This is a genomic window from Thiorhodococcus fuscus, from assembly GCF_042682685.1.
In the GTDB taxonomy this organism is placed as follows: Bacteria; Pseudomonadota; Gammaproteobacteria; order Chromatiales; family Chromatiaceae; genus Imhoffiella; species Imhoffiella fuscus.
The window spans coordinates 56,891-114,561 of the sequence record NZ_JBHUHX010000015.1; the positions used below are offsets into that span (position 1 = coordinate 56,891).

Annotated in this window: 46 protein-coding genes (2 of these 46 running past the window's edge); 27 read left to right on the top strand and 19 right to left on the bottom strand. The window is 63.5% G+C overall.

Going from position 1 to position 57,671, the window contains the following annotated elements; genetic code table 11:
• The 3 genes from ACFSJC_RS06865 to ACFSJC_RS06875 form a co-directional block, all read left to right on the top strand.
• On the top strand, nucleotides 1-535 hold the 3' portion of the coding sequence (locus ACFSJC_RS06865) for a class I SAM-dependent methyltransferase (protein ID WP_386025087.1). It extends 293 nt beyond the left edge of the window; only the last 535 of its 828 coding nucleotides appear in the window; its start codon lies beyond the left edge, outside the window; the stop codon is at nucleotides 533-535.
• A gap of 9 nt (nucleotides 536-544) precedes the next feature.
• Entirely contained in the window at nucleotides 545-1,087 is a 543-nt protein-coding gene (locus tag ACFSJC_RS06870) for a hypothetical protein (RefSeq protein WP_386025089.1), read from the top strand.
• 335 nt (nucleotides 1,088-1,422) lie between these two features.
• Nucleotides 1,423-2,721, top strand: coding sequence for a methyl-accepting chemotaxis protein (locus ACFSJC_RS06875; protein ID WP_386025091.1), 1,299 nt, complete (start codon nucleotides 1,423-1,425; stop codon nucleotides 2,719-2,721).
• Between the two features lie 179 nt (nucleotides 2,722-2,900).
• On the opposite strand, the gene betT is transcribed toward ACFSJC_RS06875, so the two are convergent.
• The 4 genes from betT to ACFSJC_RS06895 all read right to left on the bottom strand — a co-directional run bounded on the left by betT (nucleotide 2,901) and on the right by ACFSJC_RS06895 (nucleotide 11,183).
• The gene (betT, locus tag ACFSJC_RS06880; protein ID WP_386025093.1) at nucleotides 2,901-4,916 is read right to left on the bottom strand and encodes a choline BCCT transporter BetT; all 2,016 of its coding nucleotides are present in this window, start codon (nucleotides 4,914-4,916) and stop codon (nucleotides 2,901-2,903) included.
• 203 nt (nucleotides 4,917-5,119) lie between these two features.
• Nucleotides 5,120-6,793, bottom strand: a complete 1,674-nt coding sequence (betA, locus tag ACFSJC_RS06885) for a choline dehydrogenase (protein ID WP_386025095.1) — start codon at nucleotides 6,791-6,793, stop codon at nucleotides 5,120-5,122.
• A 73-nt stretch (nucleotides 6,794-6,866) separates the two neighbouring features.
• The gene (gene betB / locus ACFSJC_RS06890) at nucleotides 6,867-8,330 is read right to left on the bottom strand and encodes a betaine-aldehyde dehydrogenase (RefSeq protein WP_386025097.1); all 1,464 of its coding nucleotides are present in this window, start codon (nucleotides 8,328-8,330) and stop codon (nucleotides 6,867-6,869) included.
• 519 nt (nucleotides 8,331-8,849) lie between these two features.
• A complete protein-coding gene (locus ACFSJC_RS06895; protein ID WP_386025099.1) occupies nucleotides 8,850-11,183 on the bottom strand; it encodes a diguanylate cyclase in 2,334 nt (777 codons plus the stop codon).
• Between the two features lie 234 nt (nucleotides 11,184-11,417).
• Here ACFSJC_RS06895 and ACFSJC_RS06900 point away from each other — a divergent pair, with 234 nt between their 5' ends.
• From ACFSJC_RS06900 to ACFSJC_RS06915, 4 genes are all read left to right on the top strand, one after another.
• Entirely contained in the window at nucleotides 11,418-11,582 is a 165-nt protein-coding gene (locus tag ACFSJC_RS06900) for a hypothetical protein (RefSeq protein WP_386025101.1), read from the top strand.
• 243 nt (nucleotides 11,583-11,825) lie between these two features.
• Nucleotides 11,826-14,978 carry a hybrid sensor histidine kinase/response regulator gene (locus ACFSJC_RS06905; protein ID WP_386025103.1) on the top strand — a complete coding sequence of 1,051 codons (3,153 nt, stop codon included), beginning with the start codon at nucleotides 11,826-11,828 and terminating at the stop codon, nucleotides 14,976-14,978.
• Between the two features lie 16 nt (nucleotides 14,979-14,994).
• Nucleotides 14,995-16,002, top strand: a complete 1,008-nt coding sequence (locus tag ACFSJC_RS06910) for a GGDEF domain-containing response regulator (RefSeq protein ID WP_386025105.1) — start codon at nucleotides 14,995-14,997, stop codon at nucleotides 16,000-16,002.
• Nucleotides 16,003-16,168: 166 nt separating this feature from the next.
• Complete coding sequence (locus ACFSJC_RS06915) at nucleotides 16,169-17,533, top strand: NAD-dependent succinate-semialdehyde dehydrogenase (protein WP_386025107.1); 1,365 nt, start codon at nucleotides 16,169-16,171, stop codon at nucleotides 17,531-17,533.
• Nucleotides 17,534-17,539: 6 nt separating this feature from the next.
• Here the strand turns inward: ACFSJC_RS06915 and hmuQ are convergent, their stop codons facing one another.
• Nucleotides 17,540-17,845: a heme-degrading protein HmuQ gene (gene hmuQ, locus ACFSJC_RS06920; protein ID WP_386025109.1), complete on the bottom strand. Its 306-nt coding sequence runs from the start codon at nucleotides 17,843-17,845 to the stop codon at nucleotides 17,540-17,542.
• A 175-nt stretch (nucleotides 17,846-18,020) separates the two neighbouring features.
• Between hmuQ and ACFSJC_RS06925 the strand changes: the two genes are divergently transcribed.
• Entirely contained in the window at nucleotides 18,021-18,950 is a 930-nt protein-coding gene (locus ACFSJC_RS06925; RefSeq protein WP_386025111.1) for an exopolyphosphatase, read from the top strand.
• Between the two features lie 26 nt (nucleotides 18,951-18,976).
• On the opposite strand, the gene ACFSJC_RS06930 is transcribed toward ACFSJC_RS06925, so the two are convergent.
• From ACFSJC_RS06930 to ACFSJC_RS06940, 3 genes are read right to left on the bottom strand one after another with little or no spacing between them, the layout of a single operon-like run.
• Nucleotides 18,977-20,335, bottom strand: coding sequence for a sensor histidine kinase (locus ACFSJC_RS06930; protein WP_386025113.1), 1,359 nt, complete (start codon nucleotides 20,333-20,335; stop codon nucleotides 18,977-18,979).
• A complete protein-coding gene (locus ACFSJC_RS06935; RefSeq protein ID WP_386025115.1) occupies nucleotides 20,332-20,997 on the bottom strand; it encodes a response regulator transcription factor in 666 nt (221 codons plus the stop codon). Before ACFSJC_RS06935 ends, ACFSJC_RS06930 begins: the two co-directional genes overlap by 4 nt.
• The gene (locus ACFSJC_RS06940) at nucleotides 20,997-21,350 is read right to left on the bottom strand and encodes a PepSY domain-containing protein (RefSeq protein WP_386025117.1); all 354 of its coding nucleotides are present in this window, start codon (nucleotides 21,348-21,350) and stop codon (nucleotides 20,997-20,999) included. The genes ACFSJC_RS06935 and ACFSJC_RS06940 overlap by 1 nt, the downstream gene beginning before the upstream one ends.
• 141 nt (nucleotides 21,351-21,491) lie before the next feature.
• On the opposite strand from ACFSJC_RS06940, the gene ACFSJC_RS06945 reads away from it, so the two are divergent.
• The 7 genes from ACFSJC_RS06945 (at nucleotide 21,492) to ACFSJC_RS06975 (ending at nucleotide 28,267) form a co-directional block, all read left to right on the top strand.
• The gene (locus ACFSJC_RS06945) at nucleotides 21,492-22,127 is read left to right on the top strand and encodes a cytochrome b/b6 domain-containing protein (protein WP_386025119.1); all 636 of its coding nucleotides are present in this window, start codon (nucleotides 21,492-21,494) and stop codon (nucleotides 22,125-22,127) included.
• Nucleotides 22,124-22,498, top strand: coding sequence for a DUF1924 domain-containing protein (locus ACFSJC_RS06950; RefSeq protein ID WP_386025121.1), 375 nt, complete (start codon nucleotides 22,124-22,126; stop codon nucleotides 22,496-22,498). Before ACFSJC_RS06945 ends, ACFSJC_RS06950 begins: the two co-directional genes overlap by 4 nt.
• 70 nt (nucleotides 22,499-22,568) lie before the next feature.
• Nucleotides 22,569-23,177 (top strand): cytochrome C, encoded by a 609-nt coding sequence (locus tag ACFSJC_RS06955; RefSeq protein WP_386025123.1) that lies wholly within the window; start codon nucleotides 22,569-22,571, stop codon nucleotides 23,175-23,177.
• 152 nt (nucleotides 23,178-23,329) lie between these two features.
• Nucleotides 23,330-24,028 carry an EF-hand domain-containing protein gene (locus ACFSJC_RS06960; protein WP_386025124.1) on the top strand — a complete coding sequence of 233 codons (699 nt, stop codon included), beginning with the start codon at nucleotides 23,330-23,332 and terminating at the stop codon, nucleotides 24,026-24,028.
• 400 nt (nucleotides 24,029-24,428) lie between these two features.
• Nucleotides 24,429-25,391: an ammonia-forming cytochrome c nitrite reductase subunit c552 gene (locus ACFSJC_RS06965; protein WP_386025126.1), complete on the top strand. Its 963-nt coding sequence runs from the start codon at nucleotides 24,429-24,431 to the stop codon at nucleotides 25,389-25,391.
• The gene (locus ACFSJC_RS06970; RefSeq protein WP_386025128.1) at nucleotides 25,388-26,017 is read left to right on the top strand and encodes a cytochrome b/b6 domain-containing protein; all 630 of its coding nucleotides are present in this window, start codon (nucleotides 25,388-25,390) and stop codon (nucleotides 26,015-26,017) included. The genes ACFSJC_RS06965 and ACFSJC_RS06970 overlap by 4 nt, the downstream gene beginning before the upstream one ends.
• Nucleotides 26,018-26,080: 63 nt before the next feature.
• Complete coding sequence (locus ACFSJC_RS06975) at nucleotides 26,081-28,267, top strand: cytochrome c3 family protein (RefSeq protein WP_386025129.1); 2,187 nt, start codon at nucleotides 26,081-26,083, stop codon at nucleotides 28,265-28,267.
• Here the strand turns inward: ACFSJC_RS06975 and ACFSJC_RS06980 are convergent.
• Complete coding sequence (locus ACFSJC_RS06980) at nucleotides 28,264-28,959, bottom strand: alpha/beta hydrolase (protein WP_386025131.1); 696 nt, start codon at nucleotides 28,957-28,959, stop codon at nucleotides 28,264-28,266. The two genes, ACFSJC_RS06975 and ACFSJC_RS06980, sit on opposite strands and share 4 nt — an antisense overlap.
• A gap of 410 nt (nucleotides 28,960-29,369) precedes the next feature.
• Here ACFSJC_RS06980 and ACFSJC_RS06985 point away from each other — a divergent pair, with 410 nt between their 5' ends.
• The 9 genes from ACFSJC_RS06985 (at nucleotide 29,370) to ACFSJC_RS07025 (ending at nucleotide 40,807) form a co-directional block, all read left to right on the top strand.
• Nucleotides 29,370-30,284: an alpha/beta fold hydrolase gene (locus ACFSJC_RS06985; RefSeq protein WP_386025352.1), complete on the top strand. Its 915-nt coding sequence runs from the start codon at nucleotides 29,370-29,372 to the stop codon at nucleotides 30,282-30,284.
• A 106-nt stretch (nucleotides 30,285-30,390) separates the two neighbouring features.
• The gene (locus ACFSJC_RS06990; protein WP_386025133.1) at nucleotides 30,391-31,776 is read left to right on the top strand and encodes an isochorismate synthase; all 1,386 of its coding nucleotides are present in this window, start codon (nucleotides 30,391-30,393) and stop codon (nucleotides 31,774-31,776) included.
• A gap of 7 nt (nucleotides 31,777-31,783) precedes the next feature.
• A complete protein-coding gene (gene menD / locus ACFSJC_RS06995; protein ID WP_386025135.1) occupies nucleotides 31,784-33,496 on the top strand; it encodes a 2-succinyl-5-enolpyruvyl-6-hydroxy-3-cyclohexene-1-carboxylic-acid synthase in 1,713 nt (570 codons plus the stop codon).
• 88 nt (nucleotides 33,497-33,584) lie between these two features.
• Nucleotides 33,585-34,445 (top strand): 1,4-dihydroxy-2-naphthoyl-CoA synthase, encoded by an 861-nt coding sequence (gene menB, locus ACFSJC_RS07000; protein WP_386025354.1) that lies wholly within the window; start codon nucleotides 33,585-33,587, stop codon nucleotides 34,443-34,445.
• 163 nt (nucleotides 34,446-34,608) lie between these two features.
• Entirely contained in the window at nucleotides 34,609-35,529 is a 921-nt protein-coding gene (locus tag ACFSJC_RS07005) for a 1,4-dihydroxy-2-naphthoate polyprenyltransferase (RefSeq protein WP_386025137.1), read from the top strand.
• Complete coding sequence (gene menC, locus ACFSJC_RS07010) at nucleotides 35,526-36,575, top strand: o-succinylbenzoate synthase (protein ID WP_386025139.1); 1,050 nt, start codon at nucleotides 35,526-35,528, stop codon at nucleotides 36,573-36,575. Before ACFSJC_RS07005 ends, menC begins: the two co-directional genes overlap by 4 nt.
• A complete protein-coding gene (locus tag ACFSJC_RS07015; protein ID WP_386025141.1) occupies nucleotides 36,572-38,152 on the top strand; it encodes a peptidoglycan D,D-transpeptidase FtsI family protein in 1,581 nt (526 codons plus the stop codon). The genes menC and ACFSJC_RS07015 overlap by 4 nt, the downstream gene beginning before the upstream one ends.
• Before the next feature lie 35 nt (nucleotides 38,153-38,187).
• Nucleotides 38,188-39,579, top strand: a complete 1,392-nt coding sequence (locus ACFSJC_RS07020) for an FtsW/RodA/SpoVE family cell cycle protein (RefSeq protein WP_386025142.1) — start codon at nucleotides 38,188-38,190, stop codon at nucleotides 39,577-39,579.
• An 88-nt stretch (nucleotides 39,580-39,667) separates the two neighbouring features.
• Complete coding sequence (locus tag ACFSJC_RS07025; RefSeq protein WP_386025144.1) at nucleotides 39,668-40,807, top strand: hypothetical protein; 1,140 nt, start codon at nucleotides 39,668-39,670, stop codon at nucleotides 40,805-40,807.
• On the opposite strand, the gene ACFSJC_RS07030 is transcribed toward ACFSJC_RS07025, so the two are convergent.
• From ACFSJC_RS07030 to nudE, 5 genes are all read right to left on the bottom strand, one after another.
• Nucleotides 40,792-42,606, bottom strand: a complete 1,815-nt coding sequence (locus ACFSJC_RS07030; RefSeq protein ID WP_386025146.1) for an OmpA family protein — start codon at nucleotides 42,604-42,606, stop codon at nucleotides 40,792-40,794. The genes ACFSJC_RS07025 and ACFSJC_RS07030 overlap by 16 nt on opposite strands.
• A gap of 105 nt (nucleotides 42,607-42,711) precedes the next feature.
• Nucleotides 42,712-43,911 carry an acetate/propionate family kinase gene (locus tag ACFSJC_RS07035; protein WP_386025147.1) on the bottom strand — a complete coding sequence of 400 codons (1,200 nt, stop codon included), beginning with the start codon at nucleotides 43,909-43,911 and terminating at the stop codon, nucleotides 42,712-42,714.
• Nucleotides 43,908-46,022, bottom strand: coding sequence for a phosphate acetyltransferase (pta, locus tag ACFSJC_RS07040; protein WP_386025149.1), 2,115 nt, complete (start codon nucleotides 46,020-46,022; stop codon nucleotides 43,908-43,910). Before pta ends, ACFSJC_RS07035 begins: the two co-directional genes overlap by 4 nt.
• A 155-nt stretch (nucleotides 46,023-46,177) precedes the next feature.
• Entirely contained in the window at nucleotides 46,178-47,215 is a 1,038-nt protein-coding gene (locus ACFSJC_RS07045) for a thioredoxin family protein (RefSeq protein WP_386025151.1), read from the bottom strand.
• Nucleotides 47,216-47,283: 68 nt separating this feature from the next.
• A complete protein-coding gene (gene nudE / locus ACFSJC_RS07050; protein ID WP_386025153.1) occupies nucleotides 47,284-47,829 on the bottom strand; it encodes an ADP compounds hydrolase NudE in 546 nt (181 codons plus the stop codon).
• Between the two features lie 29 nt (nucleotides 47,830-47,858).
• On the opposite strand from nudE, the gene yrfG reads away from it, so the two are divergent.
• Complete coding sequence (gene yrfG / locus ACFSJC_RS07055) at nucleotides 47,859-48,536, top strand: GMP/IMP nucleotidase (protein WP_386025155.1); 678 nt, start codon at nucleotides 47,859-47,861, stop codon at nucleotides 48,534-48,536.
• A gap of 28 nt (nucleotides 48,537-48,564) precedes the next feature.
• Here yrfG and ACFSJC_RS07060 read toward each other — a convergent pair whose 3' ends face one another.
• Complete coding sequence (locus ACFSJC_RS07060; RefSeq protein ID WP_386025157.1) at nucleotides 48,565-50,250, bottom strand: DEAD/DEAH box helicase; 1,686 nt, start codon at nucleotides 50,248-50,250, stop codon at nucleotides 48,565-48,567.
• Between the two features lie 248 nt (nucleotides 50,251-50,498).
• Between ACFSJC_RS07060 and trxA the strand changes: the two genes are divergently transcribed.
• Both trxA and rho read left to right on the top strand, forming a co-directional pair.
• Complete coding sequence (trxA, locus tag ACFSJC_RS07065) at nucleotides 50,499-50,825, top strand: thioredoxin TrxA (protein ID WP_386025159.1); 327 nt, start codon at nucleotides 50,499-50,501, stop codon at nucleotides 50,823-50,825.
• A 195-nt stretch (nucleotides 50,826-51,020) separates the two neighbouring features.
• Nucleotides 51,021-52,277 (top strand): transcription termination factor Rho, encoded by a 1,257-nt coding sequence (gene rho / locus ACFSJC_RS07070; protein WP_007040283.1) that lies wholly within the window; start codon nucleotides 51,021-51,023, stop codon nucleotides 52,275-52,277.
• 73 nt (nucleotides 52,278-52,350) lie between these two features.
• On the opposite strand, the gene ACFSJC_RS07075 is transcribed toward rho, so the two are convergent.
• The 4 genes from ACFSJC_RS07075 to pbpC all read right to left on the bottom strand — a co-directional run.
• Complete coding sequence (locus tag ACFSJC_RS07075; protein WP_386025161.1) at nucleotides 52,351-53,790, bottom strand: sensor domain-containing diguanylate cyclase; 1,440 nt, start codon at nucleotides 53,788-53,790, stop codon at nucleotides 52,351-52,353.
• Nucleotides 53,777-54,361 (bottom strand): hypothetical protein, encoded by a 585-nt coding sequence (locus tag ACFSJC_RS07080; RefSeq protein WP_386025163.1) that lies wholly within the window; start codon nucleotides 54,359-54,361, stop codon nucleotides 53,777-53,779. The genes ACFSJC_RS07075 and ACFSJC_RS07080 overlap by 14 nt, the downstream gene beginning before the upstream one ends.
• Nucleotides 54,362-54,395: 34 nt before the next feature.
• Nucleotides 54,396-56,309 carry a TonB-dependent receptor plug domain-containing protein gene (locus tag ACFSJC_RS07085; RefSeq protein ID WP_386025165.1) on the bottom strand — a complete coding sequence of 638 codons (1,914 nt, stop codon included), beginning with the start codon at nucleotides 56,307-56,309 and terminating at the stop codon, nucleotides 54,396-54,398.
• Nucleotides 56,310-56,549: 240 nt separating this feature from the next.
• Nucleotides 56,550-57,671: the 3' portion of a penicillin-binding protein 1C gene (gene pbpC / locus ACFSJC_RS07090; protein ID WP_386025356.1), read on the bottom strand. Its footprint extends 1,038 nt past the window's final position; the window shows 1,122 of its 2,160 coding nt (coding positions 1,039-2,160); its start codon lies off the right edge, out of view — the gene reads right to left on this strand; its stop codon occupies nucleotides 56,550-56,552.

The following is a 57,671-nucleotide window of genomic DNA, read 5'->3' on the forward strand; positions in this document are numbered from 1 at the left end:
ACCTACCACGAACCGGGCCTGGATGATCGTCGGCGACGCAGAGTCTCTTCCTATGAAGGATCATTCGATCGACTATGTCGTCTGCATTCGCTTTCTTAACTGGCTATCCGGCGCACACCTCGACAAGGTACTCACCGAATGCCAAAGAGTCGCGCGGCGCGGACTCATTGTCGGAGTCCGCGTCCATCGAGGATTGCGGCCTTATGATTTGATACGGCTTCGTGCCCCATACATCAAGCCAGCACTCAATCACCTGCTCGAATCGGCGAGACTTGCGCTCGCAAGAAGAGTCAGCCGCTTTGGTCAGACCAGGCCAAGATCCAAGCGAGAGGCGTTGAAAGACGGGCTTCCCCCTTACGATAACGAGATCAACGAGTTCAAAATTCACGACGACAGTCACATGCGGAACCTGTTCGCAAAATTGCGTTTAAAAATAGCTCGGAAATACACCGTTGACGTGCAATGGGATGACGACGCGAAGCGCCTTCTGCCATACAGCATCTTCCTCTTGAAGATTGAAAATAGCCCTATTTGAAGCAGACCCATGACCGCCGAAAGCAAAAATCTACTGCACCACCATCGCACGCAAAAAAGCCATAAGATCTACGTCATGGCGTCGCCTTGCGGGGGGAAATCCACATTTGCGGCCCGAGGAACCTACAGAGAAGCGCGACTTGTCGACTTCAACGTCTATTTTGAGAAATGGGCAATAGACTCAAAGCTCAACGTCGCCGAATTCAGCCGCACGACACTGGAGGAACGGGAGGCGCTCTACAACAGCGTCAACATCTCCTATCTATACGCACAAAGCGACTCCGTGTGCATGCTGGGCGTCATTGGACCGGAAAACATTCAAGCGCACACCGATATCTCTTTCGTTATCGTACAACCACCGATTCTACGCGCGATGAAGAATTGCTTGCGCAGAAAGTGGGAGCTAAAAAAGAGCAACCGGACGAGTCACTGGTCCAGGTGGAAGAACGTCAGAGATTACCGCAGAAAGCTTGCTTCCTATGCCAAGTCACACGGACTTCCGGTCTACCCCAGCTTTGAGAAGGCATTGGATGCCGTTCTTGACGATCGATAAAAAAGGGATATGGATTTATTCAAGATAGCAGACGAAACAGGAACTCTTGTTCTGCCGAACGAAATGAATACCGCCTCCCCGTCAGGTCTGGCGATTAGTTAACGCTGGAATGGACTGACATGCGGCGCAATACGCCGTGCTATTGCGCCCTACGCAAACGCAGGGCATTAGAAAAATTCGCTCGTGGTGTACAACGATTTGTGCAAACATCAACTGGATGCTTGAACGGGACAAGTACGCCTAACAAGCGCTAGGGAACGGCTCATGGCCGCGATGATGCAAACCGATGACGGGATGATTCTGAAAGTGCAAAACTAATCTCTGGAGAATAGACGATGGCTGTCGACCACCATTCTTTTGCGGCTGCCTTGGAAGCCTTTCGCGGAGAGTTCGACAAGCTCGCTCGCATGCTGCTCATCGCACTCGTATGTGTCACACTGCTTCGTCTATTGCTTTGGCAATTTTCCGGTGATTGGATCTGGCCACTGGGCATTCTGCTCGGCTGCGTTGTCGCGCTGCGCATCCGCTCACGCCTGCCACGGCATCTGGCGAGCCTCGACCTTTCTCACCGTGAGCGTGAGCGCTTTTTCATGGGCATTCTGGATGCCTGCGAGCAACCCTGTTCGGTCACTGCGCTCGGCAATGCGGGCGACAAGGAATGGCGATGGCTCTACGTTAACGGTCCCGTTCAGACCGCCTTCGGAAAACCTCTCGAAGCATTCCTCGACAAGCCCTGTCATCAGTGGGGCGCCAATATCTGCAAGACCGCGAATTGCGGGCGAGAGTGCCATAGCCGAGGCCAGCCGAACACCACATTCGCGCAGGACTTCGGAGCCGGATTGAACCACTTTCGTGTCTACACCAAACCCATCAACGACCTGTCGGGGCAGCCGGCCTACATGGTCGAGTGGGTCGATCCCCAGGAAGAGCTGCGGTTTCAGATTTCGCATGCCGGCGATCGTGTCAATGAGCTGTCGACCCGTGGGGTTCAGTCGACCCAAGAGCTCTCGGGGAACATCAAGAGTGTCGCCACTGCGGCCGAGGAACTCTCCTACTCGACCTTGGACATCAGTCGCTCGGCCGAAAGCGCCGTCGCCACCATCGCGGACGTGGAAAAGATCACGCAGAAGGCTGGCGAGGAGGCAGAGGAGGCGGCCAATGCGATCAACTCGCTGGCGGCCATCGGCGAGCAAATCTCGGATATGAGTTCGGTCATTCGAGCGATTGCGAATCAAACCAATCTGCTGGCTCTGAATGCCTCGATCGAGTCAGCGCGCGCTGGCGAGCATGGACGAGGTTTCGCGGTCGTGGCCAACGAGGTCAAGCAACTGGCCGAGAAGACCCAAGACGCCACGAAACAGATTAACGACAAAACTGAAGAGACACGTTTGCAAATCGCTGACAACGTTTCTCGGGTCGCCTCGTTGTCGAAGCGGGTGAACGAAGCAACCGATCGTGTCGGGGATGTCAGATCCGCCATGCAGTCGGTTGCGGCCGCAGTGACGGAGCAAAACGCAGCGGTGGAGGAAATCGCCCGCAATGCGACCGAGGCATCGCATGCCACCGATGAAGCAGCCAATCTCTTAGAGCAGACTTCGGAGGCGGCCAGGGAACTGAAGGCCAAGCTCGCATAGGCAATGAAACGCCCGCGCGCATATGGCTTTTGGAGAAAAGCGGCGAGTTGATGTTGGTTTGGTCTGGCATGCGGCGCAATACGTTGCGCTATTGCGCCCTACGCAACCTGGGTCGAGGAAGGGGCAAACAGTCGAACGAGGCGAGTCGCGTCCCTGCGGCTCGCCATCACACTGCCGGATCAGCGATCCAGATGCAGGAACTGCATGTGACGCTCGTACTGGTTGAGGATGTCGTTGATGACCTGGCTCTTGGTGTAGCCGACCAGGTCGTACTCACGGCTGCCCTCGCGCAGGAAGACCTCGGCGCGGTAATACTGCTCCTGCTCGGCATGCTTGACGATGCCGCCGCTCAGACCGAGCGCGAAGACCGGCTTGAGGCTGCCGACCAGATGGACGCGATAGACGAAGTCCATCTCCTCCCCGTGTCTGATGCAGAGATTGATCTGGCCCGACGACTCGTCGTAAGCCAGGTCGGTGTCGAGTCCACGCTGATTGAGCGCGGTCGCGACCTCTTCCATCGCCGGATAGACAGTCTCGGTCATGAAGCGCACGACCAGCTGACGCGATGGGAAGTGCACGATCCGCGACAGACGCTCTTTCCACCCCAGCCCGGCGGCCGGAATCGCCGGCGCGAAGTCGATATTGCCCGCCTTCAGCTTGGTCGCCTCCTGACGCAGGCTGTAGTGCAGCGACCACATGAAGAGGATCAGCACCAGGGAGAACGGCAGGGCCGAGACGACCACCACCGACTGCAGCGAGTTGAATCCGCCCGCGAACAGCAGCCCCAAAGTGATGAGCCCGGTCAGCACCGCCCAGAAGGAGCGCAACCAGATGGGTGCGTCGCTCTCTGAGGTGAGTCCGCGCGTGCTGAGGTTGGCGAGCACCAGGGCACCTGAGTCCGCCGAGGTGACGAAGAAGATGAGCCCGAGGATGACCGCCAGCACCGACCAGACGCTGGACAGGGGATATTGGTCGAAGAGCGCGAACAGACCCATGGCCGGGTTTTCGGTGGCGATCTGACCGAGTTCGACGGCACCGTGATTGGCGACCAGATCGATGGCGCTGTTACCGAAGATCGAGAACCAGGCGAAGATGAATCCGAGCGGGATGAACATGACCCCGAAGACGAATTCCCGCAGCGTCCGACCCCGCGAGATGCGGGCGATGAAGAGCCCGACGAAGGGCGACCAGGCCAGCCACCAGGCCCAGAAGAAGACCGTCCAACCCGCCTTCCATGCCTCACCCTCCTCGCCCTGATAGGCGTAGACGTCGAAGGTCTTGACCATCAGCGTCTGGAAATAGTCGCCGATGTTCTCGACCAGCGCGTTCAGCAGGAAGAGGGTGGGGCCCATGATCAGCAGGGCCAGCAACAGCAGGGTCGCGAACCCCATGTTGATTTCGGAGAGACGCCGCACGCCGCGCTCGACGCCCGAGATGGCCGAGAGGGTCGCCATGGCGATGACGGCGATGATGATGCCCGCCTGGACCAACTTGCTGGATTCGATGCCGAAGATGTGGGTCATGCCGGCGTTGGCCTGCAGCACCCCGATACCCAGACTGGTGGCGATACCGAACAGGGTGCAGACGATGCCGAAGGTATCGACCGCGTCGCCCATCCAGCCGCGTGCGCGCTCCTCGCCGATCAGCGGCACCAGCGCCGAACGCAGCGCCAGCGGCATCTTATGGCGATAGGCGAAATAGGCCAGCGTCATGCCGACCAGGGCATAGACGCCCCAACCGTGAAGCCCCCAGTGGAGGAAGGTCTGGGCGATGGCCTGGCGCTCGGGCTTGAGCAGACCGGTATCCCCGCCCGGCGGGGTCAGATAATGCGCCAACGGCTCCGAGGCACCGAAGAACAGCAGGTCGATACCAATGCCGGCGGAGAACAGCATCGCCGCCCAGGTGACATAGTTGAAATCCGGCTGGGCGTGATCGGGACCGAGCCGGATATCGCCATGGCGCGAGAAGCCGATGAAGAGCACGAAGCCCGAATAGGCGGCCATGACCAGCATGTAGTACCAACCGAAGTCGTTGGAGACCCAGGTCAGCGCCTGCCCGAGCAGGCTTTCCATGCGGGTCGGAAAGAGCATGGTGATGGCGATGAGGGTGAAGGTCAGCACCGTCGAGGCGACGAAGACACGACGGTTGAGCGAAAGCGCGGGCGCCTTCTCGATGAGGTCAGGTGGATTGGACATGAGTGGAAGCGAACGAGTGGATGAGTGAGCGCGACCGGACACGGACGTAGAGCGGTCGACGAAGACAAGCCGTCCGGGCCTGGGAGGCGCGAACGACACGACGAAGCGGTGCGCAAGGCGCACCTGGAGATATCCGCCACATCAGTGGCGGATACCAGAGGGAGAGGGGGTGACGGACACCGCCCCGGATGGGGCGTGCGTCCTCAGACGGTTCGACGAACCGGGGCGCCATCGGCGCGATAGTAGTCGACACGGGCACGGTGCATCGATTTGCCGCGAATCCGGTCGGCGATCTTCTCGGCGATCATGATGGTGGTCGCGTTGAGATTGCCGGTGATGATGCGCGGCATGATGGAGGCATCGACCACCCGCAGGTTCTCCAACCCATGGACGCGGCCGGCGCCATCGACGACGGCCTCGTTGCCCGTCCCCATGGAACAGGTGCCGCAGGGGTGATAGGCGGTCTCGCCGTTGTTGCGGACGAACTCGTCGAGCTCGGCGTCGCTCTGAAGATCGTCGATCGGCGAGATCGCGCGTCCGCGATAGGGGGCGAGCGCCGGCTGGTCGAAGATCTCGCGGGTGATGCGGATGGCGGCGCGGAACTCGCGCCAGTCCTGCTCGTGCGCCATGTAGTTGAAGAGGATGCTCGGGTGCGCCTTGGGATCGCGCGAGCGCAGCTTGACTCGTCCCCGGCTGGGCGAGCGCATCGATCCGACATGGGCCTGGAAGCCGTGCGCCTTGACCGCGTTGCGCCCGTCGTAGCGCACGGCGATCGGCAGAAAATGGTACTGGATGTTGGGCCAGTCGAACTGGGCGTCGGAGCGGATGAAGCCGCCCGCCTCGAACTGGTTGCTCGCCCCCAGGCCCGTGCCCATGAACAGCCATTCGGCGCCGATACGCGCCTGATTCCAGGGCTTGAGCGCGGGTGCGATCGAGACCGGCTGCTTGCACTCGTACTGCATGTAGAGCTCGATATGGTCCTGGAGATTGTTGCCGACACCCGGCAGGTCGAGCACCTCGGGAATGCCCAGTTCGGCGAGCCAGGCGCCGGGCCCGACCCCGGAGCGCTGCAGGATCTGGGGCGAGGCGATGGCGCCGCCGCACAGCAGCACCTCGCGGCGGGCATGGGCGGTCTTCTCGGCACCGCCCTGACGGTAGGCGACCCCGACGGCGCGCTGTCCCTCGAAGAGGATGCGGTCGGTGAGCGCGCGCGTCTCGATGCGCAGTCCCGGACGGTGACGGGACAGGTCGAGATAGCCGCGCGCAGTGCTGGCCCGGCGTCCATTGGGCGTGACGAAACGGTCCATGGGACCGAAGCCTTCCTGCTGATAGCCGTTGAGATCGTCCGTGCGCGGATAGCCGGCCTGCACGCCGGCCTCGATCATGGCCTCGAACAGCACATTGTTGCCCGCCTTGGGCGTGGTTACCGCGACCGGGCCGGTGGCACCGTGATAGTCATTGCCACCGATGTCGCGCGACTCCGACTTCTTGAAATACGGCAGACAGTCCAGGTACGACCAATCCTCCAGACCGGGGATCTGTGCCCAGTGGTCGAAGTCGAGCGCATTGCCTCGGATGTAGCACATGCCATTGATGAGCGAGGAACCGCCGAGACCCTTGCCGCGCCCGCAGTCCATGCGACGATCGTTCATATGCGGTTCGGGGTCGGTCTCGTAGGCCCAGTTGTAGCGCTTGCCCTGCAATGGATAGGCGAGCGCCGCCGGCATCTGGGTGCGGAAATCGAGACGATAATCGGGACCGCCGGCCTCCAGCAGGAGCACCGAGGTTCCGGCGTCCTCGGTCAGGCGGGCGGCGAGCACGTTGCCCGCCGAGCCGGCGCCGATGATGATGTAGTCGTATTCGGTCGTTGCTTGCATCTTGAATTCTGTCCGGGGGAAAGCGGAATACGGATGGGGCGGTGCGGACGCGGGAACGGCGTCCGCGCACGGATCAGAACACGGAGCTGAATTCCCCCAGCTCGATCTGGATCGACTTGGTTCGGGTGTAGTGCATCAGGGTCTCGATGCCGTTCTCCCGACCGATCCCCGATTGCTTGTAGCCGCCGACCGGCATGGGCGCGGGCGATTCGCCCCAGGTGTTGATCCAGCAGATGCCGGCCTCTAGGCGATGGATGAGACCGTGGGCACGCTTCAGGTCCGGCGTGACCACTCCGGCGGCAAGCCCGTAGCTGGTGTCGTTGGCGCGGGCGATCGCCTCGTCCTCGGTGTCGTAATAGAGGATGCTCATCACCGGCCCGAAGATCTCCTCGCGCACGATGCGCATCTCATCCGTGCAGTCGGTGAAGACGGTCGGCGCCACATAGGCGCCCTGATCGAAGGGAGCCTGCATCAGCCGCTCGCCGCCGCAGAGCACCCGCGCCCCGGCCTGCTTGCCGGACGCGATGTAGTCCAAGACCTTTTCCATATGGGCGAAGCCGACCAGGGGGCCGAAGTTGGTCTCCGGGTCGAGCGGATCGCCGATACGCATGCGTGCGACCCGGACCTGGATCGCCGCCTCGAAGGCATCCTTCCAGGCACGCGATACGAAGACGCGGGTGCCGTTGGTGCAGACCTGACCGGAGCTGTAGAAATTCGCCATCATGGCGATGTCGGCGGCCAGATCCAGGTCGGCGTCGGCGCAGATGACCAGGGGCGACTTGCCGCCCAGCTCCATGGTGACGTCCTTCAGCGACGAGGTCGCGGCCTGGGCGACGACCTTCTTGCCGGTGGCCACGCCGCCGGTGAACGAGACCTTGTCGATCCCCGGATGCTGGCTCAGATAGGTCCCGACGGCGACGCCGCCCTGCACCACGTTGAACAGCCCGTCCGGCAGGCCCGCCTCGGTGAAGATCTCGGCAAGCTTGAGGGTCGTCAGCGGCGTGATCTCGCTCGGCTTGAACAGCATGGCGTTGCCGGCCGCAAGCGCCGGTGCGGCCTTCCACATCGCGATCTGGATCGGGTAGTTCCAGGCACCGATGCCGGCGACCACGCCGAGCGGCTCTGGACGGGTGTAGACGAAGCTGGTCTCGCGCAACGGGATCTGGCGACCCTCGATGGCGGCGGCCAGGCCGGCGTAGTATTCGAGCACGTCGGCGCCGGTGACGATATCGACAGCGGCGGTCTCGGAGATCGGCTTGCCGGTGTCGAGCGTCTCGAGCCGGGCCAGTTCGTCGTTGCGCTCGCGCAGGATGTCCACGGCGGCCTGGATGATGCGCCCGCGCTCGACTGCGGGGCGGACGGCCCAATCGCGCTGCGCGCGGCGCGCGGCGTCGACTGCGACGTCGATGTCGGCCTCGGTGGCGGGCTGGATCTCGGCGAGCACCTGGCCGGTGGCTGGATTGATGCTCTGGAAGGTCGCGGCGTCCGTGCGCGGCAGGAACTGTCCGTCGATGTAGGAGGTGTGGATGGTCGTCATGCTTGATTCGAACGGTATCGGACGAAGCGCCAGTGGACGCATCGAAAAAAGTCGCAAGCGGCATCGATACGTCGATGCCGCTCGATGAATTGGCGCGCCAAGGTCAATCCGTGTATTGCGAAAAACAGGGATGGCAACGAAGCGCATCGCCATGAGCCTCGACATCCCATGCATGGATGCGCATCGAATGGCGACGAAAGGGCAACGACGGCTCAGTGACGAGAGGGCGAACGGCGATCTCCATTCCGCCCGACATCGAAATCGGTTCACTCGATGTCGTTAAAAATGCAGTCAGTTCCGAGGGGACGAGCGGAAAACAGCGGTCTCGCGTCCTGGTGTTCGAGCCGGTCCCGTCGATCGGGCAACAGCCGCGCCATCCTTAGACACGAACCTATTCATTCTCCATTGAGCACGGGATGGCGTCAACGTCCAGGCGAAATCGAACACCAAAAGAGTATTTTATACCCACAAGAACGCCGTCGAGGAATCGGGATGTTGACGCCCGAGATCCGAATGCCTCTAGTCTTCCGAGACCGGCACGGTGGGATCGTCCGTCAAGCGCTCGGTGCACACGCGGTTTCGTCCCTCCGCCTTGGCCCGATAGAGCGCCCGATCGGCGCGCGCGATCAGGGCATTGATGCGTTCCGGCGTCTTGTATTCCGCCACGCCAAAGCTCGAAGTCACCGGTTGACCGATGCCGAAGTCCTTGTCGGAGATGCGCTGTTTCAGCAGCTCGGCCAGGTGCCCGGCGGACTCCAGGGCGGTTTGCGGGCAGAGGATCAGGAACTCCTCGCCTCCCCAACGCACGACCAGATCAGTGGGCCGGCTCGTTTCGCTGAACAGCTGAGCGAGTCGGATCAGAACCTGATCCCCCGAGTCATGCCCCTGGCTGTCGTTGATGGCCTTGAAGTGGTCGATATCGGTGATGATGAGCGACAGCGGAACCTCATAGCGGTCCGCGCGCGCCATCTCATTGGCGACGACCTCGGCGAACTTGCGCCGATTGGCGACGCCGGTCAGCTGGTCGGTGGTCGACAGGATCTGGAGCTGCCGATTGGCCGCCTCCAGACGCCGGTTGTAACCGGAGATGACGCGGTCGCGATAGAACAGCAGCAGCCCAACCACACCGATCGCGCCGAAGATCTTCATCAGCAGCGGACGGTCGAGCTCCTTGACGGTCTGGACCGACACCCATCGCGACAGGGCCTGATCGATCTCTTCCTCGGACAACGAGGTCAATGCCTTTTCATAGATCGACAGTAGCAGTGGATTGTCGCCGCGCACGCCGATGGTCAAGGGGTAACGCTCATCGAGCTTGCCGGCGATCTTGACATCGATGAGCTGGTTCTTGCGAATCGCGTAACCGATGCTGACACTGGTGTCGATGAACCCGAAGGCATCACCCTTGCGCACCGCCTCCAGACCGGCCAGCGGATTATCGACCTCGATCAGACGGACGTCCGGATAGCGACGGCGGAAGATATCCTGTAGCGCGTGATGTCGGATGACGGCGAAGGTCTCGCCCGACACGTCAAGGATGCTGTCGATGAAGGGCTGCTCCTGGCGGGTGGCGAGCACCAAGGGCACGTCCAGAAATGGCTGGGTGAAAGACAGAAAAGAACTGCGCTCGGGAGTCGCCACCGCCGCCGAAACGAGGTCGCAAAGGTGTTCTTGAGCGGCGCGCAACGATTCGGCCCAGGTTCTGGTCGGCACCACCGTCAAGTCGACACCCAACCGCGTGGCGATCGCCTCGTGGATGTCGGCGATGATTCCCCGATACTCGCCCGCCGCGTCCAGACTCTCGTAGGGCATCCACTGCGGATCGACGCATAGCGACAGCGATCCCTTGGCGCGGAGGTATCGCCGTTCCTCCAACGTCAGGGGCACATAGGCCCCGCCGGCCTCCGTCCCACCCTGGCCTGCAAAGAACCAGCGTCTCTGGATCGATCGACGCTCGTGCTCGGGAATTCCGGCCAACCCCTTGTCGAGGATGCTGACGGCCTCCGGCCAATCGCTGCGCACGGAGAACACCAGATCCAGAGAGCGGCCGGTATCGGGCACCATCTCCAGGTACGGCATGCCGAGCTGGTTGGCCAGGAGTAGAGTCGCGCCGTTGCCGAGCGTCGCGTCGGCCTTGCCAGCGCCGACCGCATGAAGACAGTCCTCGACGCTGTCGACAAACATCAGCTCGACCCCCTTGACCTCCCGAGCCCGCTTCTCATCTGCAAGAACGCCTCGCTGGACCACCAGGGTCTTGCCAACGAGATCCCGAACCGAATGGATGCCCGCAGGATTCCCATTGGCAACCAGCAGCATCTTGCGCAACGAGATGTAGGGGTTCGAAAAATCCAGAAAACCTCTGCGCTCATCGTGGACGACGCTGGTGCTGAGTCCATCGATACGTCGCGCCTTGGCCGCCTCCAACATCTCGCTCCAGCGCCCCAGGACAAGCTGGAAGTTGGCCCCGGTCAGGGCGTTGACGCGATCGAGGATATCGGCGTCGTACCCACGGACCCGACCGTCCGGCGCGGCCATGACATAGGGCTCCCATTCGGCGTCGCTCCCAAGCCGGATCGTCGGGTGCGTTCTGAGGAAACGCTGCTCGGCGGCAGTCAGGACGACCCTCTCATCAACACCTGGCTCGCCGGCTCGCGCCCAAATCGACCACGCCGACAGGCTCGGCAGCAACCAGAAGCACAGGACGGCGGTGAACAGACGAGAAACGCGGATGCAGGACCGACGATCGAGGACGCCTTGGCTCGGCGACCTCGCATAACGCGGGTCCGATGCCCCGCCTTCATTGGAACGCTGGAGCCAATCGAGAAGCCTTTTAGGTCCAGCATTCTCCAGCATGCGTCTCAACCACTCCATCAACAGAGAATCGATCCGGCACACGAACATTGAAGCGCAACTGTTGTCGATGATCCATCAGATACCGTCCGATGTCGAACCCACCCGCCACGAACGCATGCCCAGCCACTCCCAGACCCACCGAGGACAGCAGGCATGGTCGGTTGCAAACATCGTGCACGACCCAACGCTGTCCGATGATAGACCTTCTGTACGCTCGCCAACTGGAGACACCTCATGGAATACAACAAGACCTTCGCATTGCTGGAGGCCGTGGCCCTTGTCGGACTTACCGCCTGGCTCTTCTATCTCAACGCATCGAGTTCACGACGAAGCTCGGACGACGAGGACCACAACCAACCCGAACGCGAACAGACACACAAAGACACGCCTGGGTCCTGACTCCCCCCGATGCGAACGAAGTCGCAATGTTCAACGGATCGATCGGCGACACTATGACCAAAGTCATTCCAACTGCGGGTGACGCTCCCCGAATGCGCGTCGATGTGATGCGTAGCGCGGCAAGACACAACGAGACAGCACGCGACCACCTGGAGACGATTCCCGGAGCGGACGCGCGCTAACGCTGTAAACCGCGACCCAGCCGCCTCCCTTGTCGGAGGCTTCGACCGAGAGATCAAACTGATGGGCGAACAGCATCTCGGAACTCCCCCGGAGACCGAGGGCTTCCGGCCAATTCGCGACCCGCTTCTGCTGCTTTTCTGCATCACCCTCGCGCTCTTCGTGGGGCTCAACATCCTGATCACTGCCTGGATGCAGCGGCACGAGGCCGATCATGCCAAGCACGCGGCACAACGCGGATACGAAACGCTGCTGCAGCAGACGCTAAACCAAGAAGCCAACAACCTTTCGGGCCAACTGGACTTCATCGAGCAAGACGAGGCGCTGGCCGAGGCCTATCTGAGCGGAGATCGCGAACTGCTGCTCAAGCACGTCAAGCCGGTCTACGAGCGCCTCAAGCAACGATTCGACGTCACCCATTTCTATTTCCACAGGCCTGACAAGAGCTGTTTCCTGCGCGTGCACAACCCGCCGCGCCACAGTGATCGCATCGACCGCTGGACCCTGAACACGGCTGCGACGACGCAACGGGAGGCATCCGGGATCGAACTCGGCCCCCTGGGCACCTTCACGCTTCGAGTCGTCAGGCCCTGGACAATCGATGGCCAGCTGATCGGTTTTCTCGAACTGGGCAAGGAGGTCGAGCGCTTCACCGCAACGATCAAGGAGGTGCTGGGTCTCGATTTCTTCGTGCTGATCGACACCTCCAGGCTCGACCGGGAGCAATGGGCCGAGGGACTTCAGGTGCTGGACCGCACGCCCCTCGCCCCCTGGGACGCGCTGGACGATCGGGTCATCGTGGACGGCACACTGAGACCGATGCCGCACGCCCTGCTCGACTGGATGAAGAAACCGAAACGGGGCACGGAGCGGCGTCGGCATGTCAGGGTCGGGGACCGCCTCTATGACTGCGCGCTGGTCCCGCTGTTCGACGTCACCCATACCCGCGTGGGCGAGGTCGCCATTCTCCTCGACCAAACCGAAATGATAAGGGACCACGCGCGTTCCTCGGGACTATTCATCATCATTCTGATCGCCACCGGGACCGTCGTGATCAGTGTCTTCTGGCGCGTCTTCGAACGTCTGAAACACAAACTCGACGCCTCCCACGCGGCGCTTGCCCAGGCACGGGGAAAACTGGAAACGCGAGTCGCCGAGCGCACGCGCGAGCTGGCCACCACGAACGCCGAGCTACGCGAGGAGATCGCGCATCGCAAACAGGTGGAAGAGGCCCTGATCGAGGCCAAACAGCGGGCCGAAGCCGCAACCGAGGCCAAAAGCCGCTTCCTCTCGGCCATGAGCCACGAGCTGCGCACTCCCATGAACGCCATCATCGGCGTCGGCGAGGTGCTGGTCGACACCGAACTCGGACGCGATCAGGCCCACTTCATCCGTATCCTGCAAAGCGCTGGCGACGATCTTTTGAACGTCATCAACGACATCCTGGATATCTCCAAGATCGAGTCCGGCGAACTGACCCTGGAGTCGATCGATTTCGACCTGTCGCAGCTGGTCGAAGAGACCTGCGATATGCTCGCCATCCGAGCGCGGACCAAAGGGCTGGATCTGGCACTGCGACTCGATCGATACCTGCCCGTGCACGTCGTCGGCGACCCTCATCGACTGCGCCAGATTCTGATCAATCTGATCGGAAATGCCGTCAAGTTCACCGAGCGGGGCTACGTTTCGGTCGAGGTTTCACTGGACGAGGCCGCCGCGCCGCCTGCCTCCGAAAGACCTCCGGGAAGCCAGGTCGCGCTAGTTTTCAGCATTCGAGACACAGGTATCGGCATCCCCGAGGACAAGCAAGAGCAGATCTTCGAGAGCTTCACCCAGGTCGATTCATCGACGACCCGCCAATATGGTGGAACCGGGCTGGGACTTGGGATCTCGCGGCGCTTGACCACACTCATGGGCGGCACCATCGAGGTCCAGAGCGCGCCGGGATGCGGCAGCCTCTTCGCCGTGCGCCTGCCAATGAAGACGAGCAAAGACGAGACGGTCTCGGCGCCGCTCGCCGAGATCCCGAACCTGCCCGAAAGACGCGTCCTCATCGTCGATGACATTGAGGTCAATCGCCTCATCCTGGGCGAGATGCTTCAGGAATGGGGGATGGATTTCGCCGAGGCGGAGAACGCCAAGCAGGCATTGACGATGCTGAACGCGGCCCGAAACGCCGGACGACAGTTCGACACCCTGCTGCTCGATTACTGGATGCCGGGTATGGACGGACTCGACCTGGCCAGCATCATCACGCAAGACCCTAGGTTCGCAGAACTCGACATCGTCATGCTTGCCTCCGACTCCCTGATTATGGACAAGGCCCGCACGCAGCGGACCCGGCTCGCCGGACATCTGGTCAAACCGGTGAAGAAGCGGGATCTGAAACGTCTATTGCTCGGATTCACGCAGGGCGCCACCGGAACCGGCACGTCGAGCGCCGAACAGGGCGCCACAGACGATGACAAGGGAGGATCGCTGCCAGCGGCGCGAATCCTCGTGGTAGAGGATTCGCCCTACAACCGCACCTTGATCCAGGCATTTCTGGCACGGACACCCTTGCAGGTCGACTATGCCGAAAACGGCGCCGAGGCCATCGAGAAGTGGAACACCAACCCCTATACTCTCGTCCTCATGGACATGCAGATGCCAGTGATGGACGGTTACGAGGCGACAACCGCCATTCGCGAGCAAGAGCGAATCGAGGATCGAGCACCGACGCCAATCGTCGCGCTGACCGCCTTCGCCCTGACCGCAGACGTGGACAAGTGCCTCGCCGCCGGCTGCGATGCCCATCTGGCCAAACCCATTCGCAAGCGGGATTTCTTCCGCATGCTGCACACCCATCTCGGCGTAGCCTCGCCCCCTACCGCAGAGCATGCCACCCAGGAGGAAACGCCCCCCATGGAAGAACATTCGGAGATTTTCGCCTATGCCGAACCTGAACTGCTGCCCTTCGCACAGGAATTCCTCGATACCCAGCGGGAGACGCTCGAATGCCTGCGCGCGCTGCTGCTGGATGGGCGCTTCGAGGACATCCGCCGCTTGGGGCACACCATGAAGGGCGAAGGCGGCGGATACGGACTCGAAGAGGTCTCCGTCATCGGGGCGGCCATCCAGGATGCCTGCGAGCTGCAGGCCGTTCAAACGATCGCGACGCTACTCGATCGCCTGGACACCTATCTCGATCAGGTGCGAATCCTGCCCAAATCCTGATGGCAAACGAAGCGCAATGAAAATCCTGATCGTCGACGACTCGGTGCACGTCCACCGCCAGTTGCAGGTCTTCCTGGCCGTCGACGGCTATTCGGACCTGGTGTTCGTCTCCTCGGCCGCCGAGGCATTCCGGTGTCTCGGACTGGAGGGCGATGGACATCCGCCTCCCATTTCAGTCGATCTCATTCTCATGGACATTGAGCTGGACGACATCTGTGGAATCGAGGTGACCCGCCGCATCAAGGGCGAGCCGAGTTTCACCGACGTCCCTGTCGTCATGGTGACGGCCGATACCAGTCCCGAGAGCCTGAGCAAGGCATTCGAGGCCGGCGCGGTGGATTACATCAACAAGCCGATTCGCAAGATCGAGCTACTGGCCAGGGTGCGTTCCCTGCTGCGATTGCGGCAGGAAACCCTGACCCGCAAGGCGTGGGAAGCCGATCTGGTCAAGCTCGCGGCCAAGCTGGAACACACCAACCGCGAACTCCAGCATGCCAATGAAACACTGGCACGAATCGCCGCAAGCGATGGACTGACCGGGGTCGCCAATCGGCGTTATTTCGACAAGACACTGGCCCAGGAGTGGAGACGCGCCCAGCGGCGCGAACTCGACATCGCCGTGCTGATGCTCGATATCGACCACTTCAAGCGTTACAACGACACCTACGGCCACCAGGCGGGAGACGCCTGCATATGCCAGGTCGCGAACGCCCTGACCTCGGTCGCACGCCGGGCCGGCGAATTCGTCGCCCGCTACGGCGGCGAGGAATTCGCCATCGTGCTACCGGAAACGGATCTGCTCGGGGCCACCCTTGTGGCCCAACAGGCGTTGGCCGCCATCGCCGAGCTTGGACTGCCCCATGCCGGGCAAGGGGCGAGCGGACAGGTCACCATCAGCATCGGCGTCGCATCGAGACAAGCGCGTCAGAACGAACACTGGGAGTCCCTGATCCAGGCGGCCGACGAAGCACTCTATCTGGCGAAGAGACAGGGTCGAAATCGACTGGAAGTCGCCGAGCACTGACCCACATCCTGCTCCAGAGCCGATCGATCGGCGGCTCTCCACCCTGTTCCGCCCCCCCCGGAACTTCACCGCGTCGATCTGGCCGACTTAACCATCGAAGGCCGCCTGCCGCTACCGATACGACGGGCGCCCGATTCACGCGTTCCATTCCGAGGAGCCACATCCCATGCCGATCCAATCCATCGATCCAACCACCGGCCAACAGCTGCAGGATTTTTCTCCCATCGACGATGCCGCGCTGGAAGCGGCGATCGCATCCGCCGCGAGCGCGGTCGCGCCCTGGACCGCGCGTCCGATCGCCGAGCGCGCCGCTCAACTCCGAGCCGTCGCCGCCCGACTGCGCGAACGCCGAGGAGAACTGGCGCGCACCATTACCCAGGAGATGGGCAAACTCATCGGCGAGGCCGAGTCCGAAATCGAGAAATGCGCCCTGGTCTGCGACTACTACGCCGACGAGGGCGAGCGACTGCTGGCCGACATCCCCATCGACTCGGACGCCAGCCGGAGCTATCTCGCGCATCAGCCGCTCGGCGTGCTGCTCGCCGTCATGCCCTGGAACTTTCCCTTCTGGCAGGTCTTCCGCTGCGCCGCCCCGGCGCTCATGGCCGGCAACACACTGCTGCTCAAGCACGCCTCCAACGTGCCCCGCTGCGCCCTCGCCATCGAGGCGGTATTCCGCGAATCGGGACTTCCCGACGGCGGATTCAAGACGCTGCTGATCGAATCCGGCCGAGTGGAACAGGTCCTCGCCGACCCGCGCGTTCGCGGCGTCAGCCTGACCGGCAGCGAAGCGGCCGGACGCCAGGTCGCGGCGACGGCCGGACGCTATCTGAAAAAGAGTCTGCTTGAGCTGGGCGGATCCGACGCCTGCGTGATACTCGAAGACGCGGATCTGGACGAGGCGGTGAAGACGGCGCTGCGCTCGCGCTTCATCAACGCCGGACAGAGCTGCATCGCCGCCAAGCGCATCATCCCGGTGCGCGCCATCGCCGACGATCTGGTCGCGCGTCTGCGCGAGGCCGTCCAAGGTCTGCAACCGGGCGATCCGCTCGCCCCCCATACGACCCTCGCCCCCATGGCCCGGGAAGATCTGCGCGACGAACTGCACCAGCAGGTCCAGGACAGCCTGGCGGCCGGAGCCGAACTCCTGATCGGCGGCCAGCCGCTCGATCGCTCGGGATGGTTCTATGAGCCGACCCTGCTGGACAAGGTCGGTCCGGGCATGCCGGCCTATGAGGAGGAGCTGTTCGGCCCGGTCGCGGTCGTCATCCGGGCCGAGGACGAGGCGGACGCGCTACGTATCGCCAACGACTCGCGCTTCGGACTCGGCGGCAGCGTCTGGACCCGCGATCAGGCGCGCGGCGAACGCTTCGCGCGCGCCATGGCGTGCGGCGCGGCCTTCGTCAATGGGCTGGTGAAGAGCGATCCGCGCCTACCCTTCGGCGGAATCAAGGACTCGGGATACGGTCGCGAGCTGGGCGCACCCGGCATCCAGGAATTCCTGAACGCCAAGACGCTGTGGATCGGCTGAGCCGTATCAGATCACAGCACTGAAGAGTTCGAGCTCGGGCGGTCCGAGATAGATTTCGCGCGGCGTATTGCCGGCATTGGCATGGGCGGTGCAGAAGGCCTCGGAGCGGGTCCAACCCTCGAATGCCTGCTCGGACTCCCATTCGCTGAAGGACGAGAAGAGGGTGTATTCCTCGGTTTCCGGGCCCTTGAGCAGATGGAAGCGCAAGAAGCCCGGGACCTGGTCCAGATGGCTCTCGCGATTGCGCCAGAGTTCAATGAAGGTCTCTTCGTGGCCGCGCGCGATGCGAAACCGGTTCATGGCGAGGAACATACTGCGACTCCAGGGATAGTTTGAGCGAGGTCTCAGCAACGTGGGGCGTCGGGCCGACGGGATCAACCTGGCGGATCTTTCCACGCGGTCACACCTTGTTGTTGTTCAGCCGCTGAAGCGCTGGGTATCATGGCGCCTCGACACCCTGGTCCACACCCCGCCGGAGGCATCCCCCATGTCCGAGCAGAAATTTCGTCTCGTCACCCGTAGCGATTTCGACGGCCTGGTTTGCGCCGTGCTGCTCAAAAGACTGGATCTGATCGACGAGATCAAGTTCGTCCACCCAAAGGACATGCAGGACGGCAAGGTCGAGATCGACGCCAAGGACATCACGACCAATCTACCCTATGTGGACGGCGTGCACCTGGCCTTCGACCACCACGCCTCCGAGACCCTGAGGGTCGGCCAGCGCGACAACCACATCATCGACCCGGACGCCCCCTCGGCGGCTCGGGTCGTCTGGCGTCACTACGGCGGGCACGACGCCTTCCCCGGCGACTGGGACGAGATGATGGAGGCGGTGGACAAGGGCGACTCGGCCCAATTCGATCGCGACGAGGTGCTGAATCCCGAGGGCTGGGTGCTGCTGAACTTCCTGATGGACGCGCGCACCGGACTCGGCCGCTTCCGCGAGTTCCGCATCTCCAACTACAACCTCATGATGGATCTCATCGACTACTGCAAGAACCACGGTATCGACGAGATCCTGGCCCTGCCGGACGTCAAGGAGCGGGTCGAGCTCTATTTCGAGCAGGAGGCCAAGTTCAAGGAGCAGATCCAGCGCTGCGCCCAGGTGCACGGCAATCTGGTGGTGCTGGACCTGCGGGGCGAGGAAACCATCTGGGCGGGCAATCGCTTCATGATTTACGCCCTCTATCCGCAGTGCAACATCTCGATTCACGTGCTCTGGGGGTTGAAGCAGCAGAACACCGTTTTCGCCACCGGCAAGTCGATCTTCGACCGTAGCTCCAAGACCGACATCGGCGAGCTGATGCTCCAGTACGGCGGCGGCGGACACCATGCGGCCGGAACCTGCCAGGTCGAGAACGACCGCGCCGAGCCGGTCCTCGCCGAGCTGATCGCGCGGATCAACGCGGACGGCTGAGTCAAACCATCCCCATCGGCCTGACCTCAGGCCACCGCCGGCAACCTCACCCGCACCATGAGACCGCCCTCCGGGGCGGCGCCGAAGCTGAGCTCGCCACCATAGGCGTCGACGACGTCGCGCACGATGGCGAGCCCCAGCCCGGAGCCATCCTTGCGCTCGTCCAGCCGCAGCCCACGCTGCCCCAGGCGCGACAGCTGATCCTCGGCCACGCCGGGTCCGTCATCACCGACCTCGATCTCGACCCAGTGCTCGACCCGCACGCTCACCCGCACCCGAGCGGATGCCCATTTGGCGGCGTTTTCCAGCAGGTTTCCGAGCAACTCCATCAGGTCGTCCGACATGAGCGCCGCCATGACGTGAGACGGCGTCTCCAATTGCCAATCCAGAGGCTCGCCGTTCGGAGTGCGCTGAAGCGTGCGCAGCAGTCGGCGCGTCGCCTCCACGACATCGACCCGCGCCTGATGGCTGGACGAGCCCGAGCGCACCCGCGCACGGATCAGCTCGCGTTCCACACGCCGGCGCATGGACTCGGCCAACTGCTCAAGGTCGTCGGCCAGGGCCGGATTGCCCGACTCGCGCAGACGCTGGGCGTCGGCGACCAGCGCACTGAGCGGCGTCTTGAGACCATGCGCCAGGTCGGCGGTCCAGGCGCGGGCACGCTCCACGGCCTGGGCGCGTGCGGCGAGCAATGCGTTGACCTCGGCGACCAGCGGCATGACCTCGTCGGGATAGTCGTCGGCGAGCTGCGGCGACTCGCCTGAGCGGATGGCACCGAGCCCACGCCGCACCGACTCCAGCGGAGCCAGGCCGGTCTGGATCTGGACGAAGGTCGCCAGGATCAGGACCAGAACGATGAGCCCCAGATAGGGCAGCATGTCGGCCGCAAAGGCATCGCGCGCGGCAACCAGCTCGGCACGATCGATCCCGACCGCGAGCCGTAGCGAGGTTTGGGGGCCAGAGCCGGATAGAAGGATGCGCCGCTCGCGCACCAAAAGCGGCTTGCCGTTCGGCCCTGGAAGGGCGTGGGCATGGACGACCCCTGGGTCCAGGTCGTCCGTCGGCAAGGAAATGAGACCATCCCAGAGCGAGCGCGATCGCAGCAAACCCGGCTGTTCCGGTGCATCGATCTGCCAATAAAGGCCGCTCAGGGGCTGGGAGAAGCGCGGATCGGACGGCTCGCGCTCCAACTCCACTCCACCGTCGGCCCTGATGACGACGGCGGCCGCCAGCTGATTGAGCTGGACCCGCAGCTCGGCGCCAATGCGGCGCTCGACGTGGAGTTCGAAAAGCGTGAGCAGACCGATACCGGCGACCAGCAGCGCCACACCGATCGAGGCGACCGCGCTGGCCCAGAGCCGAACCCGCAGCGAGCGGCGCGTCACTCGCCGTCCAACTCGACCAGATACCCGAAACCGCGCCGGGTCTGGATCAGATCCGTGCCCAGTTTGCGGCGCACCCGTCCAACCAGCACCTCGACCGCGTTGGAGTCGCGCTCGAAGTCCTGGGCATAGAGCTGCTCGGTGAGTTCGAGCTGTGACACCACCCGGCCGGCGTGCTGCATCAGATAGCTGACCAGGCGGTATTCCTGAGGCGAGAGATGGATGGGAACGCCATCCACGCTGACCGACATGCGGCGCGTGTCGAGGATGGTCTTGCCGATCTCGATCAGCGCGCTCGCCTGTCCGGCCGAGCGGCGGATCAGCGCCCGCAGCCGGGCCTGCAGCTCCTCCATGCGGAAGGGCTTGGGCAGATAATCGTCCGCCCCGGCATCGATCCCCTCGACCCGCTCTCCCCAGTCGCCCCGTGCGGTCAGGATGAGGACCGGCATGCGCTGGCCGGCCGCGCGCCATCGGCGCAACACCGAGAGCCCGTCCATGCCGGGCAGACCCAGATCCAGAATGACGGCCGAGTAATGTTCGGTATCGCCCTTGAACCAGGCGTCCTCGCCGTCGCGCGAGCGATCGACGACGAAGCCCCCGGCCTCCAGAACGGCCTCGACGGCATCGCCGACCCGGTCGTCATCCTCGACCAAGAGCACGCGCATCAGTCTTCCTCCACCTTTAGGATCCGCCCGGTCGCGGCATCGACCTCGACCTCCAACAGGCGGCCGTCGGTCGCGATGATCTTGAGTTCGTAGCGCCAGCGCTGCGGGCCGTGATCCCGTTTGCGCTCGTGCTCGAACTCGACCTCAACCACCTCGCCCGGCACCTGGGTCGCGACGCTGGCGAGGATCTCGGCGATGGGACGCACCTCGCCCCGCCGCAGCGCATGACGCGCGCGCTCGTGATCGTGCTTCTCATCCTCGTCCCAATGGCGGTCAGCCTGAACCGGCATGACCGTCAAGACGACCAGCAGCCCCAGAACAAACCGACGACGAAATGTGTTTGGCGTCTTCATGGCGGGCATTGTGCCTCCAGGGCGGCTGACAGATCGCTGACAAGGGCTCACAGGATTTGGTCAGCGCCGCTTCGATAGTCTGCGCATCGAGGTCGCCAAGCCAGGCGACCACTGAAATCCGCAACGCTGGAGGATCCCTGCATGATGACGACCGCCGCGATCGCCAATGAGACCAAAACCCGCACCGACCGGACGGGTCGCACGCGGGTGTGGGATCCGCTGGTGCGGATCTTCCATTGGTCGTTGGTGGCCGGCTTCGCCACCGCCTACCTCGTCGAGGACGAGATCCTCGATCTGCACGTCTGGGCCGGCTACCTGATTCTGGGTCTCGTCACGACGCGCATCCTCTGGGGGTTCGTCGGAACCCGGCATGCGCGTTTCGCCGATTTCGTGCGCGGACCACGCCAGACCCTCGCCTATCTGAGGGATGCGCTGCGATGGCGCGCACCGCGCTATCTGGGTCACAACCCCGCCGGCGGCGCCATGGTGGTTGCGCTCCTGATCGCGGTCGCAGCGACCGGCCTCAGCGGGCTGGCGCTCTTCGGCGCCCAGGAATTCGCCGGCCCCCTGGCCGACCTCATGCGCGGCGTCTCGAACGCCACCGCGCACCGTCTCGAAGACGTTCACGCCTTTTTCGCCAATCTCACGCTGGTCCTGATTATCGCCCACATCGCCGGAGTCATCTTCTCCAGCCTGGAGCATCGAGAGAACCTCGTTGCGTCCATGTTCAACGGGCTCAAGCGTTCACCCCACTCAAACGGAGACAAGAGTCAATGAAGCACTTCACCCAAGTCGGCAAACAGACCCTCATCGCGCTCATCGCCGCCGGAACCCTGTCCGCTCCTGCGGCACTGCTCGCCGCCGACCCGGCCGCAGGCGCGGCGGGCTGGACCAAGGAGTACCCGGCCCCGGACGGATCCGAGACACGCAGCTGCGCGACCTGTCACGGCACGGACCTGACCCAGCCGGGCCGCCAAGTCAATACCGGAAAGACGATCGAGCCCATGGCGCCCTCGGTCAACCCGCAGCGCCTGACCGACGAAAAGAAGATCGCCAAGTGGCTGCTGCGCAACTGCCGCTGGACGCTCGGACGCGAATGCTCGGAGACCGAGAAGGCCGACTTCATCGCCTACATCAAGACGCAGTGAACACCAGACCCGATTCACACCAGCCTCAAAGAGACCGAACCCCATGCAAGCCACGCATAGACATCGAAACATGAAGACACCCAAGATCGCACTGCTGCTCACGCTCGGGGCCCTGTCGCTCGGCGGCGCGGGTCTGGCCTTCAGCGACGACGACGATGATGACGATCGTCACGGTTGGCGCCACGAACGCCATGAAGGCTGGTTCGGATCGCGATCGGACATCGCGCCCAACACCAATCCGACCTATACCGAAGAGTGTGGATCCTGTCATATGGCCTATCAGCCGGGATTGCTTCCGGCCCAGTCATGGGCGCAGATCGTCAACCCGGCGGCACTGGCAGACCATTATGGCGATGACGCCTCGCTGCCCGACGCCTTGGTGCTCGAACTCAGCACCTATCTGACCCAGAACGCGGCCGATACCAGCGGCCGAACCCGTTCGCGCGCCTTTGCTGTCGCCTCGGCCAACGCGTCTGGCGGCCAAACCGAGAGCCTGCCGCGCATCACCCAAACCCCCTACTTCCTGCGCAAGCACGATGAGATTCCGGCACGGATGGTCACCGGCAACCCAGACGTCGGTAGCTTCAGCCAGTGCAACAAATGCCACCAAGGCGCCGCCGACGGCGACTTCAACGAGCATCGGGTCAGGATCCCCAACTTCGGAGCCTGGGAGGATTAAACTCGCACAGACGAATGGTGAGATGTCAACGAAAATGGATGCAGCGACTGCAATGCTAGACACGCTGAACCCCTGAGCGCGTCCGTCGTGCCGGCCTGGGGCCACAGACGCCTCGACCAGCCGACGGCAGCCAAACCCGACGGAGAGCAACGATGAAACAGATGACTCGCACCTTGCTGATTTCAGCCGCCATCGCGGCAAGCGGCTATGTGCTGCCCACCCTGGCCCAGCCCCAAGGGATGCCGCGCGGACCCATGACCTTCGGTGATTTCGATCGAAACGGCGATGGCACGGTCTCGCAGCAGGAATTCGACGCCGCACGGGCCGAACGCATGGCGGCCATGGCCGCCGCTGGCGCACCGATGCGCGGCGCGGCGAGCGCACCGAGCTTCGCCGATTTCGACGCCAACGGTGACGGGCGCATGACCGCCGACGAGTTTGCCGCCGGACGCCAAGCCCGCATGCAGAACCGCCCCGGAATGGGCATGGGCCCCGGCGCTGGCGGCGGAATGGGTCCCGGCTACGGTCGCGGACCAGGCATGGGACCCGGCGCGGGGATGGGTCCTGGAATGGGACGCGGAATGGGCATGGGACGCAACATGCCGGCCTTCGCCGACTTCGACCTGAACCACGACGGTAACCTCACCGAGCAGGAGTTCTACCAGGCCCGAGCCAACCGCATCGCCGAACGCTCACAGCAAGGCTATCCGATGCGCAATCTGGGCAACGCGCCCGAGTTCGGAGCGATCGACCTGGACGGTAACGGTCAGGTCAGCCAGCAGGAGTTCGCTGCGGCCCAGGCCCAGCATCGTCAGCAGATGATGCAACGAATGGCACCTCCGGCCCAATAGCCTGCAGTTCGCCACGTTCAAACCCTAGTGGCCGGTTCGCCCACGGCGAGACCGGCCGGATCCCCCTGCCCCCCGCGACATCCGTTCCGCCATGATCCGACTGAAGGCGGATCGAGATTGCCTCGACTGGATCGATTCGCACGTCCCATCCTTCCCGAAACCTTCAACGGCCAAATAGGCGTCAACGCAATCCGTCGGAGGATCCCAAAGGGCCGTCGATTTAGCTGTTAAACTGGCGCTCCTAGACCCGGCTCAGCCATATCAGGAGCGGCACCAGCACGCCCAGGATGCGATGCGTCGGCATCCCGGACAAGGCCCAGAGAAAGGTGGCGCCGAGGCGCGGCGAAACGGCCGAATGATTCCCGAAGAGAGAACGCGATCCATGCGAACAAGAGGGGTTATGAGCGACCGCAACATCGACTCCAGACTCAAATGGACGGCGCCGGCATTGGCCGCCGGGTGGTTTCTGATCCTTTCGGGTCTGGTCGGAACGCATGTGGCGTGCGCAGGATCGGAGACGGCCGACAACAAGGCCTGTCTACGCTGTCACCAGATGACGACACTTGCCTACCGCGATCCGGAGACAGGCAAGATCGTCGACCTCTCGATCGACCCCAAGGCCCTGTCGCATTCGGCGCATGGAGAACTCGCCTGCTCCGACTGTCACGCTCCCGACTTCGAGCGTTACCCGCATCCGCAACGTCTGAAGAACGAGTCACTGTCGTGCGTCCGCTGCCACGAGGGTCAGGACGACGCAGCCGAACGTCTGTACCGATTCGAGACCATCGACGAGGAATTCGAGCACAGCGTCCACGCCACCTCGGACGATCCGAAGGTCGCGGGCTTCAGCTGTCATAGCTGTCACGATCCGCACGCCTTCCGCAACTCGCAGGTCGGAGAGGACATCGCCCAGATCGTCCGAGCCGACAACGCGATCTGTCTCTCCTGTCATACCAAAGTGCAAGACCCCTTGCGCGATCCGCATACCTGGCTACCGAATCGGGAGAAGCACCAAGAGTCGGTGCGTTGCCTCGACTGCCACACCCCCGTGTCCGAGGACGGCCAGACGGTGTCTCACCAGATCCTCGCGGGGAAGGACAGCAATCGCGACTGCGTCAACTGTCATTCCAAGAAGCCGCAGCTGCTGAACCGTCTCTATCAGTACCGATCCGAGACAGATCTGGCGAACCAAGGCTGGGTATCGAAGGCCGTCTTCAACGAGGCCTATGTCGTCGGCATGAGCCGCAGCCCACTGATCGACCGTCTGGCACTGGCCATCATCGGCATCACCCTGCTCGTTCTCGGTGCCCACGGCTACGGACGTTACCGGGCGCATCGGCGCTCGAAGGAGGATCAAGCATGAGCCAGCTCTATCTCTACGCCCGCTGGGTGCGCATCTGGCACTGGATCAATGCCCTGCTCTTTCTGACGCTCATGTATTCCGGCGCGAGCATGCACTTCAATGGCGCCGTTTTGCTGCTGGATTTCCAGACGGCGATCACGGTCCACAACACCGCGGGCATCCTGCTGACCATCGGCTGGATCGGCTTCGTCATCGGCAACCTGACCTCCACCAATGGCCGCCACTATCATGTCCAGCTGAAGGGGTTCATCGGGCGACTGATCGCGCAGAGCCTCTATTACGGCTACGGCATCTTCAAGAATGCACCCCATCCTTTCCATCCGAGCGCCGAGGCCAAGCTCAACACACTGCAGCAGATCACCTACATCGGGGTCATGTATCTGCTGATGCCACTGCTGATCATCAGCGGCTGGGCCTTTCTCTTCTCGGTCTACCTGCCCGAGACCCTGCTCGGCATCGGCAGCGTCTGGGTGGTGGCCATGTCGCACCTGACGATCGCCTATCTGCTGGTGCTCTTTCTGCTGGTCCATCTCTATATCATCACGACCGGCGAGACGGTGATGACGAACATGCGCGCCATGCTCACCGGATGGCACCGCGACTCGCATCAGGAAACGGAGGGATAGGCGCTCGCCTCCCCGGACATCCGAGTGCGACCGCCTTGGCTGGAATCATCAAGAGTGACGCCCATGAAACCGCTCCAAAATCTGCTCTCCACACCCGCCAGACGTCGACTCCTGATCGTGGCACTGGTGCTGATCGCCCTGACGCTGGCCTACAAACTGCTCTACCCGCTGATGTTCGAGTCCTATGTCGGCGAGACCAACGCCCGACTGACCTACGACAGCAGCAAGACGCTCACCGACGCCGAATTCGAGGCGCTCGCCACGGATCTCAGCCGGGAGGCGCGCTATCGCAAGGCCGACTCGATCGTCGAAACCGACCAGGCGCCGTTCGCGCGCCAGGTCAAGATCGAGATACTGATGGGCACCGAGTCGGTGGTGCGCGACGCCGAACCTTCGCACATCAAATATTTCCGCGACGCGGGCATCCGGCGCTACGCAGGGCCGGACACCTGCCTGACCTGTCACGCGACCATCAAGATCGATCACCCGGACGGCAGCGTCTCGACCGTCAACACACTCGACGACATCGTCAACTCGGTGCACTTCAAATTCCAGAGCAACTCGGGCGGATTCTCGACCTACGGCTATGACGGTCGCCGCGTCAACAGCGGCGTGCACAAGATCCCCGTCGGCAAGATCGACCGCGCCTGCGGCATTCCTGGGAGCTTCACCTGGACCGGCTGGGCCGCTCTGGTCACGGCCAAGCCCGAGCACGACGGCAGGATCGAACCCCAGCTCCGCAGCGAGGGCTGCGGCCAGTGCCACATCGGCGGCAACTACCAGCCCGCGACCGAGAAGATGATGCCGATCGGCGACGTGCCCGACGAGGCCAAGGAGGGGATCGACTGTCTCATCTGTCACTCGACCCAATACGACATGAACCGTCGTGTCGTCATCCGCGACGCGCACGGGCTGCGCTGGGATCAGGACCGCAGCATGCGCGCCGCGCTGACCGTCGGCCCGATCCGCTCCGAGAACTGTCTGCGCTGTCACCAGCACAACATGGGCGGCGACACCTACGTCCACAACGCGGCGGCCCAGCAGAACGGCTATGAGCACCAACGCATCCTGCATCGCGGTGCCAAGCGCGGCAATCCATTCAGTCCTCAAGACGACGCCCATGCCGCCGCCGGGCTGCAATGTACCGACTGCCATCGTCCCGAGGGCCACAAGATCCCGCGCGGGCGCAAAGGCGTCGATCTGGTCGCAAACGACCTCCCCGGCAAGGAGGTCTCCTGCGAGAGCTGCCATTCCCGGGCTCCGCACAACAACTCCGAGCACAAGGCGCTGCTGAACGGACACATCGCCCGCCTGGCCTGCGAGACCTGCCACATCGAGGAACTCCAGCCGGACAACGTCGTTCTGCGCGACTGGGTGCACCCGACCTGGAACGCCGAGGAAGGCATCTGGGAGCCGACCGACATCTATCGATCCGGCGCACCCGGCAAGGGCTTCACCTTCCTCTGGTTCAACGGCAACGGGACCTTCCTGGCCAACGCACTGGGCAACAATCCGAACGGATCGGACGTCTACAATCCGCTGATGCAACAGATCGCGCACATCGACGATCCCGAGGTCGTCGCCGCCGTGCGCGCCAAGGCCGTCGAGCTGAAACAGCAGTATCCGGACATCGACGTCGAGCGCTACGTTCAGATCGCCACGAACCCGCTGTCGCAGCTCACGCCGGACATGCTGAAGAAGCGCGAGGCCATGGTCCGGGACAACCTGCGCGCCCCGATGAATGAGGGCGAGAGCCGCATCTATCCCTTCAAGCTCTTCAACGCGATGATGTACGAGGACATGTCGAACCAGGGACCCTTCGGGGCCATGATCCTGCCCTTCGACTACAAGACCTACTACGAGACGGGCGACACCAAGGCCGCAGTGGTCAAGGCGGTGCAGGACCCCATCGTCCAGCGCATGTATCAGGAGCCCTTCAAGCTCTACATGATGAACGAATTCATGGCCTATTTCGGCGTCACCAACGGCTGGAAGACCACCTATCCCGTCGTCGACGGCAAGCTGGTCAACGTCGAACCTCATTGGATGCGCCAGATGGGAACCCTGATGGTGAACCATGGCATCCAGCGCGCGGGACGCGAATGCACCGACTGTCACTCACCGAACGGCATCATGGACTTCGCCAAACTGGGCTATACGCCCGAGCGTGCCGCCGAGCTGGAGAAGGTCGACATCGCCGAGGAGCTGGCGTCAGGGGATGAGGGCGCCCAGAGCGGATCCAACGACTAGCCAGGCGCGATCAGGGATCGGATCGCATCGGTCGCCGCACGCAGAACGGCGCCACGAGCGGCGCCGTTCGCGTTCGAACGACCGCAGATCAGCCGGCAGAGCCAGTCGGTGGGCGACTCGAAGTCGCAATGATCCGCACCGCTGAAACGCCGAATGCGCGCCTGGGTCGCAACCGCATAGACGGCGAGGCCGTTGTTGTAGGCATTGCAGGAGGATGGATCGCCGAATAGACCGATCAGGGGACGCGCCATTCCCCCCGCCATGCGCCGCCCGACCCCGTCGGCGTCGACCAGATCCAGGGTCACCACACCCAGTGCGCGCGGATCGTTGCGTCCGGCGACCAGCGCGGCCAAGGCCCCGGCCGAGAATCCGGCATAGACGACCCGTTTGGCGCCCAGGGCATCCGCCAGCGTCATCATATCGAACCCGTTCTGGACATGGCTGCCATCCCAGGGTCGAACGTTGCAGAAATCGAGCGTGGCGACCCTCAACCCAGTCTCGGCCAGCGACTCGGCCAATCCCGCCATGCGGTCTCGGCTGCGCAGGAAGCCGTGCCCCAGAATCACCAGATCCCCCGTCCGAGCTGCGTCGGGACGATAGAGGCTGTAGTCCAGCGCACAGCCGGTGCGCGATGCGATCGCCCCCGTCTCGACCTCGATCGCGGTCGCCCCGAAACGCACGGTCTTCGCCACGGCATCGACCCTCGGCTGTCCCGGTTCGACCTGGAGCGCCGGACCGAAACACCCCGTCAACGCCAGACAAGCAGCCAAGACCGCTGTAAACTTGGCTCGACATGGAACCGTCGATCGAATCTGACATCGGTCGTATTTCATCGCAGTCGAACACCTTTGATGTCTGGCGCCACGGAAAGCCCGATTCGCGAACGCAGTCTATTGATTTTGCTTGAGATGCAGCCTCAGCCCCGGCGACTGGCAGAATGAGCGTCGAAACACGCAAGTCCCCAGAAATCCTGACCGACAGGAACCTGCGCAGCCGATCCGATTCAAATGGCTGACCAGCACATCCGCGCCCCGATTCCATTGGATCGGCGCGGCGCGCACCGCGAACGACCCAGAACCGAACTCAAATGAGGTATTACGAAATGGACTCCGCCATCGACTCCGCCGCAGACCCAGCCAAACCTGGATCCTCCCCGCTCGCCAGCGCCATCGACGCCGCGAGCCACGATTTCGTCAGCCAGTCCGCCGGACGGATCCACTATTACGTCGACGACAGCGCCGCGGGACGCCCGCTGGTCCTGATCCACAGCATCAATGCCGCGCCCAGCGCCTTCGAGATGAAGCCGCTGTTCGATCATTTCCGCTCGCAGCGTCCGGTCTACGCGCTCGACCTGCCCGGCTTCGGACGCGCGGATCGCAGCAAACGCCGCTATTCGCCCGAACTGTACGCCGGCGCCATCAGCGACTTCCTGGAAGGCGTCGTCAAGACACCCTGCGACCTGGCGGCCTTCTCGCTCGGCTGCGAGTTCTCCGCCAAGGTGGCCGCGCAGAAGCCCGAGCTGGTCAAATCGCTGGCCCTGATCTCGCCCACCGGCTTCAACATCCGAGGTCTGCCTACCGGAGCGGCGGCCGAGCGCGCCTACAAATTCCTCAGCGTCCCTGGCATCAACGACGGACTCTATGGCCTGCTGACCACGCGCCCCAGCATTCGCTTCTTCTACAAACAGGCCTTCGTCGGTCCCGTACCGCCGGAGCTCGTCGACTATGCCTATGCGACCACGCACCAGCCCGGCGCCAAGTTCGCACCGCTCTATTTCCTGTCGGGCCAGCTCTTCACCCCGAAGGCATCCGAGACGCTGTACGACACGCTGACCCAGCCCGTGCTGGTGATCTATGACAAGGATCCGAACATCGATTTCCACGAGCTGCCGGACTTCCTCGGCCGTCATCCGAACTGGCGCGCCGAGCGCGTCGGTCCGACCCGAGGACTGCCTCAATGGGATAAACCGGCCGAAACTGCCGACGCCATCGCACGTTTTTGGGCCTCGCTCCAGTAAACTCGTTGCCTGATCCCCAAGCAGGCTCCTCCATGGCCGCGCCGTCCCCACACCGGACGGCGCGCTCGCGCCGGGGCCCCCATTATCCCGCACTCACCACCGACTCATGCTGCAACCGCTCAAAGTCCTCGAGCAACTCAAGGCTCGTCTACGCGAGACCGTCGCTTCGCTTCCGCTCGATCGAGACGGGGGGTACGCCTCGATCATCCTCGAACTTCCCCACGGTCTGACCCACGCACCCGACATCGCCGGTCCTCGATTCCTGTTCGCGCACAGCCATCGCGGCGACCTGCGCGCCGGCTATGGCATCGCCGGGGAATGGCGCGCCGAGGGGCCGAAGCGGCTCGACATCCTCCGGGCGAAGGCACGCGCGGTGGCGGCCAATTGGCAGCACGTCGACCCCGATGAAACAGGATTCTCAGGGTTCGGCATGCTCGGTCTCGCCGCATCCCCGAACCCATCCCGGTCGGAAGAGAGCGATCTTCCGAACGCCATTTTCTGGCTGCCCGAGCTGGCGCTCATCTCCCACGCCGGACAGGCGGCCCTGGTGCTCACCACCTCGCTGCCGTCGACGCTCGACGCGCTGCTGACCCGCTGGGAGCCACTGCTCGACAGCGTGGTGCCGCTGCTCGACGTCCCGGCCCAGGACCCGCTCACCCAGGCCCATCTGGACCCAGGCGACAGCACGCCGGACCAGGACGACTGGCGCGAATTGGTACTGACCGCGCTCGACGAGATCGACCAGAATCGCTTCGAAAAGGTCGTGCTCTGGCGCCGCCTGCGGCTGCGGGGACACCGACGTTTCGACCTGACCCGGCTGAACGCCGCGTTGGCCTATCTCTTCCCCTCCTGCCAGGTGGTGAACATCCGTCTGCATGGGGCCAGCTTCGTCGCCGCCACACCCGAGCGTCTATTCACCCAGCGCCGCGACCGGGTCGAGGCCGACGCCCTCGCCGGCACCGCCTGCCGCGCCGAGGATGCCGATCTGGACGCCGAGATCACCCGCGACCTGCAGCACTGCGAAAAGAATCTGCGCGAACAGCGCGTGGTCGCCGACGCCGTCGCCGAGGCGCTCACCCATTGCTGCAGCCACGTGGAACCGCCCGACGGCCCGCGCATCATGCAGCTCAACAATGCCCAGCATCTCTGGAGCATCATCCGTGGCCGGCTGAATCCGGGCGTCGACGTCTTCCGTCTCACCGATCTGCTGCACCCGACACCGGCGACCAACGGTCAGCCGCGACAGCAGGCGCACGATTGGCTGCGCGAGCACGAACCGCTCGAACGCGGCTGGTACACGGGCACGGCCGGCATCGTGGAGCCGGACCTGACCGGCGAGCTCTGGGTGCTGCTGCGCTGCGCCCGCATCGACGACCGCGTGGCCGATCTGTTCGCCGGCGCCGGGATCGTCGCCGGCTCCGACCCCATGGCCGAATGGCAGGAAACGGGTCACAAGCTCGCGGCCATATCCACCGCGCTCCAGTTCGCCTGAGTCCCGCATGACAGAAACAGCGGATCTTGGCTGCCGCAATCTGCGCTGGGCTTTGTCCCTGCTCGACGGACTGGCGGACGGCGGCATGCGCCGCCTTGTCCTCTCGCCCGGATCGCGCTCGACCCCATTGATTCTAGCCGGGCAGCGCCATCCGGCATTGGAACTCACCCCCATCCTCGACGAGCGCAGCGCGGCCTTCTACGCGCTGGGCCTGGCGCGCGCCTCGGGCCGTCCAGTCGGACTGGTCTGCACCTCCGGCAGTGCGCCCGGTCACTGGATGCCAGCGGTCATGGAGGCCTCCCAGTCCGAGATCCCGCTGATCCTGCTCTCGGCCGACCGCCCACCCGAGCTGCGCGGATGGGGCGCCAACCAGACGCTCGACCAGAGCCGTTTGTTCGACGGTTTCGTGCGCGCGTTCCACGATCCTGGCCCGGCCGAGGAAGGACCAGCCGCGCTCAAGATGATCCGCGCGCTCGGCGCCCGCGCCGCTGCCGTGAGCCAGGGCAGCTGGCCTGGACCCGTGCATCTCAACCTGCCGTTTCGCGAGCCACTGGTCCCGCACGTGGGCTGCGAGCCCCAGCGACTGGCGATCCCGGCCTGCCCCTCTCCATGCAAGGAGCCGGAATCGGATATTCCAATCCCCACGTCCGTTCGGGATCTGGCATCGCATCTGAGCGGACGCGGACTCATCTGCTGCGGACCGGGCATCTGGTCGCCCCAGTCGGCCGAGGCGCTCTGGCGCTGCGCCGAGCGGCTCAGCGTCCCGGTGCTCTGCGACCCTCTCTCGGGGCTGCGCTTCGGTCCAGGCCCAGAGCACCGCATCGCCCGTTACGACAGCCTGCTGCGCGACCCGACGACCGCCGAGACCTTGAGGCCGAACTGGGTGCTGAGGTTCGGACGCGTCCCCGTCTCCAAGACGCTGCTGACCTGGCTGACCGATCTTCCGACCTATCTGGTCGACCCTGGGGCCGGATGGAGCGACCCCAATCACGACGTCAAAATGCGTATCCATACCGATCCGGGCGCCGTCTGCCGCTGGATCGCCGACTCGGATCATCCAGCTGCCGACAACGGCTGGCTAGCGAGCTGGATCCGAGAGGAAAGCGATCTCGACGCCTTGATCGACGCCTATCTGTCCGAGTCGCCCTGGTGCGAGGCCCAGTTGATTCGCGATCTGCTGGAACATCTGCCGGCCGGAGAGGGCCTGCTGTGCGCCAATTCGATGCCGATCCGCCAAATCGACACCTGGTCGGGCACCCGCGCCGAGCCTCTGCACCTGTTCGGCAATCGCGGCGCCAGCGGGATCGACGGCCAGACCTCGACGCTCGCCGGTCTCAACGCCGGAGGCGTTCCGACCACCGCCCTGCTGGGCGATCTCTCCTTCCTCCACGACCTGAGCGGACTGGCGCTGCTGCAAGGACTCGACCGCCCCTGCATCCTCATCAATAATGGCGGCGGCCGTATCTTCGACTACCTGCCCCAGCACGGGCTCCCCGACTTCGAGCGCCTCTGGCGCACGCCGGTCGATGTCGATCTGGCGTCACTGAGCCGATCCTTCGGCATCGTCCATCGGACGGTCGATGACGCAGCGGGCTTCCGCCAAGCGCTGACCCAGTCCCTGACCGATGGCGAAGGCAACGCCGGGGTCATCGAAGTGCGGCTCGACGGCGACCTCAGCCGACGCATCCACCGCGACTTCTGGTCGCGTCTCGCCGGCTGACGACACAGAACATCAAACAGGCGAGCGTTTAAGAACGCCCGCACTCGGCTTCACCAATCGACGAGGTTTTTCGGTGGAATCAGATCAGATGCAGCGAACCGGGGATCAGGCTGGCTCGGAGCTTGCCCCCATTCAGTGGGAAAGCCACCCGGATTGCAGCTACGAGGACATCCTCTACCATCGGGCGGAACACATCGCCAAGATCACCATCAACCGTCCCGAGGTGCGCAACGCCTTTCGCCCCCAGACGGTGCGCGAGCTGATCGATGCCTTCCATCGGGCGCACATGGACCCGGAGATCGGGGTCATCGTCCTGACCGGTGCCGGCGATCTGGCCTTCTGCTCGGGCGGCGACCAACGTATCCGAGGCCATGAGGGCTACAAGGACGAGGCCGGGGTCGAACATCTCAACGTCCTGGAGCTGCAGCGCCAGATCCGCACGCTGCCCAAGCCGGTGGTCGCCATGGTCGCGGGCTATGCGATCGGTGGCGGTCATGTGCTGCATCTCATCTGCGACCTGAGCATCGCCGCCGACAACGCCCGTTTCGGTCAGACCGGCCCCAAGGTCGGCAGCTTCGACGGCGGATTCGGCGCCGGACTCATGGCCCGCACCGTGGGGCTCAAGAAGGCCAAGGAGATCTGGTTCCTGTGTCGTCAGTACGACGCCCAGGAGGCGCTCGACATGGGCCTGGTCAACACCGTCGTCCCGCTGGCGGAACTGGAGGCGGTCACGGTCGACTGGTGCCGCCAGATGAACCGACTCTCGCCGTCCGCGCTACGCATCCTCAAGGCCTCCTTCAACGCCGATACCGACGGACTCGCCGGCATCCAGGAGCTGGCTGGGAACGCCACCGCGCTCTTCTACACCACCGCCGAAGGACAGGAAGGTCGCAACGCCTTCCTCGAAAAGCGCCCGCCAGATTTCGGCAAGTTCCCGAGACGTCCCTGAAGAGAGACCGATTAACCGCAAGGGCGCGAAGGACGCAAAGAATAGAATGAGACATCCTCCACTCGGCGATCCCAGGAATGACCGCCCGGAACCTTGAAACCGGATCTCTCCTTCGTGCCCTTTGCGCCTTTGCGGTTCAAACCAACATTCCACCCGACGCATCATGACCAATACCCAAGAGGCCAGCCTGCCTGACCAACACCAGCACATGCCGCCGCTGCTGACCCGCTGGATCGCGGCGGCACGCCCCAAGACGCTGCCGCTGACGGTGACCCCGGTCGTCGCAGGCATCGCGCTCGCGGTCGCAGAGACCGGATCCCTGTCCCTCTGGATTGCACTCTGCACCCTGCTGGGCGCGGTGGCGATCCAAATCGGGACCAACCTCTACAACGACGCCTCCGATTTCGAGCGTGGAACCGACACCGAGGAACGGCTCGGTCCCCCGCGCGCCACCGCACAGGGCTGGTTCACCGCCCGCCAGGTGAAGATGGCGGCGCATCTGATGTTCGCCCTCGCTTTTCTGATCGGACTCGTCCTGCTGATGCACGGCGGCTGGCCGATTCTCGCGGTCGGACTCGCCTCGCTCGCCGCCGGCTATGCCTATACCGGCGGACCGCGCCCCATCGCCTATGGGCCCTATGGCGAACTCTTCGTGCTCGTCTTCTTCGGCATGGCGGCCGTCGGCGGTACCTATTATCTGCAGACGCTCGATTTCGGCTGGATGCCGCTGCTTGCCGGGTTCGCGCTGGGCCTGCCGGCGGCGGCCGTGCTGACGGTCAACAACTATCGCGACCTGGACACCGACCGCGCCGCCGGGCGCCGCACACTCTGTCACTATCTCGACCGTCCAGGCGCCCGTCTGCTCTATACGGCGCTCCTTCTGCTGCCGGTTCCCATCCTCATGGAAGCCGGGCTGCCCGGGGCCGGCTGGCCGCTGCTCGCGGCGCTGCCGCTGGCTATCGTTCTGAGCACCCGGCTCTTCCGTGGCGCGAGCGGTGAGGCGCTGAACGTCCAACTCGCACAGACGGCCCTCTACCAGGCCGCGCTGGTCGTGCTCATGATCATCGGGTTTCTGATCGCTTGATCGACAGGGTCCAGATCCAGGCCTACGACCTGCCGCTGCGCCAACCCTGGTCGAGCGCCAAGGGCGGATTCGATCGGCGTCGCGGCTGGTTGGTTCGTCTGGAGTCCGAGGGGCTCGTCGGTTTCGGCGACTGCGCGCCCTTGCCGGCCGCCGGCACCGAGACCCAGGAGGCGGCCTCCAGCATCCTCGACCGCATCGGAGCGACGGTATCAGGCGATTCGACCGACAGGCTTCTGGAACGGTTCGAGGTCGATCTGGCCAGCGCGCCGGCGACCCGATTCGCCCTCGATTGCGCGCTCGCCGACCTGGCGAGCCAGCGTGCAGGGATTCCTCTCGGACAGCATCTCTCCCCACCCTCGGCCGACCGGGTCGCGGTCAACGCCATGCTGGGGCCTATCGATAGGGTCACGCCGGCGGACCTCGTCGGCGCCGCCGAGCACGGCTTCCAGGTCATCAAGCTCAAGGTCGGGCTGGGCCAGCTGGACGAGGAGATTGCCCGTCTGTGCGAATACGCCCGTCAGATTCCCCCCGGAATCCGTCTGCGGCTCGACGCCAACGGGGCCTGGACCCGGACGGAGGCCGAGCGAATGCTGGATGCACTGATCGGGCTCCCGATCGAGTCGATAGAGGAGCCGCTGCACGACCCGACGCCCGAAGCGCTCGCGGCGCTCCAGACACGCGTTCCCTTCCCGCTGGCGCGCGACGAATCCATCCAGGGTCTGGGTCACGACCTGGATCCAACCGCGCTCGGGGTACGACGCATCGTCATCAAACCGGCCGCGCTCGGCGGATTGACCCGCACCCTGTCGCTCGCACGCCGGGCCGAGGCGGCCCACATCGAGGTCGTCGTCACCAGCCTGGTCGAGAGCGCCGCCGGACTCTGGCCCACCGTCCAGCTCGCCGCCGCTATCGGCAACAGCCTCCCGCATGGGCTCGCGACGGCAAACTGGCTGGCGGAGGATCTGGGCACGCCACCGAGCGCGAAGGGCGGCTGGATCCATCTGCCCGCGACACCCGGATCCGGATTCAGACCGAGCGTCCCATGACCCCGCCGCTCGATCCCGCACTCTGGCCCAGCCTGCGGCTGGCGCTCCATATCTTCTTTTTCATGGCGGTCTTCTTTCTGCTCAAACAGCTGTTCGAGCTGCGCGACCAGGCCCAACTGCGCCATCTCGCCAAACCCAAGGGCGCCTTTCGCGTGCCTATGCTGATCCTGACCCTGCTGTTCGGTGGACTGCTTCTCTACCAGGCCAGCTGGCAACTGACCGGCATGCTGCGGCCCCAGTTCATCGCCTTCATGCAACTGCACGACCGGCGCGAATTCAATCCAGCCCATTGGATCCAGCGCGGCCGCATCCTCGACCGCAACGGCGAGGTGCTGGCCTACAGCGAGGAGATCCAGGGCAAGGTCTATCGGCTCTATCCGGACGGACCGGTCTTCTCGCCGGTGGTCGGATACAGCCAGCCCAGATTCGGGGCAACCGGTATGGAGGCGGTGGCGACGGTCCATCTCAACGGCGGTGCGCCGGCCGATCTGAGCGGCTGGGGCGAGCTGGGACGTCAGATCGTCGGGGGCGTCCAGCGTCCGCGCGGCCAGGACCTGCGCCTGACGCTGGACGCCGAACTGCAACGCATGGCCGTCGAGCGCATCGGTCAGCGGCGCGGCGCGGTCGTCCTCATGAATCCGAACAACGGGGACATCCTGGTCCTGGCCAGCGTGCCCTCCTACGACCCAAACCGCATCTCGTCCGAGCTATTCCTGAACCAGGATCCGAGCGCCCCCTTGCTCAATCGCGCCACCCAGGGACTCTATCCGCCGGGATCCACCTTCAAGATCGCGGTCGCCGCCATGGCGCTGGAGCGGGGATTCAACGACACCATCGACTGTCCGGCGGATGGTTACACCACCTCGTCGCGCTATCCCAAGATTCGCGATCACGAGTATTACAACGCCCAAAAGCACGGATCGATCTGGAGAGGACATGGCCGCATCGACATGACCCATGCCCTGGCGCGCTCGTCCAATGTCTTCTTCGCCAAGCTCGGCGTGCTAGAAGGACACGAGGATTTTCGCAGCTTCGGCAAACGCACCCTCATGGATCGCCAAATCACACTGCATCAGACGCCTTACGGGAGCTATCGAATGCGCACCGGCCAGATGCCGCGACTCTCGCCCAAGGACCGCTACGGGCTGGCCCAACTGGCGATCGGACAGGGCGCGCTCCTGGTGACACCGGCGTACATGGCACTGCTGACGGCCGCCATCGCCGACCAAGGAGTCGCGGCCAGACCACGCCTCATCGACAAGGACCCGCCTCAGGCACTGGCGCGTTTCATGAGCAAGGACACCGCCGACCGGCTCGGGGCCATGATGCGCACCGTGGTCACCGAGGGTACGGCACGCAGCATCGATGATCCGAACCTCGCGATCGCCGGTAAGACTGGCACGGCCCAGAACCCGCAGGGCGACTCGCACAGCTGGTTCGTCGGATTCGCGCCGACCCAACGGCCGACGCTCGCAATCGCGGTTCTGGTCGAAGGCGCCGGCTACGGCTCGGCCGTCGCCGCCCCCATTGCGCACGATCTGCTGTTGGCGGCTCGCGCCAAACAGGGGTTGCACTAACCGAGATGCAATCGAACCATCCTTCTCGACCGACAATGCCCGCATTGATCGACGCCTGGCTCGCGCGTTGGCCGGAGCGTCAAATCCTGATCTGGAGCGCACTCACGATCGGACTCGGGTTTCTGATGGTCATCGGCTCCGGATACGCCGACGGACATCCACCGGACGCGCACGCACTGCTGCCGCTGGGCATCTACGCCCTATCGCTCACGATCATGCATCTGACCCTGGTCCTGGCCCGCTTCCAGGGTGATCAGATCCTCGTCGGCACCCTGGCCTTCTTGGCCGGCTTCGGCCTGCTGGCCCAGTACCGCATGGGCGGCATCCAATTCGACGATCTCGCCAGGCCGGATCTCTATCTGCTCCCCGGCGGGATCCTGCTGATGCTGGCCCTGTGTCTCACGCTGATGCGGGGCCGATACGAGCGGCTCGCCGATTGGATGTGGATCTGGGCCGGGGTGTCACTGGCGCTGGTCGCGGTGCTGCTGGTCTTCGGACATCGCTACCGGGGCGCCGTCTACGGGGCCGGACTCGTCACGCCGACCGAACTGCTGAAGGTGACCGTGGTGCTCTTCCTGGCCGCCTTCATCGAGCGCCACGGAAAACGTCTGGGCAACTGGGGCCGAACCTCCATCCCCCGACCACCGCTGCGCGCCCTACTGCCCCTGGCACTGTTCTGGATCCTGCTCGCCGGTCTGCTCCTGCTGCAACGCGACCTGGGCCTCTTCATCGTCCTCAGCATGACGCTGCTGCTGATGCTCTTCGTCGGCACGGGACGGACCGGATACCTGATCCTGGGCGCACTGCTCGCCTCGGCCGCCGGCTATCTCGTCCTGGAGGTCTTCTCGCACGGTCAACGACGTGTCGCCGCCTGGCTTTCTCCATTCGAGGATCCCACCGGAAACAGCTGGCAGATCCTGCAAGGTCTCTCAGGCATGTACTCGGGCGGGCTCTGGGGCGAGGGATTCGGTGAGGGGCATCCCGAATACACCCCGATCGCCCAGTCCGATTTCATCTATGCGGTGATCGGCGAGGAACTCGGCTTCGTCGGCTGCACCCTGCTCGTGGTCTTCTTCCTGATCTTCTTCAATCGCACGCTCGGAATTGCGGATCAGACCCGGTCCGGTTTCGGCAGACTCGTCTGCGTCGGTTTGACCAGCGTGCTCGCCATCCAGACCTTCCTGAATCTCGGCGGCGTGACCAAATTCATTCCACTGACGGGCATCACCCTGCCCTTCATCAGTCACGGCGGCAGCAGCCTGATCACCGGCTTCATCAGTCTCGGTCTGATCCTGGCGATCTCGGAAGGCTCGCCCACGCGTCTTCGACACACCCAATCCAGACCCAAGACGAGCCGTCGCTCGGCCCCGCGCGAGCCGAACACTCACAAAGGAAAAACGTCGAAAAAGTCGACAAGCAAAGGATAGAGGCCAATTCCCGCCATCGTTGCCTACAATTCGTCGTGGCAAAAAGAAGACCATAAGACCCGATTGAATCGGCAGGCGCGGGGCAGACGTGAAGCAGCGACGACTCTACCTCCACATCGGAACGGAAAAGACCGGGACCACCAGCATCCAAGAGATGCTGTTCCTGAACCGCGCTCGACTCGCCGAGGAGGGATACCACTTCATAGCGTCGGCGGGAGCACGCAACAATCGCAAGCTCAGCGCCTACGCCATACGCGAGGACCGCGCCGACGAGTTCCTGGAGCTCAACGGAATCCATACCCGATCCGATCGGCAGCGATTCGAGACGACATTCGCCTCGGATCTGCGCGAGGAGATACAAGCGCTCCCCGACCACATCCACACCCTGATCGCATCGAGCGAGCACCTCCACTCGCGTTGCCTGCAACGCGAGGAGGTCGCCAAGCTGCGGGCACTGCTGCATCCCTTCTGCGACGACATCCGCATCCTGGTCTATCTGCGCCCCCAGATCGAGGTCATCACCTCGCTCTACTCGACCGCCTTGAAATGCGGCGAATCCGAGGATCTCGGTACATTCGTCGCGCAACGCTGTCTGCCCAGCAACCCCTATTTCAACTATCGCGGCCTACTCGATCTCTGGGCCGACTCCTTCGGCGACGCCCAGATGATGGTGCGACTCTATCAGCGCCAGACACTGATCGAGGGCGATCTGCTCGCGGATTTCGCCTCGACCATCGGCGTCGATCGTCTGCGCCCGCGCTTACAAAGGCCGGCGGAGCTGAACCGATCCATCAGCGCAGTGGGACAGGTCTGTTTTCGAATCCTGAACGCACGCCAGGCCACTTCGATGGATGATGCCGGACACAGACACATTCACGAACGCCTATCGCAGTTCATCTGCGACAACCTTGCCGGCCCCGGGATACGTCCCCCCTTGGAGCTGGCCGAACGGATCGAGGGCGACTTCGCTGAAAGCAACGAGGACGTGCGAGCGCGCTGGTTTCCAGAACGCGCACAGCTGTTCGATCAGCCGACGGAACGCACAGACGACGATGGCCTGATCGACGACCACTACGTGAAGCTCTTCGAGGAGATGCTGACGATCGCGCTACAGCTGAGCGAACGGGCGAGACTGACGGAAGCGATGTCACCCGAGTCCCCGTATCCGGCCGGACCCGAATGTCCCGACCGGATAGGGGAGCACCTCAGGTATCAATCGAGCAGATAGATCTCGACCCGACGGTTCAGACTGCGCCCATGGGCCGTTGCGTTGGTGGCGATCGGACGCTCGGACCCTAGCCCCTCGGCGCTGATCCGATCGGCGCTGACACCCAGCGATACCAGAGCCTGCCGCACCGCCTCGGCACGCCGCTTAGACAGAGAAAGGTTCAGATCCTCGCCTCCACTGCTGTCCGTGTGACCTTCAACCCGAACGCGCAGATCGGGCTGCTTGGCGAGCAGTTCGGCAACACGATCGAGACTGGGCAGCTTCTCGGCGGGCAGTTCCGCCTGGCCCGGCGAAAAACGCAGCTCGCTCTCGGCCAAGCGCACCAGGACACCCTGGGGCGTGTAGGTTCCACCCAGCTCAGCGTACCCGCTATAGAGCGCGCGCAGCTTGGCGATTTGGGCCTCGGCGTCGCGACGCGCCGCCGCTTCTCTCGCCAGGATTTCCTTGTCCTTCTCGGTCATGGCGGCATCCTTTTCCATGACCTCCTTGCGCGCCGTCTCCAGACTCTCCTCAAGCGCGGCAATCCGGGTCTGGGCCTCCACCAGACGCTGCGCGGTCGTCTCGTCGATTTCGGATCCGCTCTCACGCGCCTGCGCCAATTCGGCTTCGAGCAGGGCCAGCTTCTCGCGCATCGCGTCCAGCTCGGCCTGGGCACCGTCCTGCGCCTCAGCGACCTTGCCTTTCTCCTGCGCCAACTCGGCTTCGAGCGAGGCGACACGCGCCTGCGCCTCCTCCAGACGCTGCTTCAGCGCCGCATCGGCCTCTCCGATGGTCGCACGGGCCTGCTCCAACTCCTGTTTAGAGGCCGCCAATCTGGACTTGGCCTCGTCGAGCGATGTCTGTAGCGCCGCGATGGCCGCATCATGCTGCTCCTGCAGCGCGGCGCGCACCTCTTGCTCGGAGGCCAGACGCGCGTTCAGCTCGGCGAGTTGGGCGGCCGTCTCCTCGGATGCCTGACCGGCATCGCCTTGAGCGGACTCCTGGGCGGCGATCAACTCGGCCTTGGCCTGCTGCAACGCAGTTTCGGTCTGTTCCAGCCTGGCCTGCGCCTCGGCCAACTGCGCGCGCGTGGCCTCGTGCTCGGACGTCAGCGCATCCAGCTTGGAGCGGGCCTCATCGAGCTGCTGGTTCAACTCTTGGAGACCGACGCCATCCTCGCCCTCGGACTTCGGCAAGACGCCGATCTCTTGAGCGGTACGCACCAGGTTCTCGTCCATCGGGGTGGTTCGCGCCAGATTGACCCGCTCGTTGAGGTGCTGCTCCAGCTCCTCGATCTTGGCCCGGTGCTCCTCTTCGGTCTTGGCGATGACTTGATCGACCTTGTCGAGCTGGCCCTTGAGGGTGATCGCGCGTTCGTGCGTGGACTCGTAGAGCTTCTCCAGCTCCGTGTTGGCCGCCGCAAGGGCCTGCCTCTCTTCCTCGGCCTTGGCGATCTTCTGACGCGCATTCTCGAGCGCCTGCGCCTGATCCGCCCTCAGACTCTCCATCGCCTGTTCGAGTGCCGCTTTATCCTGCTTCAGCCCCTCGATCTGCCCGGACAAGTCCGCAATCTCGCTCTTGTGCTGGTCATTGAGCGACTGGATCTGGGTGCGGATGGACGCCTCCACCTCTTCGGAATGCAGACGCCGAGCGTCCGCATCATGCATCTCGGTGCGCGACTGTGCGATCAGGGCATCCTTTTCCGCGATCTGAGCCTTGAGCTGATCGTCGTACCATTCGTACAGCGAATAGACCCCGGTCAGGGCAATGAATAAAAATATGGCGATGAGTTTCCAGAACGACGTGCTGGAGTCGGACATCGTCACCTCCTCGGTGGCTTGTTGGCGAATAGTGCTCTCAGGCTCTTTGCGCCACCAATTATCCAGTATTTCCAGGGTTGGTGCTCGGCCCGACTCCAGTCGATCTCAACTCACGGTGGCGAGCGCCTGCTGGGCGATTTCCAATTCCTCGTTGGTGGGGATCACTAGCAGCTTGACCTCACTGTCCGCAGTGCTGATGAAGCGTTCGCCCGGAGCGCGCTCGGCATTCACCACTTCGTCCAGCTCGATTCCCAACCGCTTCAGCCCCTGACAGGCGCCGTGACGGATCTCGACGGAGTTCTCACCGATTCCGCCGGTGAAGACGACCGCATCGACCTCGCCCAATTCGGCGTAATAGGCGCCGATATATTTCTTCAGACGATGCAGGGTCATGTCGATCGCCAGCTGCGCGCGCTTATTGCCATCGGCGGCCTGATGGGTGACCTCGCGCATGTCGTTGACGCCGCAGACACCGAGCAGTCCGCTCTGGCGATTGAGCAGATGACTGACCGCTGCGGCATTGAGATCCAGATTTTTCCAGAGATAGATGAGCACGGCCGGATCGATATCGCCCGAGCGGGTCCCCATCACCAGCCCCTCCAGCGGGGTCAGGCCCATGGAGGTATCGACACACTGACCGTTGCGGATAGCGGCAGCGCTCGCCCCGTTACCCAAATGCAAGGTGATCAGATTGCATTCGGCGAGCGGCTTGCCGAGCATCGCCGCAGCACGCTTGGAAACGTACTGGTGCGAGGTGCCGTGGAACCCGTAGCGACGGATGCGATGCTCGACGTAGAGGTACTCGGGAATCGCGTAGCGATAGGCTACGGGCGGCATGGTCTGATGGAAGGCGGTATCGAACACCACGACCGAGGGCACGCTCGGGAAGTGCTTGCGCGCGACCTCGATACCGGCCAGATGCCCCGGGTTGTGCAAGGGAGCCAGCGGGATGACGCTGCGGATCTCGTCCTCGACCTGATCGTCGACCACGACCGGATGCTTGAAGTGCGGTCCACCATGCACAACACGGTGACCGATCACGCTCAACTCCGAGACGTCCTCCAGGACACCCTGCTCTTGGAGCTTGTCGACGATATGGTCGATGCCCTCCTGGTGGGCCGGAATCGCACGATTGTCCTCGGAGCATTGGCTGTTGCCGTCGGCGTCGATCCAGGCGAGCTTGAGATCGCCCTCAGCCTCTCCGATGCGGCCGATCTGGCCGCTTGCGAGCGCCACCCAGTCGTCGCTGCGGAAGAGCTGGTACTTGATGGAGGAACTGCCCGAGTTGAGTACCAGGACTTTCATTCTGCATTTCCCTCGATGTGAAGATCGTTCTCGGCCTGCGCCTGGATGGCGGTGATGGCGACGGTATTGACGATATCGGTCACGGTGCAGCCTCGACTGAGGTCGTTGACCGGCTTGTTCAGCCCCTGCAGCACGGGGCCGATGGCAACCGCACCGGCGCTGCGCTGCACGGCCTTATAGGTATTATTACCTGTATTGAGGTCCGGGAAGACGAGCACGCTCGCGTGACCGGCCACCTCGCTGCCCGGCATCTTGGAGCGAGCGATTTCCTCGTCCACGGCGGCGTCGTACTGGATCGGCCCCTCGACCTTGAGCTCGGGATGACGCTCGCGCACCAGGCTCACCGCCTCGCGCACCCGGTCGACGTCCTCGCCTTTGCCCGAGCTGCCGCTGGAGTAGGACAGCATGGCGATGCGCGGCTCGATCCCGAAGGCGGCGGCGGTCGCGGCCGAGGTGATGGCGATGTCGGCCAGCTCCTCGGAATTCGGATTCGGGTTCACGGCGCAATCGCCATAGACCAGCACCTGATCCGGCAGACACATGAAGAAGACGCTGGAAACGAGCTTGACGCCCGGCTTGGTCTTGACCGTTTCGAACGAGGGCCGAATGGTGTGCTGCGTGGTGTGGGTCGCGCCCGAGACCATGCCGTCGGCGTCGCCCTGGTAGACCATGAGGGTGCCGAAATAGCTGACGTCCTCCATGAGGTCGTAGGCCATCTGCTCTGAGATGCCCTTGTGCTTACGCAGCTCGTAGTAGGTACGGGCGTAACGCTCGCGGTTGATCGAGTGCGTCGGATCCACGATCCGGATGCTGTCGAGCTTGAGGCCCAGCTCCGAGATACGGCGCTGGATGCGATCGGGGTTGCCGAGCAGGGTCAGGTCGGCGACCTGACGCAGGGTCAGGATCTCGGCGGCGCGCAGGATGCGCTCGTCGGCACCCTCGGGCAGCACGATACGCTGACGGTTGGCCTTGGCGCGACGGATCAGCTCGTACTCGAACATGATCGGGGTCACGCGGTCGGAGTGGCGTATCGCCATCCGCTCGCGCAGCTCCTCGACATCGACGTACTCCTCGAACAGACCGAGAGCGGCGGCGATCTTGCGCTCGTCACCCGCGAGGATGCTCGCCTCGATGCGATTGAGGTTCATCGCCGTGGTGAAGGTATCGCTCTCGACCGACAGGATCGGCACGCTGGTGCGGCGCAGACCCTCGATCAGGGTCTGGACCCGCTCCGCCGGACGCAGACCGCCGGTCAGCAGTAGACCGGCGACGCGCGGGAAGGCCGAGGAGACATCCGCCGCGAGACTGGCGAGGATGATGTCCGAGCGGTCGCCTGGGGCGATGATGAGGCTGTCGTCCTCGATGTGACCGAGGAAGCTCGGGATCTCCATCGCGGCGATCTTGTAGTTGCTCACGGCCTGGCGCAGACCGTCCTCGTCGGCATAGAGGGTGCTCGCGCCGAGCACCTGGGCGATCTCGCCCACGGTCGGCATGCCGAGCGACGCCTGCGCGGGCAGAACGTAGACGTTCTCGGTATCGCTCCGCAGATCGCGAACACGAGTCGCCACCGCCTCCAGATCCTCCGGGGCGACGCCGTTGACGATACTGGCGAGGAAATCGGCACCGCGCTCGCGCATCAGCTCGTGAGTGATGTGCAGCGCGTCCCAGGCCTCCTGCTGGTTGCGACCGAAGCCGGGCACGACCGGCACCAGCGCGCATCCGCAATTGTTCGCCAAATCGACGTTGAAACCGAACTCCAGTGACGGAATGAGGCCGCCGAAATCGGTGCCGGCGCAAACCACCAGATCGCAATGCTCCTCGAGCATCTTGTATTTGTTCATGATGAGCTTGAGCAACTCATCGTAGCGGCCGCTGCCGACCAGCTTGCGCACGGTTTCGACCGTGCAGCCGTAAAGCATCTCGGGAGGGAACGGCAGGTCGTAGCGACTGGAGATCAGGCTGGTCAAATTGTCCGTCCCGTTGTCCCTGGGAGCGAACGGCCGGAAGAATCCAATCCTGCGATTCACGGACGACAACATCTCCATGAACCCCAGAACCACCACGGACTTGCCGCTACCAGCACTGGCACCAGCGATATAAACGCTTTGCATCGATCTGCCTCTTGACGGAAAAAGCACCCGGCGACACATGCGCCAAATGCTGCAATGCGAAGAAATGAACAGAAACGCCCTCTCAATCAGAGAAGGGGCATATTACGGGATTCTACTCAACCGCGAGCCATTCTCTGGCGAGTTAGGATCTGGGATCAATCGCGCCTTGATGACCGCCAAGCCCCATACGTCTGGGTGCGATACCCTTTGTCGGCGACATAATTCAGCACGCCGCGCAAACGGTAGAAGCCCGTAACCGAGTCGAGACGCAGGAACTCCCGACCCTCCTCGTCGAAAAAGATGAGTGCCGGCGCATAGAACAGTCCGAGATCGGCGGCCCAGGCACGCGCCGTCGTACGCGTTCCGGCAGGCGTGATCAGCGGCGTTTGGGAACGGACGTCGAGTTGAACCACGTCCAAATCGGCGAAATGGCGCCGGATGCCCGGTGCGCGTAGCGCCTGACCATGCAGAACGTCACAGGGATGGCAGTCGCCCTGCTCGAAGAAGACGACCAGCGGACGTTCCGCCCTTCGGCGGCGATCCAGATTGTACGGCGGTGGGGCGAAGAAGGGCTCCTCGTTCAGGTCCTCGGGATCGAACAGCATGCGATTCTCGCCACGAGCAAGATAATCCCGAAAGGATTCGCGCCGATAGTGTCCGTCGGCCACGTATTCGAGCGCCGCGCGGAACTGATAGGGCGGATAGTAGCCGCGCAGCCTTAGCGCGACCCGTCCCTCGGCATCGTAGAAGAGGATCGAAGGGGTGAAATCCGTGCCCTCGCGTTGCGCCCAGTCGCGCTCAGACAGCAGGGCGCCATCCGGTGTCGTGACCTCCTCGATGCCGTGGATATCGATGGGAACAAGGTCGAAATGCCGCCGCGTATACTCGACGATATCCGACAGCCCGAAGTTCACGCGCATGAGCCGCTCGCAATAGGGACAGCGCTGCTGGCCGAAATAGACCATCACGCCCCGCTTTCCCTCGGCGAGCGCCTCGCTCAGATCCGAGCGGATGTCGAGGAAGCTGCGCTTGAACCAAGCCGGATAGGTGATCGGCTCGTCCATGGGGAAGTCGTCGAAGCTGTAGACGTCGGCATCACTGGGGCCGGCGCCGAAGGCGCGGGGCAGAGCGACCGACCAGAGCACGGCGAGCACGGCGAAAGAGAGGCGCCCCAGAACCAACCAACGTGCCATCGTCAACCTCCGTGAAGCATTGACCGAATGTGCCGCCGACCGAAAGGACCGCCGTGGCGTCGACTGCATCAGGTCCCGCAATTCAGCACCCGCATCGCCAACAGCAATGCAGCAATGGAGCGGGCCTCGTCGAAATCGTCGCGCGCAAGCAGCGCGTCGATCTCGGACAGACGCCAGGGCACCACCTCGATCGGCTCGGGCTCGTCGCCGACGAGCTGCTGCGGATAGAGGTCCTGAGCCAGGACGATCAGACTATGGTGCTGGATGTATCCGGGCACCAGCGAGAGACGATCGATGATCTGCAGACGCCGGGCGGCGTAGCCGATCTCCTCCTGGATCTCGCGGTTGGCCGCAGAGAGCGGATCCTCGCCGCGCTCGACGACCCCTTTGGGCAGACCCAGCTCGTAGCGCTCGCTGCCGGCGCCGTACTCGCGAATCAGCAGCACCGTCTCGGCGTCCAGCATGGGTACAATCAACACAGAGTCGGCGCCGCCGGGCACACGCTCGTAGGTTCGCCGACTGCCGTTGGCGAACTCCAGATCGATCTCCTCGATTCGGAACAACCTACTTTGAGCCACCAGGCGCCGAGCGTGTATCTTGGGTTTCGGCCGCATCGAAGGACTCCTACGTGAACGACCTGATCATGAGCGCACCAGGCCTCGATATCGATTGGAATGGAATCGACAGCGTCTTCCTCGACATGGACGGCACGCTGCTCGACCTGCATTTCGACAACCACTTCTGGCTTGAGCACGTCCCACGCCGCTACGGCGAGACCCAGGGTCTCTCCATTGAGGAGGCCAAGGCGGAGTTGCTGCCCCGCTACCGGGATATCGAGGGGACGTTGAACTGGTATTGCGTGGACCATTGGAGCCGCGAGCTCGGTCTGGACATTCTGCTCCTCAAGCAGGAGGTCGAGCACCTGATCGCCGTTCATCCCCATGCCGTGGATTTCCTGGAATGGGTCGCCAGTCTGGGCAAGCGCCGCGTTCTGGTCACCAACGCGCACCAGAAGACCCTGGCACTGAAGCTCGAACGCACCCGGCTCGGCGGACACTTCGAGCGCGTCCTCACCTCGCACGACCTGGGGGTCGCCAAGGAGTCGGCCGATTTCTGGCCCCGCCTTCGGGCCATCGAGGCGTTCGACCCCGAGCGCTGCCTCTTCGTCGACGACAACCTCAGCGTGCTGAGGGCGGCGCGCGACTATGGATTGCGCTGGACGATCGCGATCCTGGAACCGGACTCCCAGGCCCCGCGCCGCTCGGCGGACGGCTTCGCGGCCATCCTCAATTTTTCCGAGCTGCTGCCCGAGACGCGCTGAACCGCGCGCCACGACCAACCGGCACGAATCACTCGATCGACTCGGAGGCAACCGGCTCCGGTTTGGAGGCGGTCTCCTCGCCGGACGCTCCGCTCGACTCGGCATCCGTCGGCTTACGCCGACGTCGGCGCCGCTTGCGCCTCGACTCCTCGGACGGGGCCGACGCCTCCTGCTCGGCGGCCAGCTCGACCGGCACTCCCAGCTTTCGCAGAACGGACGGCGGCGGCGGGCTGGTCAGCGCGGCCTGCTCGATCGGCAGTGCGGGCAACAGCGGATCCGCCTCATCGGGAGGCGGCGCGGATAAGGGCGCGGATGGCTTCACGACCTCCATGGGCTCCACAGGCTCTGAAGCGGAGACGACCGATTCGGTCCGACGCGGTTCATCACGACGGCCTTCCGTGCGAGCACCCGTCTTGCGCGAACGCCGCTCGCGGCTCTCGCGCTCGCCGTTCTGGTGCGCATCGCGCCGCGTCTTGTGTCCGGCCTCGCGACGCGCCTCGCGATCCGCCCGATCCGGGCGCAGACGGCTGCGCGGATCGACCTCGGCCAGAAGGCTCGCATCGACCGGCAGGACCGGGATCTTGGCACCGATATAGCCCTCGATATCGGGAAGACAGAAGGCGTAGGTCTCGCAGACGAAGCCGATCGCGTCGCCCGTCGCGCCCGCGCGCGCGGTACGCCCGATACGATGCACGTAATCCTCCGGGTCCTCGGGGAGATCGTAATTGACCACGTGGGTCACGTCCGGGATGTGCAATCCGCGCGCGGCCACGTCGGTACCGACGAGAACCGGCAAGGAGCCCTCGGTGAAATCACGCAGCAGCGAGAGACGCTTGCGCTGCGGCACGTCGCCAGAGAGCACAGCCGTATTGATGCCGTTGCCTTGCAGATAACCCCAGACACGGTCCGCCTCGCGCTTGGTGTTGACGAACACGATGATGCGCGCGTCCTCCCAACTGCGAACCAGTCCGAGCAGGAGCGGAATCTTCTCCTCGTTGGAGGTCATGTAGCAGCACTGGCGCACTCGGTCGGCGGTAATGGTCTCCGCCTCGACCTTGACCAGCTGCGGATCGTTCATATGCTCGTAGGCAAGCTCGGTCACCCGGTAGGAGAGCGTCGCCGAGAACAGCATGCCCAGCCGCGATTCCGGTGGAGGCATATGACGGAACAGGTAGCGGACGTCTTTGATGAAGCCGAGATCGAACATGCGGTCGGCCTCGTCCAGCACCGCCACCTGGATGCCCTTGAGGTCGAAGACGCGCTGTTTGAAATAATCGATCAGCCGACCCGGCGTTCCGATCAGGATATCGACGCCGGCGGCAAGATCCTCGCGTTGTTTCTGATAGGCGGTACCACCATACACGACAGTGGCACGCAAACCTGTATGCTTGGAGAGCAGAAGGGTGTCATTGTAGATCTGGACCGCCAGCTCTCGGGTCGGCGCCAAGATCAAGGCCCGGGGACGACAGATGGGCGCGGGCTCCGGGGGTGGCTGGTCCAGCAGCCGCTGCATCAGAACCAGCAGGAAGGCGGCGGTCTTACCGGTACCTGTCTGAGCCTGGCCCGCCACGTCGCGGCCGGCCAAGGAAAGGGGAAGGGTTTCGGCCTGGATCGGGGTGCAGAAGGAAAACCCCGCATCAGCCAGGCCCGCGTGGATCCGCTGATCGAGCACGAAGGAATCGAAGCGAATCGTGGTTAGGTGTGTATCTGTCATGAAGCTGCGCGTCGGGAACTGGTCTCGTGTGAAGTGTGACGAACCTCGCGCTGGGCAAGGCTTGCAAATTATCTTCCGTTTGGATCAAATAGCATCTTACTCAAGGGCTCATACCAACGCCAATTCGCCCGCCTGCCCCTCAGCCCGATCCGCGCGACGCCCCGACCGACGGCAAGCCCTCACACTCGCGATACGCGATACTTTGTGAACACACATTATTACAAGCCAAAAAATGGGAGACGACTTCAGTGAGCGATAGCATCGTCCATGTGACGGATGACTCTTTCGAGGAAGAGGTTCTAAAATCCCCCGAACCCGTGCTCGTGGACTACTGGGCCGACTGGTGCGGGCCTTGCAAGATGATTGCCCCTGTGCTAGATGAGATCGCTGGGGAATATGCCGGTCGCATCAAGGTCGCCAAGCTCAATATCGACGAAAATCCGAGCACGCCGCCCAAATACGGCATCCGCGGCATCCCGACGCTGATGCTGTTCCGCGGCGGCGAGGTCGAGGCGACCAAAGTCGGAGCCGTCTCCAAATCGCAGCTGACTGCCTTCATCGACAGCAACCTGTGACGCCCAGCCAGACCCAAACGACACCAGGACCCAGGCAGACTCTTCGGAGGAATGCCTGATCCGAATCGACACTGGACGCCCGCTCGGGCGTCCTCTCTCCGGTAAACCGCCGCCCCTCACTCGCACCTCCTCGCGACTCGACTCCTACGCGGGGCGCCCTCTACCAGCCACGACCTCTGTCTTACAAAAACCGTGATGAACCTAACCGAATTGAAGAAGACGCCGGTGCCCGATCTGGTCGCACTGGCTCAATCCATGGAAATCGAGGGCGTTGGAAGGTCCCGCAAACAGGATCTGATCTTCGCCATCCTCAAGGCTCAGGCCAAACGAGGCGAGGATATCTACGGAGACGGCGTCCTGGAGATCCTGTCGGATGGCTTCGGTTTCCTGCGCTCCGCCGACGCCTCCTATCTCGCCGGACCCGACGATATCTACGTCTCGCCGAGCCAGATCCGCCGCTTCGCGCTGCGCACCGGCGACACCATCTCGGGCAAGATTCGTCCCCCCAAGGATGGCGAGCGCTACTTCGCGTTGCTCAAGGTCAACGACATCAACTTCGATCGGCCAGAGAACGCCAAATCGAAGATCCTGTTCGAAAATTTCACCCCGCTGTTCGCTCAGGAACGTCTGACGCTAGAGATCGGCAACGGCAGCACCGAGGACATCACGGCCCGCACCATCGACCTGGTCGCACCCATCGGCAAGGGGCAGCGCGGACTCATCGTCTCGCCGCCCAAGGCCGGTAAGACCATGATGCTGCAGAACATCGCCCAGTCGATCGGGCACAACCATCCAGACTGCTATCTGATCGTGCTGCTCATCGACGAGCGTCCCGAGGAGGTCACCGAGATGTCGCGTTCCGTGCGCGGCGAGGTCATCTCATCCACCTTCGACGAGCCGGCAACCCGCCACGTCCAGGTCGCCGAAATGGTCATCGAGAAGGCCAAACGGCTGGTCGAGCACAAAAAAGACGTCGTCATCCTGCTCGACTCCATCACCCGCCTCGCCCGCGCCTACAACACCGTGGTGCCCTCCTCGGGCAAGGTGCTGACCGGCGGCGTCGACGCCAACGCGCTGCAACGGCCCAAGCGCTTCTTCGGCGCCGCGCGCAACGTCGAGGAAGGCGGCTCGCTCACCATCCTCGCCACCGCCCTGGTCGACACCGGCTCGCGCATGGACGACGTCATCTACGAGGAGTTCAAGGGCACCGGCAACATGGAGATCCACATGGACCGGCGCATCGCCGAGCGCCGCATCTTCCCGTCCATCAACATCAACCGCTCCGGCACCCGCCGCGAGGAACTGCTGATGGGACCGGCCGAGCTGCAGAAGATGTGGATCCTGCGCAAGATTCTGCACCCGATGGACGAATTGGCCGCAATGGAGTTCCTGCACGACAAGCTCAAGGCGACCAAAACGAACGACGAGTTCTTCTCCTCCATGAAGGGCTGAACCCGCTCCGAAAGGGTCTCGCGCCACAATCATCCGCGAGAGCAACGTGCCCAGCACGCCTGGGCACGCGACCTCAGGACGAGGGGCCTACGATACGATCCCTACCGAACTCCTTGGCCTCGTAGAGCCGATGGTCGGCGGATTCCACGAACTCGTCGAGGCTCTCCCCGCCATACTGGCTGATACCACCGCTGATGGTCACCGTCAGCCCCTCGGCCGGCCAAACGCACTCTCTCAACATCACGCGCAACCGCTCGGCCACGCCCAGCGCCTGCGCCACCCCGGAGTGCGGCAATATCAACAGGAACTCCTCCCCGCCGTAGCGACCGACGACATCCATCTCGCGGACGCAGTCACCGAGGGCGGCGGCGACCTTGACCAGCACCTCGTCACCGATCCGGTGCCCGAAGGTGTCGTTGATCCGCTTGAAGTGATCGAGGTCGAACAGAATGATCGACAGCGGATGCCCATAGCGCTTGACCAGATCGATCTCCTTGGCGAGACGCAGATAGAGGAAACGCCGGTTGTAGAGTCCGGTCAGAACATCGGTGAAGGAGGCCGAGCGCAGCTCGTCCTGGGTCGCCTTCAGCTCGGAAACATCGACAAGGGTGATGAGCTTGCTGGACTCCCCGGCGAATTCGATCGCTTTCGCTGAAACGAGCGCCCAGCGCACCGTGTCCCCCTTCATGGCGATACGGGTCTCGCGTCGCTCGCCATCGGTATCCGGCAGACCAGCGGCATAGAGCGCCAGCCAGGGCTCGCTGGACAACAATCCCTCGGCATTCTCTTCGAGACCAAGATACGTCTTTGCCGCATCGTTGGCCTTGCTCAACCCGAGCCGTCCATCGACATAGAGCACCATGGGAGAGGGCGCTGCCTCAAAGATGGTGGCGAGGTTAGTCTCGCTGTCATGCACACGACGCAGAAGGCGCGTCGTCTCGAACCAGGCGAAAAGGATCAGGAACAAAATGATCCCCAAGCCCCACAGCAACTTCGCCCTGAGATCCGCGACCAGATGGTCGAGGAACTGGACGCTGGAGTAGCAGGTGACGACGCCAACCAGTAGGCGGTCGCCTGGATGGTACAGCGGGACCCTGGACACGAAACACTTTTCACAGTCATCAGAGCCCAGGGCGAGATCGAGACTGCCCCGGGGGGCGTCGACGAGATCGTAATCCAAGCGCAACGTGATTCGGTAGACAAATGGGGTATCGGTCGCCTGATCCTTGAGCAGCAGGATGCCATCCAGCGCCGTCTGGAGTTCGCTCTTCAGCCGGTCGGCCGGCTTATCGCCGTCCAGCAGCCTTTCGATCGTCTGGACTTGGGCATGGGCGAGCGCGCTCGAATGACTCTCGGCCTCGGCGCGCAGCGCGGGCTCCATCACCAGAAACCAATGCGCGGCGATCAGCCCCGTCAGCATCAAGGCCAACAGACCGAAGATCAGCGCCAGATTCCGCTCCAACCTGAGCGATAGACGCCACCGGTCGAGGAGCGCGGTATCAATCATCTTCATAGGACCGCGCCACCTCCAAGAAGAATGGCCTGAACCGAATCTTGGCGCGTCGCGCCTGCGCTCGATTGACGTAGGGAAGAATACGGTCGGCTACATAGATCCCGGCGACGGCACCGCCTTCGACGGCACCGGCGAAGGGCGAAAAGACCAGGGCATGATGGCGCAGAGACCAGGACCTCAGCCTCGCGGGCGCAATGCCAACACTCGCGACAAAGATACCGCCCAGCACCTCTCCAACGTAGTGATCCAAGCTTGCGGCCGACTGAACCTGGACGTCGAGCGGAACCCCGCGAATCTCACCGATCGCGTCGAGGTTGGATACGGCCTGACGGGCCGCAGCGTCCGAGCCCTCGTACACCACCAGCACCACCAGCCGGCCATCCTCTGTGCTGTGATCGGCGAGCGACTCCAAGGCACCCAGACAGGAGGGGAAGAGCTTCAGTCCGACCCGAAAACGCTGCTCGTCTTCGCGCCACAGCGCTTCTCCCCCGGAGACCCAATTCGCGACGCCGACACAGAGGCATAGCCCCAGAATCAGTGTGCGAACCAGTCCGGGAGAGCCGCTGGTCATGCGTGACTATGGAAAAGTCGGCATTGCAGGCGCGTCAGAAGTTGTACCCGACCGACATCCACCAGGTACGCCCAGGACGCGGATAGTCGTCCGGCATCAGATGCCGAACACCGACAAACGACTGATCCGGGTAGGCGTAATCGACATCGGTGAGATTCTTGACACCGAGCGTTCCGAAGAAACCGTTGATCGAAGGTCGGTACTGCAGACTGAGATCGACCAGCGTATAGCCCGGCAGAGGGTCGCGTGGATCGTAGTCGGCGCGAACGCGCTCACCGACATAGCGCAATTGGGCAGCCGTGGTCCAGTCGGTGAATGGCCGCCACAAGAGGGCAAGATTGGCCAGCACATCCGTACCGCCCTCGAGCGCCTCATCGTCGTCCAGACGCCGCGCGTCCACGTAAGACGCGGACGCCTCCAGCTTGAGATCAGGCCCGACCCGATACTCGTACTCCATCTCGATACCACGCAAACGCGTATCGGCACTGTTGACGAAGCCGATCCCGCCCAATGCGATGGTGACCGGGCGATCCAGCTCCGACTGATAGACGATGAATCGCGCCTCCCAGCGCGGTTGCTTGTAGACATATCCGAGTTCATAGGTACTCACCATACTCGGCTTCACCGGCCCCTCCGCCGGATACTCCAGATCGTGGAAGGTCGGCGGACGAAAGGCGCGCGCGTATTGCAGCTTGAAGATATTGTGACTGTCGAAGCGCCAGACTCCAGCAAGCCTTGGACTCACGAAGCTACCGACATCGCTGTAGTCGTCGACCCGCACCGTGGCGGTCAAATCGATACGATCGGTCGCGCGAAATTGATCCTGCACCAAGGCGCTGAGAATTCGGCGATGACGGTTGTTTTCCCAATCATCCGCAGGGGGATCGAGCAATTCGGCCCGCGCAGCCTCCAAACCCAGCAGCACATGATGACGGTCGTTCGGATCCCAGTGAACATCCGCCCCGACCTGATAGCGCGCCTCGTCGTAATCCTGCTCGACATAGAGTGCCGATCGCATCCCCATGAAACCAGCGGGCATCAGAAAGAGATCGCTCGAACGCTCGTGACGCCAGGTCTCCGCACGCAAGCTCGCGCGCAGAGTCTCCGAGACAATCAGCTCATGACTGATACGCCCGGTGATGAAGCGCTGCTCGGTCGCTAGACGATCGTCATCGGATGGAAGATAGTGATGGGCACCGTAGTAATCGCCATATTCGTCGTTCAGAATCTGAAGCGAGGCCAAGGTCCCCGCCCATTCCATATTGACGAACAGACTGCGGAAACGCGAGGCCTCGTCGGAGCGTCCGGGCGCATTGGAGTAAGACTCCAGCCCGATATTGTAGAGCGCGTCCCGATCCACCCAGGCGCCACCCTTCCCCTCCACACCGACGAAATTGATCGACAGATTCAGGTCGCGCTCCAAATCCTCCCAATACCAGACCCCACCGACGCCACCAGAACCGCTCTCACCCGCCTGGACATGGATCTGACGCTCCTGCTTACGGCTGATGACATTGACCACGCCGGCATAGGCGTACTCGCCATGAACCGAGGCACCTGGCCCGCGAATCACCTCGATGCGCTCGACCTGTTCGATCGGCAGGTTGAGCAGGGCGTTGGCGTTCGCCTGCATCGTTGAGTTGAGCGACACCCCGTCGAGCATCAACTTGATATTGCCCGAGGTGTAACCGGAGTAGCCAACGCCACGGCTCAGGACCTGACGCTCTCCGGTCATCTCCAGCCCCTGAGCGACGCCGGGCACCAGAGACAAGGCCTCCCAAACGGTCCGTGCGCCGCGCAACAGCAACTCATCGCCATCCAGTATGGACGCCATGCCAGGGATGAAATCGGCATTCATACCGCTACGGGTGGCCAAATCGGTCTCGTTGTCCAGCAACGAGAGAAGATCACGCAGCTCACCTTCCTCCTCCACGGATTCAGCGGCCACGATGTCACCCGCTTGCGACAGTAGTGCAAGCCCGAGAAACAGAGACCTAAAACAGTTCGGGCCGCAGCCCTTGCGCAATGCCCCGTCACGAACGGGTGAATTAGAAACGCTACCCATCACCAATCCCTCCGATTCAAACGCGATGTATCGCGGCGAGCACGACGCGCATCCGAGAGGAACCCGGTTCAGGACGACTCAAACTAATGACAGACATGACTTTCGACCCTTCACTGACAGCGATCATTCCAGAAACACGGTCGCACGAGCCGATGCCCCGTGACCGTCAACGACAGAGAGCGCGGTGTACCCCGTGCCATCCGGACGCCATAGAGCCATTCGAGCGAAAGGTTCGCGAACGACAGGCGAGCCATTGACAAACCAGGTGAACGGCGGAACCCCGCCACGCACCTTGAGTGCGAGTTTGGCCTGTTCATCACCATCTAAACCGAGGGCGATACGGGCGCCAGCCGGAGGATAAACGATCTCCAAGACGTTTTCTGTCGATCCCGCATCAGCATTACGGGAATTTCTCACGTGCTTCAAGGGTGGCGGCAATTCGCCGGAACCCGATACGCGCAGAATCCCAGGCGGTGCGGAACGCAGCGGAACCCTCGGACCCAAGCGCGCGAAGACGTCGATCAGGACCGGGGCTGCGGCGTCGATCCCGATCAGCCCCGGTACCGGGGCGCCGTCCGGCCGCCCGGTCCAGATGCCCACGACCCAGCGCCCGTCGAAACCGACCGCCCAGGCATCGCGATAGCCGTATGAGGTCCCGGTCTTGAATGCAATGCCGTTGGCTTGGGTTCGGGCCGGTGTCGGTACGCCCTGAAGGATCGAGGTGACCGTCCAGGCCGCTCGCTCGTCGAGCACCGGCGAATGCCCTCGCATCGAACGGCTCGCGTTGCCAGAAGACGCGAGGCCTGGTGTCAGATTCTCGCGCAGATCGACCGCACGACCACCGCGCGCCAATGCCGCATAGATGCGAACCAGATCGCGCAGCGTCACACCCACGCCGCCCAGACCGATCGCCAGTCCGGGAGGCGACAGATCCGGCAGCCGGGGCTCAGCGCCCGCCCGGCGCATGCGCGCCACGAGCCGTGCCGGCCCGACCACATCCAGCAGACGCACCGCCGGCACGTTGAGCGAGAGCTGCAGCGCACGCCGCACCGTGACCGTACCCTGAAACGCGCGATCGAAATTGGTCGGCACATAGCCCGAGAATCCGGTCGGGCGATCCTCGATCAGGCTCTCGGGATGGGCGATGCCGTCCTCGAAGGCCAACCCGTAGATCAAAGGCTTGAGCGTGGAACCGGGCGAGCGCACGGCACGGGTCATGTCGATGAATCCGCGCCGTCCATCATC

Coding starts and splice junctions, on each gene's coding strand:
- ACFSJC_RS07060 (WP_386025157.1), bottom strand. CDS start 50,250: ATGACAGATACACACCTAACCACGATTCGCTTCGATTCCTTCGTGCTC.
- ACFSJC_RS06945 (WP_386025119.1), top strand. CDS start 21,492: ATGATGACGACCGCCGCGATCGCCAATGAGACCAAAACCCGCACCGAC.
- betA (WP_386025095.1), bottom strand. CDS start 6,793: ATGCAAGCAACGACCGAATACGACTACATCATCATCGGCGCCGGCTCG.
- ACFSJC_RS06990 (WP_386025133.1), top strand. CDS start 30,391: ATGCTGCAACCGCTCAAAGTCCTCGAGCAACTCAAGGCTCGTCTACGC.
- menD (WP_386025135.1), top strand. CDS start 31,784: ATGACAGAAACAGCGGATCTTGGCTGCCGCAATCTGCGCTGGGCTTTG.
- ACFSJC_RS06950 (WP_386025121.1), top strand. CDS start 22,124: ATGAAGCACTTCACCCAAGTCGGCAAACAGACCCTCATCGCGCTCATC.
- ACFSJC_RS06925 (WP_386025111.1), top strand. CDS start 18,021: ATGTCCGAGCAGAAATTTCGTCTCGTCACCCGTAGCGATTTCGACGGC.
- pta (WP_386025149.1), bottom strand. CDS start 46,022: ATGCAAAGCGTTTATATCGCTGGTGCCAGTGCTGGTAGCGGCAAGTCC.
- ACFSJC_RS07030 (WP_386025146.1), bottom strand. CDS start 42,606: ATGTCCGACTCCAGCACGTCGTTCTGGAAACTCATCGCCATATTTTTA.
- ACFSJC_RS06985 (WP_386025352.1), top strand. CDS start 29,370: ATGGACTCCGCCATCGACTCCGCCGCAGACCCAGCCAAACCTGGATCC.
- ACFSJC_RS06915 (WP_386025107.1), top strand. CDS start 16,169: ATGCCGATCCAATCCATCGATCCAACCACCGGCCAACAGCTGCAGGAT.
- nudE (WP_386025153.1), bottom strand. CDS start 47,829: ATGCGGCCGAAACCCAAGATACACGCTCGGCGCCTGGTGGCTCAAAGT.
- ACFSJC_RS06960 (WP_386025124.1), top strand. CDS start 23,330: ATGAAACAGATGACTCGCACCTTGCTGATTTCAGCCGCCATCGCGGCA.
- ACFSJC_RS06905 (WP_386025103.1), top strand. CDS start 11,826: ATGGGCGAACAGCATCTCGGAACTCCCCCGGAGACCGAGGGCTTCCGG.
- ACFSJC_RS06935 (WP_386025115.1), bottom strand. CDS start 20,997: ATGCGCGTGCTCTTGGTCGAGGATGACGACCGGGTCGGCGATGCCGTC.
- ACFSJC_RS07075 (WP_386025161.1), bottom strand. CDS start 53,790: ATGAAGATGATTGATACCGCGCTCCTCGACCGGTGGCGTCTATCGCTC.
- ACFSJC_RS06975 (WP_386025129.1), top strand. CDS start 26,081: ATGAAACCGCTCCAAAATCTGCTCTCCACACCCGCCAGACGTCGACTC.
- ACFSJC_RS06875 (WP_386025091.1), top strand. CDS start 1,423: ATGGCTGTCGACCACCATTCTTTTGCGGCTGCCTTGGAAGCCTTTCGC.
- ACFSJC_RS06965 (WP_386025126.1), top strand. CDS start 24,429: ATGAGCGACCGCAACATCGACTCCAGACTCAAATGGACGGCGCCGGCA.
- ACFSJC_RS06870 (WP_386025089.1), top strand. CDS start 545: ATGACCGCCGAAAGCAAAAATCTACTGCACCACCATCGCACGCAAAAA.
- ACFSJC_RS07005 (WP_386025137.1), top strand. CDS start 34,609: ATGACCAATACCCAAGAGGCCAGCCTGCCTGACCAACACCAGCACATG.
- ACFSJC_RS06910 (WP_386025105.1), top strand. CDS start 14,995: ATGAAAATCCTGATCGTCGACGACTCGGTGCACGTCCACCGCCAGTTG.
- betT (WP_386025093.1), bottom strand. CDS start 4,916: ATGTCCAATCCACCTGACCTCATCGAGAAGGCGCCCGCGCTTTCGCTC.
- hmuQ (WP_386025109.1), bottom strand. CDS start 17,845: ATGTTCCTCGCCATGAACCGGTTTCGCATCGCGCGCGGCCACGAAGAG.
- ACFSJC_RS07020 (WP_386025142.1), top strand. CDS start 38,188: ATGCCCGCATTGATCGACGCCTGGCTCGCGCGTTGGCCGGAGCGTCAA.
- ACFSJC_RS06970 (WP_386025128.1), top strand. CDS start 25,388: ATGAGCCAGCTCTATCTCTACGCCCGCTGGGTGCGCATCTGGCACTGG.
- yrfG (WP_386025155.1), top strand. CDS start 47,859: ATGAGCGCACCAGGCCTCGATATCGATTGGAATGGAATCGACAGCGTC.
- ACFSJC_RS07045 (WP_386025151.1), bottom strand. CDS start 47,215: ATGGCACGTTGGTTGGTTCTGGGGCGCCTCTCTTTCGCCGTGCTCGCC.
- ACFSJC_RS06895 (WP_386025099.1), bottom strand. CDS start 11,183: ATGCTGGAGAATGCTGGACCTAAAAGGCTTCTCGATTGGCTCCAGCGT.
- ACFSJC_RS07015 (WP_386025141.1), top strand. CDS start 36,572: ATGACCCCGCCGCTCGATCCCGCACTCTGGCCCAGCCTGCGGCTGGCG.
- ACFSJC_RS07080 (WP_386025163.1), bottom strand. CDS start 54,361: ATGACCAGCGGCTCTCCCGGACTGGTTCGCACACTGATTCTGGGGCTA.
- rho (WP_007040283.1), top strand. CDS start 51,021: ATGAACCTAACCGAATTGAAGAAGACGCCGGTGCCCGATCTGGTCGCA.
- ACFSJC_RS07035 (WP_386025147.1), bottom strand. CDS start 43,911: ATGAAAGTCCTGGTACTCAACTCGGGCAGTTCCTCCATCAAGTACCAG.
- betB (WP_386025097.1), bottom strand. CDS start 8,330: ATGACGACCATCCACACCTCCTACATCGACGGACAGTTCCTGCCGCGC.
- ACFSJC_RS06940 (WP_386025117.1), bottom strand. CDS start 21,350: ATGAAGACGCCAAACACATTTCGTCGTCGGTTTGTTCTGGGGCTGCTG.
- menB (WP_386025354.1), top strand. CDS start 33,585: ATGCAGCGAACCGGGGATCAGGCTGGCTCGGAGCTTGCCCCCATTCAG.
- ACFSJC_RS06900 (WP_386025101.1), top strand. CDS start 11,418: ATGGAATACAACAAGACCTTCGCATTGCTGGAGGCCGTGGCCCTTGTC.
- ACFSJC_RS06955 (WP_386025123.1), top strand. CDS start 22,569: ATGAAGACACCCAAGATCGCACTGCTGCTCACGCTCGGGGCCCTGTCG.